Source organism: Flavobacterium adiutor, assembly GCF_048282555.1.
In the GTDB taxonomy this organism is placed as follows: Bacteria; Bacteroidota; Bacteroidia; order Flavobacteriales; family Flavobacteriaceae; genus Flavobacterium.
This window is the reverse complement of the sequence record NZ_CP182487.1, coordinates 2,710,556-2,768,226: the sequence shown is the minus strand read 5'-3', so window position 1 is coordinate 2,768,226 and position 57,671 is coordinate 2,710,556. Positions and strand designations below refer to the sequence as shown.

43 protein-coding genes and 1 tRNA gene (2 of these 44 running past the window's edge) are annotated in these 57,671 nt (G+C 33.7%); 14 read left to right on the top strand and 30 right to left on the bottom strand.

The genetic code is table 11. The annotated features are described in order from the left end of the window. The 3 genes from ACNC7R_RS11650 to ACNC7R_RS11640 form a co-directional block, all read left to right on the top strand. Positions 1 to 311: the end of a DEAD/DEAH box helicase gene (locus ACNC7R_RS11650; RefSeq protein ID WP_417941257.1), read on the top strand. Its footprint begins 1,024 nt before the window's first position; only the last 311 of its 1,335 coding nucleotides appear in the window; the start codon falls outside the window, past its left edge; the stop codon is at positions 309 to 311. 20 nt (positions 312 to 331) lie between these two features. Then, a complete protein-coding gene (locus ACNC7R_RS11645) occupies positions 332 to 868 on the top strand; it encodes a GNAT family N-acetyltransferase (RefSeq protein ID WP_417941256.1) in 537 nt (178 codons plus the stop codon). Positions 869 to 1,001: 133 nt separating this feature from the next. Beyond that, positions 1,002 to 2,264 carry an NAD(P)/FAD-dependent oxidoreductase gene (locus ACNC7R_RS11640; RefSeq protein ID WP_417941255.1) on the top strand — a complete coding sequence of 421 codons (1,263 nt, stop codon included), beginning with the start codon at positions 1,002 to 1,004 and terminating at the stop codon, positions 2,262 to 2,264. A gap of 47 nt (positions 2,265 to 2,311) precedes the next feature. Here the strand turns inward: ACNC7R_RS11640 and ACNC7R_RS11635 are convergent, their stop codons facing one another. Further along, positions 2,312 to 3,541, bottom strand: a complete 1,230-nt coding sequence (locus ACNC7R_RS11635; RefSeq protein WP_417941254.1) for a multidrug effflux MFS transporter — start codon at positions 3,539 to 3,541, stop codon at positions 2,312 to 2,314. Between the two features lie 132 nt (positions 3,542 to 3,673). On the opposite strand from ACNC7R_RS11635, the gene ACNC7R_RS11630 reads away from it, so the two are divergent. The 3 genes from ACNC7R_RS11630 (at position 3,674) to ACNC7R_RS11620 (ending at position 6,954) form a co-directional block, all read left to right on the top strand. Then, positions 3,674 to 4,090 (top strand): hypothetical protein, encoded by a 417-nt coding sequence (locus tag ACNC7R_RS11630; RefSeq protein WP_417941253.1) that lies wholly within the window; start codon positions 3,674 to 3,676, stop codon positions 4,088 to 4,090. A 340-nt stretch (positions 4,091 to 4,430) separates the two neighbouring features. Continuing rightward, on the top strand, positions 4,431 to 6,347 hold the full coding sequence (locus ACNC7R_RS11625) for a DUF294 nucleotidyltransferase-like domain-containing protein (RefSeq protein WP_417941252.1): 1,917 nt from the start codon (positions 4,431 to 4,433) through the stop codon (positions 6,345 to 6,347). A gap of 1 nt (position 6,348) precedes the next feature. After that, on the top strand, positions 6,349 to 6,954 hold the full coding sequence (locus tag ACNC7R_RS11620; RefSeq protein ID WP_417941251.1) for a PolC-type DNA polymerase III: 606 nt from the start codon (positions 6,349 to 6,351) through the stop codon (positions 6,952 to 6,954). Positions 6,955 to 6,968: 14 nt separating this feature from the next. Here the strand turns inward: ACNC7R_RS11620 and ACNC7R_RS11615 are convergent, their stop codons facing one another. Then, positions 6,969 to 7,481, bottom strand: a complete 513-nt coding sequence (locus ACNC7R_RS11615) for an adenine phosphoribosyltransferase (RefSeq protein ID WP_417941250.1) — start codon at positions 7,479 to 7,481, stop codon at positions 6,969 to 6,971. Positions 7,482 to 7,594: 113 nt separating this feature from the next. Here ACNC7R_RS11615 and ACNC7R_RS11610 point away from each other — a divergent pair. Next, positions 7,595 to 7,668: transfer RNA gene (locus tag ACNC7R_RS11610), tRNA-Arg, on the top strand. Between the two features lie 115 nt (positions 7,669 to 7,783). Here ACNC7R_RS11610 and ACNC7R_RS11605 read toward each other — a convergent pair. From ACNC7R_RS11605 to ACNC7R_RS11595, 3 genes are all read right to left on the bottom strand, one after another. Beyond that, positions 7,784 to 8,005 carry a transposase gene (locus ACNC7R_RS11605; RefSeq protein ID WP_417941249.1) on the bottom strand — a complete coding sequence of 74 codons (222 nt, stop codon included), beginning with the start codon at positions 8,003 to 8,005 and terminating at the stop codon, positions 7,784 to 7,786. 26 nt (positions 8,006 to 8,031) lie between these two features. After that, entirely contained in the window at positions 8,032 to 8,805 is a 774-nt protein-coding gene (locus ACNC7R_RS11600; protein WP_417943169.1) for an ISL3 family transposase, read from the bottom strand. Positions 8,806 to 8,995: 190 nt separating this feature from the next. Continuing rightward, complete coding sequence (locus ACNC7R_RS11595) at positions 8,996 to 9,361, bottom strand: transposase (RefSeq protein WP_417939511.1); 366 nt, start codon at positions 9,359 to 9,361, stop codon at positions 8,996 to 8,998. A gap of 504 nt (positions 9,362 to 9,865) precedes the next feature. On the opposite strand from ACNC7R_RS11595, the gene ACNC7R_RS11590 reads away from it, so the two are divergent. The 4 genes from ACNC7R_RS11590 to ACNC7R_RS11575 all read left to right on the top strand — a co-directional run bounded on the left by ACNC7R_RS11590 (position 9,866) and on the right by ACNC7R_RS11575 (position 14,967). Then, the gene (locus tag ACNC7R_RS11590; protein ID WP_417941248.1) at positions 9,866 to 10,846 is read left to right on the top strand and encodes a sensor histidine kinase; all 981 of its coding nucleotides are present in this window, start codon (positions 9,866 to 9,868) and stop codon (positions 10,844 to 10,846) included. Between the two features lie 3 nt (positions 10,847 to 10,849). After that, positions 10,850 to 11,611: a LytR/AlgR family response regulator transcription factor gene (locus tag ACNC7R_RS11585; protein WP_417941247.1), complete on the top strand. Its 762-nt coding sequence runs from the start codon at positions 10,850 to 10,852 to the stop codon at positions 11,609 to 11,611. 249 nt (positions 11,612 to 11,860) lie between these two features. After that, positions 11,861 to 14,188: a TonB-dependent receptor gene (locus tag ACNC7R_RS11580; RefSeq protein WP_417941246.1), complete on the top strand. Its 2,328-nt coding sequence runs from the start codon at positions 11,861 to 11,863 to the stop codon at positions 14,186 to 14,188. Between the two features lie 2 nt (positions 14,189 to 14,190). Next, positions 14,191 to 14,967, top strand: coding sequence for a DUF4249 domain-containing protein (locus ACNC7R_RS11575; RefSeq protein WP_417941245.1), 777 nt, complete (start codon positions 14,191 to 14,193; stop codon positions 14,965 to 14,967). Here ACNC7R_RS11575 and ACNC7R_RS11570 read toward each other — a convergent pair. Further along, complete coding sequence (locus ACNC7R_RS11570; protein WP_417941244.1) at positions 14,906 to 16,132, bottom strand: IS4 family transposase; 1,227 nt, start codon at positions 16,130 to 16,132, stop codon at positions 14,906 to 14,908. The genes ACNC7R_RS11575 and ACNC7R_RS11570 overlap by 62 nt on opposite strands. A 256-nt stretch (positions 16,133 to 16,388) precedes the next feature. Between ACNC7R_RS11570 and ACNC7R_RS11565 the strand changes: the two genes are divergently transcribed. Together ACNC7R_RS11565 and ACNC7R_RS11560 are read left to right on the top strand one after the other, a co-directional pair. Next, positions 16,389 to 17,534 carry a hypothetical protein gene (locus tag ACNC7R_RS11565; RefSeq protein WP_417941243.1) on the top strand — a complete coding sequence of 382 codons (1,146 nt, stop codon included), beginning with the start codon at positions 16,389 to 16,391 and terminating at the stop codon, positions 17,532 to 17,534. Positions 17,535 to 18,227: 693 nt separating this feature from the next. Further along, on the top strand, positions 18,228 to 20,075 hold the full coding sequence (locus ACNC7R_RS11560) for a glycoside hydrolase family 97 catalytic domain-containing protein (protein WP_417941242.1): 1,848 nt from the start codon (positions 18,228 to 18,230) through the stop codon (positions 20,073 to 20,075). Between the two features lie 447 nt (positions 20,076 to 20,522). Here ACNC7R_RS11560 and ACNC7R_RS11555 read toward each other — a convergent pair whose 3' ends face one another. The 9 genes from ACNC7R_RS11555 to ACNC7R_RS11515 all read right to left on the bottom strand — a co-directional run bounded on the left by ACNC7R_RS11555 (position 20,523) and on the right by ACNC7R_RS11515 (position 35,039). Next, positions 20,523 to 21,284, bottom strand: a complete 762-nt coding sequence (locus ACNC7R_RS11555) for an endonuclease/exonuclease/phosphatase family protein (RefSeq protein ID WP_417941241.1) — start codon at positions 21,282 to 21,284, stop codon at positions 20,523 to 20,525. Positions 21,285 to 21,489: 205 nt separating this feature from the next. After that, positions 21,490 to 23,007 carry a SusD/RagB family nutrient-binding outer membrane lipoprotein gene (locus ACNC7R_RS11550; RefSeq protein ID WP_417941240.1) on the bottom strand — a complete coding sequence of 506 codons (1,518 nt, stop codon included), beginning with the start codon at positions 23,005 to 23,007 and terminating at the stop codon, positions 21,490 to 21,492. A gap of 33 nt (positions 23,008 to 23,040) precedes the next feature. Next, complete coding sequence (locus ACNC7R_RS11545; protein ID WP_417941239.1) at positions 23,041 to 26,451, bottom strand: SusC/RagA family TonB-linked outer membrane protein; 3,411 nt, start codon at positions 26,449 to 26,451, stop codon at positions 23,041 to 23,043. A gap of 118 nt (positions 26,452 to 26,569) precedes the next feature. Continuing rightward, entirely contained in the window at positions 26,570 to 27,508 is a 939-nt protein-coding gene (locus tag ACNC7R_RS11540) for a FecR family protein (protein WP_417941238.1), read from the bottom strand. 118 nt (positions 27,509 to 27,626) lie between these two features. Then, on the bottom strand, positions 27,627 to 28,184 hold the full coding sequence (locus ACNC7R_RS11535; RefSeq protein WP_417941237.1) for a sigma-70 family RNA polymerase sigma factor: 558 nt from the start codon (positions 28,182 to 28,184) through the stop codon (positions 27,627 to 27,629). Between the two features lie 362 nt (positions 28,185 to 28,546). Continuing rightward, on the bottom strand, positions 28,547 to 29,629 hold the full coding sequence (locus ACNC7R_RS11530) for a LamG domain-containing protein (RefSeq protein WP_417941236.1): 1,083 nt from the start codon (positions 29,627 to 29,629) through the stop codon (positions 28,547 to 28,549). 21 nt (positions 29,630 to 29,650) lie between these two features. Further along, complete coding sequence (locus tag ACNC7R_RS11525; RefSeq protein ID WP_417941235.1) at positions 29,651 to 30,982, bottom strand: hypothetical protein; 1,332 nt, start codon at positions 30,980 to 30,982, stop codon at positions 29,651 to 29,653. A 51-nt stretch (positions 30,983 to 31,033) separates the two neighbouring features. Further along, complete coding sequence (locus tag ACNC7R_RS11520) at positions 31,034 to 34,504, bottom strand: hypothetical protein (RefSeq protein WP_417941234.1); 3,471 nt, start codon at positions 34,502 to 34,504, stop codon at positions 31,034 to 31,036. A 136-nt stretch (positions 34,505 to 34,640) separates the two neighbouring features. Continuing rightward, positions 34,641 to 35,039, bottom strand: a complete 399-nt coding sequence (locus ACNC7R_RS11515) for a hypothetical protein (protein WP_417941233.1) — start codon at positions 35,037 to 35,039, stop codon at positions 34,641 to 34,643. An 828-nt stretch (positions 35,040 to 35,867) separates the two neighbouring features. Here ACNC7R_RS11515 and ACNC7R_RS11510 point away from each other — a divergent pair. Then, entirely contained in the window at positions 35,868 to 36,395 is a 528-nt protein-coding gene (locus ACNC7R_RS11510; RefSeq protein ID WP_417941232.1) for a hypothetical protein, read from the top strand. Positions 36,396 to 36,536: 141 nt separating this feature from the next. Here the strand turns inward: ACNC7R_RS11510 and ACNC7R_RS11505 are convergent, their stop codons facing one another. From ACNC7R_RS11505 to ACNC7R_RS11435, 15 genes are all read right to left on the bottom strand, one after another. Next, positions 36,537 to 36,686 carry a hypothetical protein gene (locus tag ACNC7R_RS11505; RefSeq protein WP_417941231.1) on the bottom strand — a complete coding sequence of 50 codons (150 nt, stop codon included), beginning with the start codon at positions 36,684 to 36,686 and terminating at the stop codon, positions 36,537 to 36,539. 155 nt (positions 36,687 to 36,841) lie between these two features. Continuing rightward, a complete protein-coding gene (locus ACNC7R_RS11500; protein ID WP_417941230.1) occupies positions 36,842 to 38,911 on the bottom strand; it encodes a cytochrome c biogenesis protein CcdA in 2,070 nt (689 codons plus the stop codon). Positions 38,912 to 39,097: 186 nt separating this feature from the next. Beyond that, a complete protein-coding gene (locus ACNC7R_RS11495; protein WP_417941229.1) occupies positions 39,098 to 40,492 on the bottom strand; it encodes an alpha/beta hydrolase family protein in 1,395 nt (464 codons plus the stop codon). 20 nt (positions 40,493 to 40,512) lie between these two features. After that, positions 40,513 to 42,516 (bottom strand): redoxin domain-containing protein, encoded by a 2,004-nt coding sequence (locus ACNC7R_RS11490; protein WP_417941228.1) that lies wholly within the window; start codon positions 42,514 to 42,516, stop codon positions 40,513 to 40,515. 59 nt (positions 42,517 to 42,575) lie between these two features. Further along, entirely contained in the window at positions 42,576 to 43,973 is a 1,398-nt protein-coding gene (locus ACNC7R_RS11485) for a RagB/SusD family nutrient uptake outer membrane protein (RefSeq protein ID WP_417941227.1), read from the bottom strand. Positions 43,974 to 43,982: 9 nt separating this feature from the next. Further along, on the bottom strand, positions 43,983 to 47,564 hold the full coding sequence (locus tag ACNC7R_RS11480) for a SusC/RagA family TonB-linked outer membrane protein (protein ID WP_417941226.1): 3,582 nt from the start codon (positions 47,562 to 47,564) through the stop codon (positions 43,983 to 43,985). A 100-nt stretch (positions 47,565 to 47,664) separates the two neighbouring features. Beyond that, positions 47,665 to 48,861 carry a FecR family protein gene (locus ACNC7R_RS11475; protein WP_417941225.1) on the bottom strand — a complete coding sequence of 399 codons (1,197 nt, stop codon included), beginning with the start codon at positions 48,859 to 48,861 and terminating at the stop codon, positions 47,665 to 47,667. Positions 48,862 to 48,961: 100 nt separating this feature from the next. Further along, positions 48,962 to 49,453, bottom strand: a complete 492-nt coding sequence (locus ACNC7R_RS11470) for an RNA polymerase sigma-70 factor (RefSeq protein WP_417943168.1) — start codon at positions 49,451 to 49,453, stop codon at positions 48,962 to 48,964. Positions 49,454 to 49,737: 284 nt separating this feature from the next. Continuing rightward, positions 49,738 to 50,928: a glycosyltransferase family 2 protein gene (locus ACNC7R_RS11465; protein ID WP_417941224.1), complete on the bottom strand. Its 1,191-nt coding sequence runs from the start codon at positions 50,926 to 50,928 to the stop codon at positions 49,738 to 49,740. A 10-nt stretch (positions 50,929 to 50,938) separates the two neighbouring features. After that, entirely contained in the window at positions 50,939 to 52,138 is a 1,200-nt protein-coding gene (locus ACNC7R_RS11460; protein WP_417941223.1) for a glycosyltransferase, read from the bottom strand. 3 nt (positions 52,139 to 52,141) lie between these two features. Further along, positions 52,142 to 53,305 carry a glycosyltransferase family 4 protein gene (locus tag ACNC7R_RS11455; protein ID WP_417941222.1) on the bottom strand — a complete coding sequence of 388 codons (1,164 nt, stop codon included), beginning with the start codon at positions 53,303 to 53,305 and terminating at the stop codon, positions 52,142 to 52,144. Between the two features lie 109 nt (positions 53,306 to 53,414). Next, positions 53,415 to 54,611 (bottom strand): glycosyltransferase, encoded by a 1,197-nt coding sequence (locus tag ACNC7R_RS11450; RefSeq protein WP_417941221.1) that lies wholly within the window; start codon positions 54,609 to 54,611, stop codon positions 53,415 to 53,417. Between the two features lie 50 nt (positions 54,612 to 54,661). Next, a complete protein-coding gene (locus tag ACNC7R_RS11445; protein WP_417941220.1) occupies positions 54,662 to 55,600 on the bottom strand; it encodes a phosphoribosyltransferase in 939 nt (312 codons plus the stop codon). A gap of 66 nt (positions 55,601 to 55,666) precedes the next feature. Continuing rightward, positions 55,667 to 57,148: an O-antigen ligase family protein gene (locus ACNC7R_RS11440; RefSeq protein WP_417941219.1), complete on the bottom strand. Its 1,482-nt coding sequence runs from the start codon at positions 57,146 to 57,148 to the stop codon at positions 55,667 to 55,669. Positions 57,149 to 57,150: 2 nt separating this feature from the next. Beyond that, positions 57,151 to 57,671, bottom strand: partial view of a lipopolysaccharide biosynthesis protein gene (locus ACNC7R_RS11435; protein WP_417941218.1) — the 3' portion only. 865 nt of this gene lie beyond the right edge of the window; the window shows 521 of its 1,386 coding nt (coding positions 866–1,386); its start codon lies off the right edge, out of view; it ends in the stop codon at positions 57,151 to 57,153.

The window sequence follows — 57,671 nt, the reverse complement described above, 5'->3', positions numbered from 1 at the left end:
TTTCATTAACTGTTTTACAGCAGGAAGAAGTTGTTGAAATTGCTAATTTCGAAAGAGAATTAGGTTTGAAATTTAATGAATTCAAAAAACCTTCAGCCATAAGCCTTGAAGAAAACAATACATTGCTTTGGGCAAAACAAATTTTTAAAACGAAACCAAATCACGATATTTCAAGTGAATTAAAAACAAAGGTTAAAACTGTTTTTCATCATCTTACAAAAGAGGAACTAATTGAAAAATTACTGGCAAATTATGTTTTACAAAACAAAGTTGAAATAACGGAAAAACCTGTCAGCAAATTCAAAAAGTAAATTAACTCTAAAAGTTAGTGATGAGCAATATTGCAATAAAAAAAATTTCGCTGAAAGAAATCAATCAGCTTCAGAAAATCAGCAGAAAGACTTTTCAGGAAACATTTTCAGAATCAAATTCTAAGGAAAATATGAATAGTTATCTTGAAAAAGCATTTTCTAACGAAAAACTAACAACAGAGCTTACAGATAAAAATTCTGAGTTCTATTTTGCAACATTAGAAAACAAGGTAATTGGTTACTTAAAAATAAACTTCGCAGAAGCGCAAACCGAATTGAAAGACAGTAATGCCCTGGAAATTGAACGCATTTACGTCTCAAAAGAGTTTCATGGAAAAAATATAGGGCAATTACTTTATGAAAAAGCTATAGAAAGAGCAAAACAGCAAAATTCGCAATACGTATGGCTGGGCGTTTGGGAAGAAAACAGAAAAGCAATACGTTTTTATACAAAAAATGGCTTTGTAAAATTTGATAAACACTTTTTTAAGCTAGGGAATGATGTTCAGACAGATATCATGATGAAGCTGAAATTAGACAATTCGAATAAAAATTAATACCATGTATTTTGTATAATTTTCAAAAATAAATTTCGAATATGAGTTTGTACTTGAAATTATTTAGTGTTAAATTTATAAAGTAATGCAAACAAAATAGTTTTTTACATAAAAGTCTTAAATACAAAACATTATGAATATAGTCATCATTGGAGGTGGGTTTGCAGGATTAAATCTGGCAAAAGAACTTCTGAATCATCCTCAAATACAGGTAACACTTGTAGACAAGAATAATTATAATTTTTTTCCACCACTTATATATCAGGTAGCAACGGCTTTTTTGGAACCTTCAAGCATCAGTTATCCGTTTAGGAAGTTTTTTGCCGGAAAAAAAAATCTTCAATTCCGTTTAGGAGAATTGCTATCAGTTGTTCCTACAGAAAACAAAGTAATCTTGAATAATGGTGAATTATCATATGATTATCTTGTTTTCGCTACAGGTGCTGAAACTAGCTATTTTGGTATGGAGAACGTGATGAAAAATGCTATTCCGATGAAAACCTTAAACGATGCTATCGTGATGCGAAACACATTGCTTAAAAATCTCGAAAAAGCAGCAATTTGCAAAGAAATCCGTAAACGTCGTAAATTACTAACCATTGTGGTTGCTGGTGGAGGACCAACAGGAGTAGAGGTTTCAGGTATGTTTGCAGAAATGCGAAAAACCATCTTATTAAAAGAGTATCCGGAATTAGATACTACTGCAAGTAATATCTATTTAGTTGACGGAGGGGATGCACTGCTTGCACCAATGAGTGAAGCTTCTCAAAAAGACACTTTAGACGCACTTACAAAATTAGGGGTTGTTGTTAAACTAAACAGTAAAGTAACAGATTATGTAGATGATACCGTATATTTTGAAAACGGAGAAACCATCAAAACAAAAAATTTAATATGGGCTGCAGGTGTTACTGCTAAGGTTTTCGAGGGAATGCCAGCCGAAAGTTATGGACGTGGACGAAGAATGGCTACGGATGCATATAATAAAGTCAATGCAACAGAGAACATATATGCTATTGGTGATACAGCCATTTTAACTACTGATAAAAATTTCCCTAATGGACATCCTCAGGTAGCGCAGGTTGCGATTCAACAAGGAATAAACCTTGCCAAAAACTTCAAAGCTTTACTTCAAAACAAGCCACTTAAACCTTTTATTTACAAAGACAAAGGATCAATGGCAATTATTGGAAAAAACAAAGCTGTAGTTGACTTACCAAAACCAAAATGGCATTTCAAAGGATTCTTCGCTTGGTTTATCTGGCTATTTGTTCATTTAATATCATTAATCACTTACAGAAACAGAATAAACACTTTTTACAATTGGATGGTCGCTTATTTTGCAAGAGATCAATCACTTAGAATGATCATCAGACCAGATAAAAAACAGTCGTAAAAAAAACCGGAATTCCAATTTAGAGTTCCGGTTTTTTTATATACATTTTAATGACCAATTGTAATTTCATCTTCAGCGGATACTTCTATTTTTTCTTTGATGAAACGTTTTCCAATATTCAGAATAATAAAGGCTAAAATAGTCGTCGATGTCATGATTACTACCATTGGCACAATAGAATCTTTCACAAAACTACCAACAGCAAAAGAAGCTAAAGCTCCTAAACCAAGCTGGATAGCTCCCATCAAGGCAGATGCGCTTCCGGCGTTTTTAGCAAAAGGAGCTAGTGTAAGTCCGGCTGTATTAGGATTAGAAATCCCCAAACAGCCTAAAAACAAAAATAACATTCCAATAGTTCCGTATAACCCTATAAGGTTATTCCATGAAAGAACCAGAAAAACAATACTTATTAATGACTGTGTAATTAGGGCACTAAATATCATCTGTTCACTGGAAAATTTCTTTAATAAAACCGAGTTCAACTGACTGGAACCAATAAAACTTACTGACATAAAAGCAAAAATCCATCCATATGTCTTAGCATCGACATGATAGATATCCATAAAAATAATCGGGGAGGCCGCCACGTATGAAAATAATCCCGAAAAAGCGATTGCTCCTGTAAATGCATAAGTAAAAAACTGAGGGTTTTTCAGAACTTTGAAGAAATTCGAAATAATAGGTTTCGGTTTTAACGAAATCGAAGTATCAGGTTTATAACTATTTGGAAGACCAATTTGCGAAGCTATAAGAATAGCAATTCCCATACACATTAAAATCAAAAACACGATATGCCATCCATAATCTTCAGTTATGTAGCCTCCAATTGTTGGCGCCAGCATTGGCGAAAGACCAAGAACAAGCATCAATAGTGAAAAAACTTTCGGAATCTCCTTTACAGGAAACAAATCCCTGACCATAGCAACAGAAGCGACCGTTGCAGCACAGCTTCCAACCGCCTGAACAAATCGCAGAAATATAAAAGTATCAACATCTGTAACATATACACATCCCAAAGAAGCTAAAATATACACCAGCAAACCAAAGAATAAAGGTTTCTTGCGTCCAAAACGATCTAATAAAGGACCATAAAGCAACTGACCTGCAGAAATACCAATAAAATAACTTGATAAACTCATGGAAACTTTTGCAACATTAGTATTTAAATCTGCTGCAATTCCTGAAAATCCGGGCAGATACATATCTATCGAAAAAGGACCAAGTGCGGTCATAGATCCAAGAATGAGTATGAGTTGTATGTGTTTTTTTGTTGTCATTTTCTTAAAATATTACTTTAAATTTCCCGCAAAGATAAATATTTACTACCTTAACATCTGAAAGAATAATCTTTTTCGCAAAATTTGGGTTATTAATAACTAAAATTATTGCACTAATTAAAAAAAAATATTATGAAAAAAATCACTTTATTGTTAGCTTTTATTTTTAGCACATTTTCATTTGCACAGACAATTTCATCAAAAATTGAAGAAGTGAGCGCATCACAATACGAACTGCTCAAAATGGTAAATGAATATTATCCGGATATTACACTCAATAAGTCCATTACAAATTTTTATGCAGACGGAAAAATCATTGATTCCCAGCAACAATTTGATTTAACAGGCACTAAATTTTCAAGCTATAAATTAGGAATTGAGCCTGATAATAAAAAATTATTATTCGAATATGCATCACCAGAGACCGGAAAAATTTACGGTGATGTTTCTGTTTTCAGAGGTAATATTTTAAGAACAACATTCAATGAGCAAAAAAACGAAATTGAAGTTTCATTAAATGGTAAAGCAGTTTATTTAAAAAAAATCTAAAAACCATTAAAAAGGATTAACATTATTTGTAAAGTTAGTCCTTTTTAATTGATTTATATTTTGAACTATAATTTATATTATGTAAAATAGAAATTTTCGTTATTTTAATCATATTCTATTTTTAGTCCATATCCTTAGAATTAATTACGTTATAAATCGGGAATCAAATAAATATTCTTAAATATAAGATAATCAAATAAATACAATTAAAAATTAACTTATTTAATCAAAAAAAAATATAAAAAATCAATAATTATTTAAATCCTCCGTTTAGTTGTAAGAATATCATAAAGTGATTTATTATTTTATTATTTTTACATTTGACTATATTAAACTTACTATGAATACAATTGCTGAACATATAGCGGATTTTTTAAAAGAATATCCGCCATTTAATAATTTGACATTTCAGGAACTTTTTAATATTGCTACGAATATCCGTGTTATAAATTTAGAAAAAAACGCAGTGTTGTTTCAAAACAACGATGTCCTTCATGATAGTTTTTATGTGGTCTCTTCAGGGATCATTAATCTTACAACCATTGCAGATGCAGAAGAAACTATTATAAACAAATGTCATGAAGGTGATATTTTTGGTCTGCGTCCTTTCTTTGCAAAAAACAATTACATGATGACTGCCAAAGCGCGTGAAGAAAGTATTGTTTATGCTATTCCTATTGCAGTTTTCAGGCCATTCGTTGCTAATAATTCAGATGTTTTAAACTTCTTATTAGAAAGTTTTGCAATTAATTCACGTCATACGAAAGACAATGTGAATTCTTCAAATAAATTAATGCCCGATAACGGATTTTATTCAGACACACAATCAGAGCTGCAATATATTCAGTCTCTTACTTATAATAATTCACCACTCACGACTACAGCTGATAAAATTGTAAAAGATGTCGCTATTTTAATGACTGATGCAATGGTTGATAATATTGTCGTTTGCGAAAACAACAATCCTGTAGGTATTTTGACCGATGCTGATTTATCTTCAAAAATAGCGACAGGACGTTATTCAATTACGGAAACGATAGACAAAATTATGTCTTCTCCTGTTGTAACCGTTATTGAAAATGTATCCTTAGCGGAGGCACAATTATTAATGCTAAAGCATAATGTAACGCATTTATGTGTGACTAAAGACGGGACTAACAAATCGGCTGTTAAAGGTATTATTTCCGAACATGATTTAGTTGTTGCCCAGGCCAGCAATCCTGGTGTTTTGATTAAAGAAATCAAGAGATCACAATTGCCAAAAGATTTAAAACAGATTAGAGACCGGTTATCCGATTTAATTCAGAATTCAATTCAAAAAAATATTCCGATTTCACATGTCTGCAATATTGCTAATGAAATTAATCTGGCGTTAATTAAGCGCTCAGTTGAATTAACCATTTTAGATCTGGGCTCCCCTCCTGCCCGTTTTGCATGGCTAAGTATAGGAAGCCAGGGGAGGAAAGAACAGCTTTTACTTACGGATCAGGACAGTATATTAATTTTTGAAGATGTTACTCCGGAAAAATACCGAGAGGTAAAAGATTATTTTTTAAGATTAGCTAAAAGAACTACCTCACTTCTTGAAAAAGTGGGTTATGAATTTTGTCCAAATGGTCATATGGGAAGCAATATGCTTTGGTGTAAATCATTGACAGACTGGATAAAACAATACAATAGCTGGATGAATACTCCAGGTGAAAACAGTAATGACCTGAGTAGTATTTTCTTTGACTATGAAATTGTTTTTGGGGAACCTAAAATCGAAGAAGCAATTGAAAATGTCATCTTTAAAAATGCAATCAACAACACGTTATTTTTTGACTTTTTAGGAAACGATGCTTTAAAAAAGAATTCTCCATTAAGTTTTTTCAAAAAGTTTATTTTAGAAGAGGAAGGCCCTCATAAGATGAAATTTGATATTAAAACGAGAGCATTAATGCCTTTAATCGATTCTGCAAGACTCTTAATTCTGAGTTCGAATATTAAAGGAATAAATAACACTTATCTAAGATTTAAGCAACTTGCCATTTCAGACTCTAAAAATGCTGAAATATACCTTAGCTGTGCGGAAGCTTTTCTAACATTATTAAAATTCAGAACAATTGAAGGGTTAAAAAATGATGACTCTGGTCAATACATAAACATAAAAGAATTATCTAAAGCAGATAAAGAAAAATTAAAGAACGCATTAGCTCCTATGCGTGATTTGGAAGAGTTAATCAAAAGTAAATTTCAACTTACACAATTTTCATAATATGCTGGACTGGCTGAAAAATATTAATAAAGAATATCCTGATTTTTGGAAAAACTACCTTGGAAAATTTGAAACCAAACCAAATAGATTCGTAGCTATTTCAACAGAAACTTCAGGGCTTAATCCCGTAAAAGATGTTATTTTGTCACTTGGGGCTTTTGCGATAGTTGATAACAGTATCATAATCAAGGATAATTTTGAAGCAGTTTTACTGCAATACCAATATTTGCACGATAATGGTTTATCAAACGAATTTATAATTGATAGTAAAATGACTAAACTTCAGGAAAATGATGCACTGCAAAATTTTATAGATTATCTTGGAAATGCCGTTTTAGTTGGTCATCATGTTAACTTTGATATTGAAATGATAAATGCAGCATTGGAGAGACTGGGTTGTGGAAGATTAAAAAACGAAGCACTAGATATTGATGTTATGTATCGAAAATTGCATGATATTAATGACAAGCAGTTTTCTCTGAATGATTTGTGTGAAACATATAAAATACCTAAAAGCAACAGAAATTCTTCAGCAGAAGATGCTTATACAATTTCCCTGTTGTTTTTAAAGCTAAAATCCAGATTAGGAATACAAGTAAGTCCTTAATTTAAAAATGATAATTAATAATTAATAGCTGCAAATATGGGATTTCCCTTTATCTTATCTCTTCCTTTAAGGAAAGAAAGTTCCATTAAAAAGTTGCATTGTATGATGTCTCCGCCGAGTTTATGTACTAAATCACATACTGCTTTTGCAGTACCGCCTGTTGCGAGAACATCGTCATGAATCAAAACACGATCCCCTTTTTTAATAGCATCGGTATGTATTTCGAGACTATCGGTTCCATATTCCAGTTCGTAAGAAGCTGAAATAGTTTCAAATGGAAGTTTTTTAGGTTTTCGAACTGGAATAAACCCGGCATTGAGTTCCTGAGCCAATAACATACCGAAGAAAAAACCACGGCTTTCTACTCCTACAACTTTGTCTATTTTTTGTCCTTCTAAAGAATCAACCAAAATTTTAAGACAGTTTGTTCGTGCTTCAGTGTTAATAAGCAAAGGTGTTATATCTTTAAATAAAATTCCTTCTTTTGGAAATCCCTGAATATCACGTATATACTTTTTAATGTTCATCTTTTTTTATTTTTATGTAAAATTTTGCTTGTTTATCTAGTATTTATGTGTATCTTTGCACCCGCAAACAGCATTTATCAAAGCTACTAAAAAAATAGTCAGATAACAAATAAGGCCTCGTGGCGCAACTGAATAGCGCATCTGATTACGGCTCAGAAGGTTACAGGTTTGAATCCTGTCGAGGTCACTCTTCGGGACAAAAGATTAAAATCATCTTTTGTCCCGTTTTTTTTATCTCCTAACTCCTTGTTTACCACATAGATAGTACGGGATCAAAGCAAAAACCTGTGGGGAGGCAAAAATTAAACATAAATATTAGTTAGCCTAAAAAGGAAGTATTCTATATTTCTAACACCTCTAAATTTTGATCTAAATGCTTTTATTTTAGCATTGAATGATTCTGCAGAAGCATTAGTACTTCTGTTATCAAAATAATTTAAGATGGTTTGATAATGATTCATAATTGTACGAGAGATTGTACCGAAAGACTTAAATCCAGATTGATCTACTTTTTCATGGATCAAAGCAAAAACCTGTGGGGATGCAAAAATTAAGCATAAATATTAGTTAGCCTAAAAAGGAAGTATTCTATATTTCTAACACCTCTAAATTTTGATCTAAATGCTTTTATTTTAGCATTGAATGATTCTGCAGAAGCATTAGTACTTCTGTTATCAAAATAATTTAAGATGGTTTGATAATGATTCATAATTGTACGAGAGATTGTACCGAAAGACTTAAATCCAGATTGATCTACTTTTTCATGCCATCTGGCTAATTTTGCAAAACCAATGATTTTATCGGTTGTATTCTCAAAGATGCCACGGAGCTCTTCAGTTAGATTGTATCCTTTTTGAATATCAGGATATAACTCAAATAGTAAGGTAGCACGTTCTATTTGATTTTGAGTCCATTTCGATTTGGATTTATACAAGAAATAGCGACTCCTCGCTAGTAATTGCTTAAGGGTATCCCCATTTGAAAGTGTTTTAGATTCGAAATTTACTTTTGACTTTTTGGCTTTTTCAATAGCATCATTTTCTTGATCAATGGCTTGCCAACGATATTTAATCCTGATTTCCTGCAGGGCTTCTGCAGCTAGCTTTTGAACATGGAATCGGTCTGTAACTCGAGTAGCATTAGCAAAACACTTTTTAGCTATCAATCCCATATTCCCGGCCATATCCAGAGTAATTTCCTTGACTAGATTCCGCTGTTTAAGAGGAATTTTTTCAATAACGCCAATAACTGTTTCTGCTTTAGTTCCTGCAATCATAGCTACTATAGTTCCTTTTCTACCTTTACCGGATTTGTTGGTTAAAATAGTATAGAGTTCGCCATTTGAAAGTGAGGTTTCGTCTATTGATAAACGCTTTCCAATATTTTGTGGAAAAAGAAGCCATTTTTTAGCATGTGATATTTGATCCCAAACTTTGAAATCACTTAGAAAATCTTTGTATTGACATTGCAGGTTTCTACCAGAAACTCCATAGAAAGAGGCAATGGTATTACAATCATTTGGACTGGAATCTATTGATCTCTTTTAAAAAAGACGCAAACTCCTGGGTTACACGAGTTCCGTCTGCTACTAAATTCCAATCTCTAAAAACGATCTTTCGAGTATCTTCATTAAGCCATCTTCTGCGAGTGATGTGAAGATATACTTGGTGTCCACGGATAGGAAAATCCTGAACCGTTATCTCTTCGAAGAATCCTTTTGAGCTTAATTTTGATTCTCTGTATTCTTTAGGTATCGAATTAATCTCTTTTAAATACAGATGGAGTGTTTCATCTTTCTTTTTATAAGAAGTAAGTTCGAAGTAGTCTACTATTATCTCAGGTAATAACAACTTAAGGATATCGATAAAAGAATCTTGCATTGGGGGATAGATTGAACATACAAATATCTAGATTTTAATATTTCCCCACAACAATATGTTATGATCCTTTTTCATGCCATCTGGCTAATTTTGCAAAACCAATGATTTTATCGGTTGTATTCTCAAAGATGCCACGGAGCTCTTGAGTTAGATTGTATCCTTTTTGAATATCAGGATATAATTAGGGCTAAATGAAGAAGATTCATAAAATATTTTAAACCTGATCATTTAATATATTTTATTATTCTCAAAAAGCTTTATAGATAAAACATACCTTCAAATCTATAAAATCAGGCTGGATATCTAATTTTTTTGTATATCGCTTGCGTTAATTCGTTCTTTGAGTTAGAAAATCATAGTAACGAAAAAATTGCTTTTGGGTATTGATTTTATTGCGGTTGGAAAATGCCTGAGTCAAAATTAATCCGTCTTTTTCAAAGGCACTTTATTGCTAAAATTGAGAATAGAAACTGGTCAATTTTTCAAACTTTAAAAATGATGACCATGACTAAAAAATTATGGATTAACGCCTTTCTCATATCACCCATTCTGGCATTTTACGGAGCAAGCCCTCCATTCCTGAGCCAAAAATTTGATTTTAAGACTTGTCTGCTGCTTTTTACTATTCTAACTGCTGCCAGCCTTATCATCTGGTCCATCCATATCTTCCTACTCCTAAAGAAACCCGAGATGAACAATTTTACGAAATTTCTAATATCTCAAACTATTCTGATTATTTTGAGGATTTCAGCAAAAATAGCTGTGCCCGATTATGAAATACCCAGTCCGACAGACTTCGAAAAAGCAAATATTTTATATAGCCTTTTCTTTTTAACACTCCCCAATATAGTCATCATGATCCTCTGCAACAATATTGTAACTTCGCATAACAAACAAATCACAGAAAGACAGGTGCAGGACTTAAAGTTTCAGAATAGCGAAGCCCAAAAACAGGTTCTGGTGCAGCAGCTCCATCCTCATTTACTGTTTAATACACTCAGTACCCTCAAGTCTCTTATTACCACAAATAATGATAAAGCCGAAGAGTATGTTGTAACGCTTTCCCATTTCCTTCAATACTCCATCAACTCAGCAGCAGCAGATTTGGTTTACCTGGAGAAAGAACTGAATTTTGTAGATGACTATCTTGCCCTGCAGCGAGTGCGTTTCGGCAGTGCCTTTACCTTCACCATTGAAGTACCAAGTAAAATCTACAGCCATAAACTACCTGTTTTTGCCTTACAGATACTGGTTGAAAATATATTTAAGCACAATCATTTTACTGAAAAAAAGCCTTTGGAATTTCAGATCAGATATGCATCCTCAGCGCTTATTGTAACCAATAAAAAAAATCCCGTTACATACGTGCAACGCAACAATACCGGGTTGACAAATCTAAACAGCAGATATAAGCTGCTGAGCGAAAAAGAAATCATAATCGAAGAAACACAGCAGCAATTTACCGTGATAATCCCAATGCTTTAAACTATGAATATTGTTATTATAGAAGATGAGAGACCTCTTGCCACTGACCTAGCCAGGACAATTGCGGAAGTAATGCCGGATGCCGTAATCTGTGCCCAGCTTCCTTCTGTTGAAGAAGCAATAGAATTCTTTAAAACTAAACCCAAAATTGATCTTATATTTTCCGATATTCAGTTAGGTGATGGTCTGAGTTTTGACATTTTTACAGCCACCAAAAACAGAGTGCCTATCATATTCTGTACAGCCTTTAATAATTATGCACTGGAAGCTTTTGAAACAATGGGTATTGATTACATTATAAAACCCGTCAATAAGGATTCCATAAGCAAAGCATTGAAGAAATATTCGCTCCTCACCCGAACAGACAATTATTTTATGGATTTCAAAAAAATGCTCTCAGGCCTTTCTGACAGCTTTAAACCATCTACTATGCCATCTGTAATCCTGCACCAAGGACATAAAATAACACCGCTGTCAGGCAGCGAGATCGCATTTTTTTTAATTGAAAACTTAACCGTACATGCCTTAAGTTTTGAAGGAAGAAAATGGCCAGTAAACCAGAATCTGGACACCTTGGAGAAAAAATTTTCACCTTTTTTTTACCGTGCCAACCGTCAGTATCTAATCAACAGAAAAGCAGTCAAATCAGCTGTACATTACCCAAATCGTAAAATAAGGATTACTTTAAATTCTGATTTTCCTGATACCGTATTGGTAGGAAAAGAAAAAGTTACAGATTTTCTGGAATGGCTCTCTACCGTCTGACAATACTTAACGCAACATCAACTTTTTAAACATTCCTTACAATAAAAAAATGATTTAACTGGGTATTTGATACTGGAAATATCTTTTTTTTACATCCTTAAAGTATATAGTAACCGTCTGGAAAATCCTGTTTCTCAATTCAGCTTACAAGGTCTTGTCCACTTTATCTGCTTTTTCGTCCACTTCACTTTAAATAGCGCTTAATATTCAAAAATGCTTTCACATTTTTGCTGTAAAACACAGTAGCAAATGAAAACATTTTTTATCAGGCATTTTATACCGACTGTACTGTTCCTATGCTCTGGCACAAGTTTGTCTCAGCAGAAATATACCATTAGCGGTACGATCAAAGACAAAAATAGCGGAGAACTTATTATTGGTGCCGCTGTTCAAATCATACAGAACAGTGCCTATTCAGCAGTTACCAATGAATACGGATTCTATTCTATATCAATTCCGCATGGACAGTACAGCATTACATGCAGCTACATAGGATTCGAACAGCAGCAGAAAAACATTACTCTTGATAAAAATATCAGGATTGACTGGCTTATGGATGGTGAACAAGCCAATACCCTTAATGAAGTTGTGGTCTCACGCACAAAAAAGGATAAAAACCTGAGTGAGGCACAGATGGGAATGGAAATCCTAAACATTAAAAAAATCGAAAAACTTCCAGTACTTTTTGGAGAAAAGGACGTAATAAAAACAATCCAGCTGCTGCCTGGTGTTAAAAGTACCGGAGATGGAAGTTCGGGATTCAGCGTACGAGGAGGTGCTGCCGACCAAAATCTTATTTTATTGGACGAAGCACCCGTTTATAACGCCTCACACCTTTTGGGTATCTTCAGTACTTTTAACAGTGATGCCCTGAAAGATGCCAGCATCATAAAGGGAAACAGCCCATCACAATACGGCGGCAGGCTTTCCTCTGTGATGGATGTAAAAATGAAAGACGGGAATAATCAGGATTACAATGTTTCTGGAGGAATCGGTCTTATCAGCAGCAGGCTTAGTGTTGAGGGGCCTATTCAGAAGGATAAGTCTTCTTTTATAATATCAGGCCGAAGAACATATGTGGACATGTTCCTCAAAGGAAATGATGATTTCAAGGATACAAAACTTTACTTCTACGATCTTAACATGAAGGCTAATTACCAGATAAATAAAAACAACCGCTTTTATCTATCAGGATATTTTGGCAGAGATGTAATGGGACTGGGTAGTTCATTTTCAACTGATTGGGGCAATACAACCGCTACATTGCGATGGAACAGTATTATCAGTAGCCGTCTATTCTCAAACACCTCACTTATCTACAGCAACTACGATTATAATGTCAGTCTGGAGAGTGCCAGCGATGAGACCACAACAATGAGCTCCAAAATCAAGGACAGAAACCTGAAACAGGATTTCTCTTGGTTTGCCAGCAACAATCACTCTGTCCGATTTGGACTGCAGTCCATCTTTCATGCCATCACTCCAAGCACCGCATCTGGAAGCAGTGTAAGCAGCTACCCTAAAAGTACCCGAAATTCGTGGGAAAATGCCCTTTATGTAAATGATGATTTTAAAATTTCTGAACCTTTAACACTTAACTACGGCATCAGACTGTCTGCCTTTAGTGTTATTGGAGGAGATACTTATAACATCTATGAGAATGGCGTACTCATTGACAGTAAAGACCTCGCTAAGGGATCTATCGGTAAAACCTATTATAATATTGAACCCCGTCTGACAGCTAACTATAGGATCAATGAATTCAGCAGCATAAAGGCCGGATATTCCCGAAACACCCAGAATCTGCATTTGCTTTCCAATAGCAGCAGCGGAAACCCTTCTGATCAGTGGATTGGGAGCAGCTATACGGTCAAGCCTGAGATAGCGGATCAGATAAGTGCAGGCTATAGCAGAAACTTCAGTGATAACAATTACGAAATTAATACCGAGGTATACTATAAGGACATGAAAAATCAGATTGATTATAAAAATGGTGCCGAGATAAGTTTTGATTCCGGAAAAGATGTGGAAAGCGAACTTTTGTTTGGCAAAGGAAGAGCCTATGGCATCGAGCTTATTGCCAAAAAGAAAGAGGGAGCACTTACGGGCTGGATATCCTACACGTTGTCAAAAACCGAGCGTAAAATAAACGGAATCAATAATAATGAGTGGTATAATGCACGTCTTGATAAAACACATGATCTATCTGTTGTGGCTACCTATACTTTAAATCCCAAATGGTCTGTTTCTGGAACCTTTCTGTACAGTACCGGTAATGCTGTGACTTACCCGACTGGGAAATACGAGCTTAACGGCCAGACCATTTTTCAATACACCAGCCGAAATGCTGATAGAATGCCCTCCTACCGCAGGCTGGATATAAGTGCAACTTATGATCCGAAAACTAACAAGAGATTTCATGGATCGTGGAGTTTTGGATTCTATAATCTTTTCGGTTTTGAAAATGCTTATTCCATAAACTTCGAAGATAACCCAGACAAACCAGGCATGACAAGAGCCGTCCAGACATCCCTTTTTAAAATGATTCCTAATATCACTTATAATTTCAAATTTTAAAAATGAAAAAAGTATTTTTTATATTATTATCTGTACTGTTTGCTGCCGGATGTGAAAAAGAAATTACCCTGGATTTACAGGACAAAAGTGGCTCTATTGTCATTGAAGGGAATATCACGAACCAGACTGGTCCTTATTATGTACGCATTACAAGATCTGTGGCATTTACGGAAAGCAATAAATATCCGCCAGTTACCAATGCTGTGGTTACCGTCAGTGACAATCAGGGTCATACAGAAATCCTTGCTTACGAATCTGATGGACGCTACAAAACCTCCAGTCTGGCTGCTGCACCCGGCATAACTTATACCCTTCATGTATCGGTCGACGGGGAGAATTTCACAGCACAGAGCACTATGCCAGATCCGGTAGCACTGGACGATCTTATACAGGATTCCATGAATATTGGAGGTAAAACCAACTACACTATACTTCCTATTTACACGGATCCCGAGCAGCTGGGTAACCGCTATTTGTTTATTCTGAGTATTGAATACAAAAACAATAAGACTGTACAGGTATTTACATATAATCTAAATAATGGAATGGTGAATCAGAGAAGCTTATTCCCATCGCTAGACAAAGACGATGAGCTTCTGCCTGGAAATATAATCCACGTTGAAATGCAGTGCATAGATCCCGAAGTATATACCTACTTCAGCGCGCTGGTTCAGGTTTCAAACGGAAGCGTGACACCCAATGCTGTCAACTTAAGGGTCAAAAACCTCTTTTTTGTGCTATATGATATTTTCTTTTACTTCGTTTTAGCTTCCTTCTAACAAAACTCCTATCAGGTTTAAGATCTATAGTATGTCTTTTGATTTTGGTTATTAATCGTGCTATTATTGTTTCAGTTTTCCCAGTATCTGACATTAGTAGTTTGGCGATATTATTTCTTACTATTCCAATTGCTATATTTTTATTCACTTTTTGAGAATATTTTCTTTTTTCAGAGACTTCTTGATCTAACTGTTTTTGTGCATCGTTTACCAATAAACTACTGATATTGGCTATCAATATACTAACAAAGAAATCTTGAAAAATTCCTTCCTTGGTTTTCGATGAAAAATTTTCTAATTGCAATTTATTTTTTAAAAATTCATAAAAAGTTTCTATCCCCCATCTTTTAAAATATAAATCTGACAATTCATTTATGTCAAAATCTGTATTGGTCAACAAATATTCATATTGATTTGAGCTCAGGAGTATTCTAACAATTCGGACATTCATTTTTCGTTTACCTTCGATTAATAGTAATTCATCCTCGTTTATGTTTTTATTTACAAATTCAATTACTTCTTTTCTATAGCTTGCTTTACAACGTATAACAAAATAGTTTTCTTTGTTTTTTATTTCCTGCATTAATTCAAAGCTAGGATATCCTCTATCCATTAAAAAAATAATTGGAGTTTTGAGTTGTTCTAAAAATGAGGTCGTCTCTTTTAAATGTTTTTTAAAAAGTGTAATTTCTCCAAAAGTATTAGGTGAAATAGATGCATCAATAACTGTCTGATTCAAAACATCATATAATAAAGATACTCTTGCCATAGGCATCCCCTCCGTTGGTAGATGATTTTTCCATCTTATGAAATAGTCTGCCACTTCTTTCGATTCTGGTAATTGACAAAGACTCCCATCAACAGCTAATAATATATAATCATCCTTATATTTTAAATAAGAATCTTCTTCGTAAAATCCCTGTATGTAAATTTTATTTAATTCAATAAATGCACTATGACTAAAAAGCTGTCTAGCTTTGCTAAAAGCTTGTTTACTATAACTCTGATTAGAATCTATTAAGTCCAAAAAATTTTCCAATTCTACATTCAAGCTTAGAACTAAACGATTTATTTGAATAACAACTAATTCAACAAATGATAAAATACGATTTCTGATAAATGCCGAATCCTTTTTCCTATGCTTAGTCTTAAATGATTCACTCATTAAAACACTTTTAATATGATCTATAATTTTGTTACTTTTATTTGACATAAAAGTAAGCTAATTTAAATAAATTTGCCTTAAGTTGACAGCATTGAGCGTGACACCTGCAGATCCCCCAAGTAATATAAGCGGCGGAGCACTTGGTTATTTTTCCGCACACACCGTTTCTTCCAAGAGTTTGGTTATTAAGTAAATCAGCAAAACCGCTGCCTTCTTTTTCCATTTATTTAATAAATCTTCTAATATAGCAATGTATATGCGTAATATATCAACCTGTCTACTTTTTGAAAAAAAAACCATAACAATCCTGAGCCTGCTTACCATGCAGATTTTATTCTCACAGAAAATTTATGAATTCAATACTCCCAGAGCAAACTGTTATAGCCAGTACCTGTTTCAGGAAAATTCGGCATCCCCAAAAGGAGTACTGGTAATGAATGCTGGCGGGCAAGATTTAAAAACCCTCAGCGAGAATAATATTTACATAAAATCAGGGCTTTTCTCTGATTATAACATAGTGTACATTAATATACTGGATAAGGAAAATAAGAATTCCTTAAATTGTTATAATGCCATTATTTACACCATTTCTTCTGTACGAAAGATAAAAGAATCTGTTTTCTTTCTTATCAATCCATTTAATGACCAAACCCAGAATGCGGTCATTTACAAAGACAGCGCATACCCTTTTAACTTCATAAACAGCCGATATGAAAGTTTAGACCTTTTAAAAAGTGAACTTGATGAGGAGTTGTCAGGTACAAGTTATACTACGGATGTACTATACTCCTATGAGGACATACAATTAGATAAAATGCAGAATTACAAAGATAATTTCGATGTCGGATTTTTTTATTCGCCTTTAGCGATTTTCGGTCCAAAACTAAATGGAACCAGTGATGTAGTAATAACTAAAGGACTGAATTTCAAAAAAGCACTCACCTCACAGTCTACTCTGCTTTTAAATATAAGTATGGGAAATAAAAAACCCGAAGGTGGTATGGAACCGGGCAAAAAAGGAACGATCCGTACCTTTATGCTTATGGGCACTGAATTGATGTACCGCTATTACAACAGTCCAGACAAACCTCTGAGGTTTTTTGCCTCTTTTGGTTTGGGCGGCTATACGATGACCAATATTAAAATCAAAATAAAAACAGTCGGTGTATCATCGAGTTCAGATTCGAATGAATATTTCACCTTCCTTGGCGATGCAGGTCTTGAATACCGCATATCTCCAATGGTCAAGGTAAATACATCTCTTCCTCTAAAATATTTTACTAATAATATTAATAAGAGTTCAAATACGATGGGCATGGGAATCAATTTAGGAATTTCGGCCACAATTAATCCAAGTTCTAAAGCCAGAGGCGAGAAAAAGAAAAAGGAAGCTGTTAATTAAATAGAGTGCAAGTAAATTACAATTTTAGATCAGAAGTAATCAAAGTTATTTTACTTTTCAATTTTCTAACTTTAGGCATTAAAGGAAAAAAATCATCTTTTCCTTATTTTTTACTGCCTAAATCGCCTTAGATAAAATCGAAGCAATAGAAAGAAATTAAATCATCATAAATCCGAAAAGAATTACCTCGCTGGGCTGTATAAATTTAATATTTTGGTCTTTAATCTCTTCTATAATTTGCGTTCTGATTTGTTTTTTAAAACTCTTTCATAATACTTCAAAAGCTTATTCTATAAAGTTTTAAACACTTTCCAGTCCGCTTTTTGTTCCCGTCACTCATTGTGATTCGTTCAGGACTTTGTAATAATCTTAAAATTTGCTATAAATGTCTCATAGACCCCCATTTCGGTAGAAATATCGTTCAAAGAATAACATTTGTTAAGCTGTCCGTAAGTTATATTTGTCTAATTAGAAGCTTTTTGATATTTTTGGTTCACCTGAAAAGTTCCATTAAGCATCATTTTTTTTCCAAAATTAAAAATACGGGATTCTCTGGCACTTTTAATCTCAGAATTTCGGATGGCAGTGTTTTTGTCATTTCGGGTAAATGACAGAATGTGTTTTTAAATTCATAGAATAATTCTTTCGTATAGCAAATAAGATTGAGAGTTTTGTTGACAATAAAAAAAAATAATGAGGTATAAAAAGAAATTAGTTGTATTTGTATTTGTTTGTATTCAGTTACCGGCAATTCTATTAGCTCAATCAAAAAAACACTCAGTTACCGTAACTTCTCCTGATAAGAAACTTATAGTTGAGATTGAACAAACCATTGAAAATACAATCGAATACAGTTTTCGGGCTGATAATCGTTTATTGATAAAAAAATCTAAGCTTGGGCTAGAATCATCAAACAATATCCATTGGAAAAAAGTTAGTAATTCCTCTGTAAAAGGATTTTGGCAGCCCGTTTGGGGTAAAAGGAAAAATGTATCTGATCATTACAATCAGACCATAATAGATCTCACTTCTTATCAAATAAAAATAAGAGTGTACAATGATGGAATGGCTTTCAGGTATGAAGGGTTAAATGCAGAGAAAGAATTCACAGAATTTAACTTTTCAAATAACTACTCAGCCTGGTATTATAATGAAGAAAGGCATAATATAGGTCCCGAAAAGTTATCAGAAGCAAATGATATTCGCAAACCTGTTATGGTTGTCAAAGCTGCTGAAAATAGTTATATGGCAGTACATGAAGCTAATCTTGAAAGTGGAGATCCTTTACTTTTACAGCCAAAAAAAGGAACAACGCTCTTTTCGATACCTTCTAAAAATGCAAAAGCATGGAGAGTTGTTATGTATGGAAGAGCTCCGGGAGATCTAATTGATTCTCACTTAATTGAATTGCTTAATCCTGAACCAGCTAAAGGAGCAGATTTTTCGTGGGTAACCCCAGGGGTGGCTGTATGGGATTGGCGTATTGACGGTGCAGTAGCCGATGGATTTAAATATGACATGTCACTGGAATCATGGAAGCGAATGGTTGATTTAGCGTCTGAGAATGCAATGAAATCATTAGTCTTAGACGCTAACTGGTACGGTGAAGAATTTAGTAAAGAATCAGATCCTTTAAAAGGAGGAAAAGTTGAACAAGTACATCAGATTATTACTTATGGAAAACAAAAAAATGTTGGCATTTGGCTTTATCTGAATGATGTTGGAGGAAAAAATTATCCTTTAGAAAAGACATTAAAACAATATGGAGACTGGGGAGCTGCAGGTGTAAAATATGGTTTTATGCAAGGCACGCCGGAGGAAAAAAACATACATACACAACATATAACAAAAATTTGTGCGGAAAACCATTTGATGGTCGATTTTCATGATGATCCTGTTCATCCGTACGGACAAATGAGAACCTGGCCCAACGCAGTTACACGCGAGTTCTGTCAGGCACAATTGGATGCACGAAGAGTATTTCAACCTGAAACGTTTGTTACCTCTGTATTTGTAAATATGGTAGCGGGACCTATCGATATGAACAACGGCACTTTTGATATGGAGCAAAAAGGAAGAGTCGACAATCCAATGCCTGTTCCTTCTACGATTACAGCAGAAGCAGCACGCACGCTCATAACATTTTCAGGGGCAACTATTATTCCTGATATTCCTGAAAACTACAATAAGTATCCGGAATTATTAAAGTTTATTAGTGCACAACAACAGCCTTGGCAGGAAAGTAAAACAATTAGCGGAGAAATTGGTCAGTACATTGTTATGGCACGTCAGGCAGCAGATGGAAACTGGCTTATAGCTGCAGCAACAAATGAAGATTGTCGTTCACTACGTATTCCGCTTAAAATATTAGGGAAAGGCAGTTACAAAACAATGATCATACAGGACGGAAAAGATGCAGATTTCAGAACTAATAAAGTGAGTCATGAAACGATTTCTAAAGAAGTTACCAGTAATGATTTTATAGATGTTAAACTAGCACCAGGTGGTGGAGCTTGTATTTTATTGCAAAAGAAAAAATAGTTGTTTGACAGTATAATGTTTCTCCTGAAAAGTATTATTTAAATATCTTCATAGTTTAATAAGAGCGGAATACAGAATTTAGATTCTGATTCCTCTTCCTTCTCTAATTAATCATAACTAAAATTTTTATAATTTTCTTCTTTTTCCTTACTTTTACATTTCAAGCAAGAATTATAATGTTCATTTAAACAAGTTTCTTTTAATTACTCAAATAATTTTTACGTTTTGAATTTCATTGCAAAATCGTAGAACTCTAGTTTTTAAAAATTAAAAATGCAGGAAATATGTGGGTTACGGGCTTAAGGGTCGAATCCTGCTCTCCCCACTGAAAGGCCAAAAAGTCGAAAATCTATGGATCAAAAAATGACTTTTGCTATTCATTTTTCGATAGGTTTAAATTTATAAAGATAAAGTTATTCGCAAATGCTATAAAACGGATCAATTTCTTTAATAACCCAATTCTATATAAACAGGCAAATGATCCGATGGATATCTTAACTCTTTTGAATCACTTAAAACAGCAAATTTTTCTACTTTAAAACCAGCATCTTTAGATATAAAAATATAATCCAATAATCGTGTTACGGGTTCATTATACTTAAAACCGTTAAAAGTTCCAGAAGGGCCAAAAGGTTGTGTTTTTGAAATTGTTCTGGTATCTTTCATCGCTTTCTTTAGAAGCAAAATCGCATCTGAGTCTGGCTCTGAATTTAAATCTCCAGTAAAAATGACCTGATAATTTTTATTATTCACTTCTTTAATTTTACCCAAAATCAGTTTTATACCATTTATTTTTGCTTGTTCACCTACATGGTCTAAATGGGTATTGAAAACCCAGAAAAACTGCTTTGTTTTTAAATCTTTAAACAAAGCATATGTGCATACTCTTTTATATGCCGCATCCCAACCCAAAGAAATTTCACCTGGTGTTTCTGAGAGCCAAAAAGTGTTACTTACAAGCATTTTTAAACGTTCTTTATTATAAAAAATAGCTGAGGATTCCCCTTTTCCAATCCCATCTCTTCCTATTCCAACAAAACTATATTTTGAAAGTTTATTTGCAATGTCATTTACCTGATTGGGTGCTGCTTCCTGAATTCCTAATACATCCGGATCATAAAACGCAATTTGCGATGTAAAAAAATCTTTGCGGTGACTCCAGTCATTATCACCATCAGCTTTAAGATCAACACGGATGTTATAGCTCATTATTTTTAAATTCTGTCCCTTCATTTGTATTCCTAAAAGAATAACTATCAAAAGTTTCACTTTTCTCATAATTTTATCTCTAAATCTTTATAAAATTGATTTCTTGTTTTCTATTATTCACCAATAAAAACGCTGCTCTAATTATAAAGAGCAGCGCTAAAAAAAATAAAAAAACAAAAAATGAAAGTCAATATATATCTTTTGGCTAATTTGCTAAAAGCCACATTGTTTTATTAATTTCATCATAACCTCCAAACTGACGATTTAATGCTTCCATCAAATTTTGACTGTTATAATTCAATTCTGAAGAAGGATATAGATATCTCACGGGCATGCTTGCTGGACTATTAACGTTTAAGTTCGTTGATGGGTCAATATTAAAATCAGGATATTTATTTCTTCTGTATTCAAAATACGAAGTTTCACCGTCAACTAAAAAATTAAGGAGGTAACGCTGCATCCATATTTGCTTTAATTGAGTAGCTGCATCTTCAGCAAAAGCTGCTTCACCTGTAAAATAAGTATCAATATCATTTTGCATAATAGGATTTCCATGTGCAAAAGTAGCATCGGTACTCATGACATTTTTTAAGGCAGCTTTAACTCCATTTTCGTAGTAAACCTTTGCACTTGATGTAGTAATCCAACCTTTGATTCGTGCTTCAGCCAAAATCAATTCCTGTTCAGCATAGGTAAGCAGCCTTCTTGGATCGCTATTTTGTTTGGTTTGGTATCTCAGGTTTATTTTAGAATATTTTCCTGCTGCATAATTGGCATTCATTAGTCCGTAATCTAATGAAGTTTTTACACCTGTATAAGCCATAAAATCGTTTTGAGAAAAACCTTTTGCAATTTGATCTGCTGAGGGTTCTCCAAAATAAAACAATCGTTTATCATTTAGTCTTTTAAGATTATCTACCACGATATCACTTAAAATAGTTCTACCAGTAAACATATCGTTTGTACTGTATAAGGGATGCAAGTTTACACTATTATACTCCAAACCAAAATAATCAGAATCATCTTGAAGAAGTATATTTTCATTAACTATACGGGCAAATTTCTCTTTAATTTTTAAATCAGCATCGTTTTCTTTTCCACTCAAAGTCATTAAAATTTTAAGTTCAAATGCATTGCAGGCTCTTCTCCATCTTAGGGGATTTCCTTTAAAAATAGTTGGATCGCCATCAAAAGTAGCACCTTTTGAGAATTCAATACTTGCCTGTTCTAATTCAGTAAGAATACCCATAAAAACTTCTTTTTGAGAATCGTATTTTGGTTTGTAATTTCCCTGCAGACCAAGATTTGTTTCACTGTATGGAATATCTCCCATCTTCATAGTCAGGAGATAGAAAGTGTACGCTCGTATAAAATGACCTATTCCTTTGTATGAGTTTTCTGCCGGACTGCCCTGAGCTGCCAGTACCATTTTATCAATATCAGGAAAAATGGTCATTTTGTTAAAACTTGAATTGGCTATTAAGTTATATTGGGTTCCTAATTGTCCCTCATTTGCATAACCAACATATTTAGGCAAAGCATTTTCAGAAATATATTCTTTTGCATCACTACCTTGATATTTCGCAATACTCAGAATTACATTTGTAGCTAACAATGAAGCACTTACCTGAGTAGGTGTATTAGGGTTTGTATTGATTTCATCAAAATTACTACAGCTGGAAAACATTAGCATACCTGTAATTGCAACGATTATTTTTTTCATATCAATAATTTTAAATTATGTTTAATTTTCAATTTAGAATTCAAGCTTAATATTGCAACCTACAAAACGCTGTGACGGATCGCTAAAATTATCAACTCCTCCATCTGGATCAGAATATTTAAAATCTTTTGCCCAAAGGAATAAATTTTGACCTATTGCTGATAGGGTAGCATTTTTTGCTTTTATAAAACTATATACTGACTTAGGAACATTATAAGTCAATGAGACTTCTCTTACTTTCAAAAAAGTAGTGCTGTAAGTATCAGCAGGAGAAGGATTACCTCCCCAGGCTGTACCTTTATGAATTCTTTTTACATAGTTTTCATAAGTTACAGGCACGTCATTTTTATCATATTGTCTGGTGTCACTCGTAATATTTCCGTAGGCATTATAAGTTACTGTACCTGAAATTACTTTTACCCCATCTCCAATGTAATTACTTGTACCTGTGGTAATATCTTTGTAACGAATATCATTTACAGAGTCAGGATGGTTTCCAGACTGCCACATATACATTTCGGTTGTAGTTTGCGCCAAACCTCCTACTCTTCCATCGACAGCAATATTCAAAGTAAAATTTTTATAACGAAGCGAAGATGTCAAGCCCCAAATCCAATCAGGATCACCATATCCATAAACCGATTCATAAGCAGAATAGACCGGTAGTCCATTCTCATAAATTATACTGCCATCAGCACTCTTTTGGAAATCATTTAAAACAAAAGCATCAACTCTTTTTCCCACTTTTACCCAAGGTCTGTCGGCCGAAAATTTTTTGTCTAACTTAGTATAATAGCGTGCATACTTAGACCAGTTTGCCATTACATCCCATTGCCAGTCAGCTGTTTTTATTGGCGTAAGGTTTAATGTAAGCTCAACTCCTCTTCGGGTAATTTCCTGATCTATATTGATATAATTGGCACTAAAACCTGATGCACTGCTTACATTGGTAGGTGTCAAAAAATCGTACATTCTTTTTGAATAATAGGTAAAATCAAATGACAAACGTTTTTTGACTAAACTGGCAGCTGTACCCATTTCCCAAGTACTGGACGATTCTGGCCTAACTTCGTTACCGCGTATAACATCAGGATAGGAAGCCGAGTTTAAACCTCCCCAGGCATTGGTTGTAATATTGTAAACCGAATTAATATCATAAACTCCTGCCGGGGTTTTAGATGAAGTCCAGGAACCTCGAAGTTTCCATAAGGATAACCAATCAAATTTTGGTAAAACTTCTGAAACTAAAAAACTGCCTGAAACAGATGGATACAGATAAGAACGTGTAGATTCAGGAAGTGTCGAACTCCAGTCCTTTCGTAAAGTACCCTCAAGAAAAGCCATTCCCTTCCAAGATCCGGCAAGTCTTCCATAAAAACTATTTACCTGTCTTTTGTAAACAGAAGAGTTTACAACGGCATTAGTAACAGAAGCTTTTAAAGAATAGAAACCCGGAACAGAAAGTCCTCCCTGGGTTCTGGCCTCAATACCTTCGTCTTGTGTATAATAAATAGTACCTCCAAAAAGACCCTCAATATCAAAATCATTAATTTTTTTATTTCCAGTTAAGATAAAATCAGTGTTAGAACTATAACCACTTCCTAAACCTTCATTATAAGATCCTTTTAAAGATTCTCCCCAAATCTCAGTCCCGTTAAGAATAACGGTAGAAACACCCGCACCAACCAGAGATCCTTTTGAAATCCTAACAGTCTGCTTATTATTATAGGTATCAAAACCAGTTCTGACAGTCGCTTTAAGCCAGGGAACTATTTCATAACTTGCCGAAACAAAACCGTTAAAAACATTACGGTCTAAACTGTGTAATCTTTCAAATCTGTCAAAATAAGGATTATTATTTGTACCGGTATAACTGTTGTTTTGCGATTCATTTTTTACAAGCCAATAATCTTTATATTTTCTTATGTCGTAATCCGGAGATGACCAAACCAGAATATTATACATTGGATCATAACCTTTATAACCATTAAATCCAATATTTGGCGAGCTTTGCTTATTTATCGATATTGAAGATGATAATTTAAATTTATCTAAACTCATATCTCCACCTAATGTATAAGTATATTTATCATATTGAGAATTTGGATATTGCCCTTTATTGCTAACCCAGGTTGCAGATGATCTAAGATTCCCAAATTCTCCTTGCTGTGTTACACTTAAGTTGTTATTTAAAATATACCCCTGATCCAGAAAGTTTTTAAAATTATCCTTTCCTATTGGTAAATAAGGCATCGATTTATAGGATTTACTAACCGGATCCCACTGAACAACTTCCTGCCCTTCCATTGGTACTCCCCAGGAGCCTGTACCTTTATACATATTAGTAGTAGCATCTATCTGTCTTCCAAAAGTCGTTTGGGTTTCAGGAATTGCCAAATAACCTGCTGTAAACATCGTACTGCTGTTTAGTGATACGGTAAGGCCTTTTTTAGAACTTCCTTTTTTAGTTGTTACCACAATAGCACCGCTGGCACCACGATAACCATATAAAGCTGACGCAGTTGCACCTTTCAATACACTTAAAGATTCTATATCATCAGCAGGAATATCTCTAAGGGTCATGTTTGCATAAGGTACTCCATCAATAACTAACAAGGCACTTTCACCTCGAATTTCAACAGTAGGAGCTTCAGCAAATTCAGTGCTGTTTTTCACAAGTAAACCTGATACTTTACCAGTTAATGATGTTGCAACATCTACACCTTTTACCGTTTGTACGGAAGAACCCTCGACTTTTTGTACAGCATATCCAAGAGCCTTTTCTTCTCGTTTAATTCCTAAGGCAGTAATTACTAACTCGTTTAGTGCTTCGGCTTCCTCTTCAAGGGTAATATTGATTATCCTTTCTGTTTCAACTTTTTGCTTAACCGTTTTAAATCCCATATAAACAAAAACAAGTATTTCTCCTTCTTTGGCCTCAATACTATATTTTCCATCTAAATCTGTTTGTACACCTACTGATGTTCCCTCAATTAGGATTGTAGCTCCCGGAATGGGTTTACCTAAATTATCTGTAACTGTCCCTGAGATTTTTATTTGCTTTACGCCATTTACAACCTTTTTACCTTTAGCAAGACTATTCATTTTAAAAGTAATCAAACCATCATTTATTTGATAAGCAACGTTAAATTTTACAGCAGCTTCCTTAAGTAATGATGCTATCGTTTGTGTTCCTGAACTAACAGGAACTTGAGTTTTAAGTTTTGCAACCTCATCGGAATAAAGAAGCGAAAAATCAGTTTGACTTTCAATAGTTTTAAATAAAGCTTTGAGTTCATAAACATTTTTTGAAACGGATACTGGAGTAGATTCTGTGCTTTGCGAGCTAAATGCTGACGCAAATATCACTTGCGTCCATAACGTAACCAAGAAAAAGAAAAGTATGATCTTTTTATTATTGTTTTTATTTGTTACAAGATACATAATTTGAATATATTTGTTTTATGTTAATTATTTTCAATTAATTTAACCCGATGATTGGTGGCCGCCATGTTCGGGTTTTTTTATGTTTTTTGAGTAGTTTTTCAGTTTTGCATAGGCGTTAGTTTTTACAGGGTTTTAATTTTATTTTTATAGTGTCATTTTTGATTGTAGTATATTCCATATCATTAATAAAACGAATGCTACTTAAGATTTTTTCGATGTCATTGCCTGAGAAATTTCCACTAATAGTATTGCATTGATAAAGTTTTGAATCCAGTTTAAATACCACATTGTATTTCCTCTGAATTGTTAGCAATACCTGATCTATCTGAGCGTGATCAAAAAAGATTCTTCCTTCTTTCCATGCCAGGTAATTTGATGATTCTATATTATTGGATCTTATGAGAGCACCGGAAACATCATCATAAGTTATTCTTTGATTTTTAGTGATAATTTCAGATTTAGATGAATGCTGATCTGTAACTTTTACTTTTCCGGAAACAACCGTTACTGCCGGAATACCTTTTTCATAATTGGTTACAATAAATCTCGTACCCAGAACCTGTATTTTTAAATGAGCTGAAGAAATTATAAAGGGATGTTTTTCTTTGTGTACAACTTCAAAATAAGCCTCTCCTTTTAAAGTAATTTCTCTGGAATCTTCTCCAAAGTGTTCTGGATAAACTATACTGCTTCCTGAATTTAAATAAACCACGGAGGAATCAGGTAACCGTACATTTTTTTGCTCGCCAAATTGGGCAACAACAGTAATAAATTGATTCGTTTTAAAAATAGAATTAAAAGTAAACAGCAACGTACCTAAAAGTACAACCGCCGCAACAGATGCCGAAATTCTATAATAATAGGTTTTCTTTTTTCTTTCTAAACGCTCTTCAATTTTAAGTAAAATACGATCTCCCAAAACACTATCAACGGTATGTTCTGTAATACCGTTATCCTGAATTTTGTTGAAATATGTATTTATTATTTTTTTTTCCTTTTCAGAAGATTGGTCTTCACTGTATCTTTTAAAAAGATGCTTGTACTGTTTTTGCATATGACTATTAGATAAGGTCTTTACTATATAGTACACGAAAAGCAGGCAGCACCTATAAAATTTTTAAAGCATTACAATTTGTTAACATTCTTAACAAAAAGTTTGAAAATAACTCTAGTTAAGAACAAAAAATAAGGATGGCTAATAATTTAAGGTAATAATTATTTTCTGTCTTTAACATTTTTAACGCTTTATTGATTTGATTTTCCACCGTACTTACCGATATGTTTTTATGTTCAGCAATATCTTTAATACTCCTATTTTCATAAAATCTAAGATTAAAGATTTCAAGGCACTTTGGAGGTAAAATTTCATGTGCTTTTTGTCTGACTTGCTCAACAAGCTGTTCTTTTGGAAATTCAGTAAATTCCTGTTCCTCTATCAACTGTATAGATTCTTCTAAAACTTGTAATTCAAAAGCAGTTAGTTTCTTATTTTTAAGACTTTTTGCACATTGGTTTCGAACAGCCTGAAATAAATATGCAGTATAATTTTGAATTTCAATATCATTCATTCGTACCCAAAAATCAATAAATATTTCCTGAATAATATCTTCAGCTGATTCTTTATCACGTAAAATATTAAAAGCAAAAGCATACAGAGCTTTCCAGTTTTGCAGGTAAACTTTATTAAAAACAGGTTTTTTATTTAAAAAAGTATTGTGTTGTACGTCCACTGCATTAGTTTTAAGTTACTGCAAAGCTATATGACCCTCATACAACTTTACTATTTATCAATATGATGTTTTTATTAAATTTTTAATGAATAAAAAAATCTTGATTACTTAAAACGATAAAATAACGACAAGTTGCTAACTATAAGAGTAAGTCAGGTCACGTTCAATGTCATTTAATCCTGCTCTCACCGAAGAAAGGATAAAAGAAGCGAAAACGAAAGCTTTTAATCTTTTTAAAAACCCGCAAAAAAAAATGATAAAGCCTGCAAATTGTAAAATTTGAAGGCTTTATGTTTTAGTGTACCTTTTAGATTGTATAAAACTGCTAAAAATTCCTACAGATCAACACGAAGTAAGCCGATTTAAGAGATTGCACCCGGGGAAACGTAGGAAACAGATCCTATTGGTGTAGCGTTGTTTTTTGTAGGTGAACTGTCATTACCGTTTTGGGCAGAGAAAGTATAATAGCCTATCAATCCTGCTTCATTTCCCAGAAGCGGTTTATTCATGTTTGCTAGAATTTCAGTAGTAGATAACGCTCGATTCCATATCCTTACTTCATCAATACTTCCTGTAAACTGACGGAATGGTTCCTGTATCTGAGCAACATTACCCATCATCAACGGAAGGTTGTTGTTTACATCAATGGGAGGGGAAATATTAGAACGTGGAGTAGACTGAATTAGCTTACCATCGAGGTAAAGTTCTAATACATTCGAACGTCTTACGGCAGTCAGGAAATGCCAGTTATCATCATTTATTCCTGAAGGTACTGAATTTATTTCATAGAATCCAAAACCATTGTCAGTTGCAAATTTAATACTGGAATCATTTTTTATCACTAAAAGAAATCCCCCGTTTCCAGAACCTCCCTGAGTCGATTTTCTTGAAATCACTGTGCCTGATCCTTTAGTTCTGACCCACGCCTGAAGAGAAAAGTCGAATGTCCCAAAATTATAAACAGAATTGGATGGTGCGGTTAGGTACGATGGATTGCCTGTAAGGTTCAAAGCATAACTTGTAGTAAGATTATATAATACTGTAATAGCTGCTTGTGCAACATCGGGAGTGAAATTTACTGCGATAAGAACCATAAACATATCTTCTTTAGAAAGATTAGGGAATATAGTTGGATCCAGTAATATCTTTCCTAATTGCAAGGCTGTCAGGTCTGGAAATCCTTCATCTGACATCAATCCTTTTGCAACAAATTCCGGATCATTATCAAAAGCTTTTAGTCCCTGAGCCATTTCCAAGGGTGTTATTCCCTTCCATATTGTACTTAAAATAGTAGCCAGTACTTGTGGGTGTATTGCGGGAGCCGCTGCCAGTGCAGCACTAGCAGCTAAACCGCCGGATTTTAATTTTTTAACAGCCTCAAGTGGACTCAGGCCAGTTTCTTGATAAGCAAGTAATTGCTGCTCTAAATTTTTAAGATTTTCCATAATTGATTTGTTTTTAATAATTTATTTATGAATCTGGCGAAAAATGCCAGCTACTTCCACAGGGGAGAGTTTTGGGAAATATTGTTTCAGTGCCAGACCAAGCTGTTCAGTACTGTAGCCTGCCTGTGCAAGAGAAAGACCAAAATCCATAGCGCTTATTCCTGGAAATTGAGATACCAGATTTGCCCCTGCTTCTATAGAAGTCAGACCCTTCTCTTTGTCCAATATGGCAAGATCAGCGGGTGTTGTCCTTCCGAATGCCAGCGAAATTGCCTCTGCGACCTGCTCTGGTGTAAGTTTAGGAAATCCAATTTTTAACGCAGCTGTCATCTCAGTCAATTGATAACCTGCCTTTGCCATTGCTATAGCCGTGTCATTAGCAGAAGCTAGTGGAAAATGTTTTAGGATAAGGGAAATACAATCACTTGCCAATTTTTTATTTGTAAACTGCAGCCTGGCAAGTTCCATCAAGGTGAATACCGTAATGGTTAGTTGCTTCTGGTTTACGATAACACCTTTTATAAAAGCTGTAAGAGTAAATGTTGTAGTAGCCAGAATAGTATAAGGAAAACTTGCTTCTATAAGTTTTATAGCATTGTCTCCTGAATTAAGATTGCTGATTCCGTGTTCTGAAAAAAAAGAGAGTGAGATACTGTCAACATCTTCAGTTGTATTCCATGAAAACTGAATTTTAGAGCCTTCTCCCACTACAGTCTGATCGACAAAAAAAGTAAGATAATGTTTATTTCCGATTATATCCGGCGGCAATTGTGATGGAGTTAATTTTCCATTAAGGTTTTGAAGATCAGGAATACGATTCGTATCAAAAATGCCTTTTGTTATGACTGAAGCATCAAGGTTTTGAATTGATTGTTGAGGAATTCTTGAAGGACGAATCTGTACTGCCAATGCAGCACCTTCGATTTTGGATACAATTTTATTGGTGATGGTTACATTGGCAAGTAGTATACCATTATTTATTGATTCTCCAGCAGCAATCAGTTTTAATTCTGGATCACTTTTTAGCTGATTATCAGTACCTGATACAGGAACAGTCTGATGACTTATAGTAAACTGATACTCTCCGTCGGCCGAAGTTATTACATAGGATTTCTCGGCTGTTAATAATATGTAAGCTCCGTTTATATCAATTGCCGCACCTGAGCTTACACTTATCGCTGAACCACTAGTATGAACTGTAAGACCTGAAAGAACCCCCGCAGAGAATAGCTGTTGATTGCCAAAATTACGGTACCTGATATTATAATCCTGTTCCCGGTTGAAATCGTCAAGCTGAAGCAGTTGTCCCGCATAATACATTTGTTGAATGATAGATGGTATAATATCGGCCATGATTTCTATATTTTAATGATGCACTAATTTTGTTGCTCACGATGATAATTTTTATGTAATTCTGGTATTTATTCCTATTACAGCCTTGCCAATTCTAAATTGAGCATCTGCAGCGGTCTGGTTTGCATATACTACCTCTGAAGTCAAACCATCTTTATTATAGCTTCTCATTTTGTCTAAAAATGCTTTCAAATCATTATTGAATGCTACTGCCCCATCGAGGTTGTCGCCAATCTGGTTTAAAGTAGCGATAGTACTTTTAAGATTGTTTTCAGCCTCTTGGGTTAAGAATTTATAACCGGTTATGGAGGTCTGTATTGAAGCATTCATTCTAAAATCAGGGTCTTTCTGTAACATTTCTGACCACGGTCTATAATATGAAGTGTTTTCCATTGGTCTGAAGCCTGTAGAGGGTATTTTAGAGGGTATATTTCCGGAGCCTATTTTTCCACCTAAAAAAATTAACTTATAGAAAATATTCGGATTTTCTCCTAAATCTGCGGAAGGAGAAGGAAAATTCCAATTTAGAGTATAATCACCCTGTTCGTTAATGCCCGCTTCTAAAGATTTTACTTTTATTGTAGCAGCCATTTTCTCAAGACTGGAATCGAGAGACAAGATAAGTTGCTGTACAGGGCCTTTGATAGCGTTAATTTTATCCTGAGCCTCCTGTTTTCCGTCGTCACCTCCAAATATTTTTTTGATTTCATCCCACACTTTTTGAAGAATATCCAGAAGTCCTCCTACGGCTCCGGCAATGCCTGCAGCGAATACTGCGGTAATTGCAGCCCCAAGTTCAACTAATCCTTCAAGACCTGCTGCTATGAGTCCCTCTGCTAAAGCTTCTGAAAGTGTTTGAGCCAAGTCCTTTGCAACTTCTTCGGCTGCTCTACAAAGCATCCTTGCTGCCAGCTTGGCTCCTCCCCGCTTAGCAATTTCAAGAGCAATAGCTTTGTAAAACGCAGGGTTCTTTAGCAGCTGTTCAATTATGCTTCCCATATTAGAAACTAGGGTTTCAATCATTGCCCCCGGCAAACCGCCAATTGACGTGGGTATGGTAACATTTAAATCCATCTTGATATTGTCACTCATGATAGATGTACCGGCAACAGAAAAAGTATAGTTTATCTGTATGGGCATAAGCATAGTTCCATCTCCATTGTCAGTTGGATTTTTTCCTTTCTGCAATGCTGGACTGAAACTTGATTTTAGTTCTGCAAACATTTTATCCACAATGCTTTCGCAGCCTCCCCTACCTGTCATACCGTTTAGTTTTTGAACCAGAGCAGCGATAGAATCCAAATCTTTAGTATCGATTCCATCAATTTTCGTAATTGAAAACCCTCCTGACTCTTGTTTTTTTGTCCATTGCCATTCAAACCCAAATCGTGGATTATCAAAACTATAGGTCCCTGTAAAAATTCCTTTTTGATATTTGGCGATGATTTTGTCGCCAATCGTAGTTCCAAAGAGTTTGAGATTGCTTATACTTATTTCAAAATTGTTTCCTCCTACAGTGCCTATTGAAAGCACCGGAGATTCAAGCGATATAAAAAAAGCTGTTATGACTGTAGCACTTGTAACCCTGCCATTCTGATAAGTACCTCCATAGGAGCCTGATAGAGTAATTCCATCAGTTTGTACAGACAAATCAATTACAAAAACATATTTTTCAAACAGCAATAAATTAGCATGTATGTTATAACCGGGCTTAAATAGGGTTAATGCATTATCAATTCCTGTATGAGCAGAACCATCTAAATTTTTGGGTTGGTCGAGTTGTATGGGATTAGTATAGGAAAAAGTGTAATTCTTTTTATCTTTTACAGATTCCGGTACACTCAAATAATACATCGTACCAGAAATAAATCCGATTTGTTTAGTGATTTGATCAACCCATTCCCATGGTTTTTGTATCACCTCTCTAACAAACTGATTTAGTGTTAATGCCGGTGTCGCATTGAGTGACACCAATACCAAACGGGCTTCTTTATCCTCAAACACCACATTCCCCTGCAGTTGAAGTTTTGCATCACTAAAGTTAAAATCTATATAACCACCTATGGCCAGATCCAGTTTTTCTTTGACTTCCGGCTCTGTGCCTTCAGCTTTTTTAGCAAATGTTTTATTGATACACAGATATAATTTGGCGAAATTAATTCCAGTCATTCCCAAAGGCTTATTGATGCTTTGATTTGGTGATCCCGCCATGATATCAACAGTAGCTACGAGCTTGTCATCATTTACTAATAAGTCGCCGCCAAATACAAATGCTTTTTCAAAAGCAGTAAAGGTTATGCTGCCGCTCAGTTCATATTGATTTTTATTTGAAGTATATTTAAAAAGTATCCCCTGCCTTCCTCTTAGCCCCTCTAATGTTAAAAAGTTAAGAAATGTTATGGCAGGCAGTTGCGCATAAAAATAAGCAGCTGTAACGGGATCAGGGGTACCGCTTTTATGATTTTCCGTTTTAAATCCATATAGGATTAATGAGTTCACCTGCTCGGTTTTATATCCGATTTTAATCAGGGATCCGAATAAAGATATTTGATTGAAATTAATGATTACCCAAAAACAAATACCTGTAACATCTTCACCTGAAAACGCTTCGGTAAACTGAGCCATGAAATCTGTATCTATTGCATTGCCAGCACGAATACCAACTTTTGTTAGCTGTGTACCGTTTTCAATTATTGTTTTTTCTGCTAGCGGAAACACAGAAGGCATATACTGAGTGACATTTGAATCACCTACAGGACCTTCAGATTTATTTTGAAGACTTGCAACCTGATGCAATGCGTCAAGGTAAGTAACTTCTGGAACCATTGAATCCGGAGTATCATCTTTATCCTTAACAGAAATTGTTTTTTTAGCAGCTGTTTTGGCTACCTTGAATATTCCCGCACTTTCAATATCAACCGTCAGGTTTATTGAGGCAACGCCAAATATTGCGTCTATAATTTTGCCTACATTAATTTTTCCGTAAAAAGCAAAGTAAATAACCGATACATTATTTGATAAAAAATAAGCTGCTTTTAACGAAGCATTTGAAAGTACCTCAAAAAGTTTTGTGTTTTGTTTTATTGAAAGATTACAGCCGAGAAATATAATCTGATCTTTAAAATTAGACTGACTGTTTGCAGCGCTTGGACTAAGATACTGATAATAGAAAAAAGCTTTATCAATACTAATATCGCTCAAAATGGGAATTGGAATTGTTATTTTATCCATTTCCCCTGTGAATTTTATCAGGCGATATTCTCCATTTGTACTGGGTTTCTTATTCTGATCTGTTCTGGATATCGCACCGCTAAATTTAGCGACGGAAAGGGCACTGGAACCTTCAGGCAGGATGACATTAAGGTTATTAAACCTTTCTTTTACAGTTTCAGCAAGGTCAAATTTACAACTTTTTACTGCAATAGATAAAGTAGTACTATTAAACGTTGCCTCAAAGACTATAGGAATATCATCAGCTATGATTGTGGTGCCAATTCCGATATTTTGCATATCTGAATTCATAACTAGAGATTAGATCAAATAAAATGGTTAAATGAGTCATTGATAAAAAGAATTTCCAAAAAGTGACTTGCTATGATTAGAAAAAAACAAGCTTTTCGGTTCACCTTTTGGAAATTCTTAAGAAACAGTATACTATTTATGCTTTGGTACCTTTTACTGATCCAGGTATTTGCTTTGCATCTACATAAGCACCTGTAGCAAACTGAATTGCAATGTTTTTAATTGCAAAGGTAGTTTTCGTAGAGTCAGTACTGTCTTTAATATTAGGAAGGATTGATGCCGGCGGACTAAGCTCCAGATAAAAATTATCAGGAAATGTCTCTTTAGAGTCCACATTGTAAGACGCTGCGACATGGGCTAACATAGGTACGTTCTCTGTTGTTGGGGTCACGGCAACTTCTGCTTCATTATAAATTGTTAAAGTGTATGCGTTAACGTCTATAATTGGGGTACTCGTCGGAATCGCAACAGAAACGTCATAAGTGTCATTAAGAATAACGACATCGGTCTGAATTTTACCATTAATTTTTGCCATTTTTATGAATTTAATTTGTTAATAATTGATTTTACTTTATGATCAGCTACTTCGTTATGTTGCATTACCCAGTAATAAATCTTAATACGATCAATATGAAATTATCAGATTTTTATTATGATTTCAATACCGCTATAGCTTAATAAAACCCATTCTAAAATATCATTTCTTTATTATGATCCGTTTAAGAAAAAAATCTTCCGTATCCATTTTAAGATTGGTTTAAATTGCCAAAAATTCAAAGTTATACACAGATGTAGAGTCGCATCGTTTGGATATGATATTTTTTTATGCTTTTAGAGCCTGTTTAGATTTTATCTAATTGCTTTTTACGGCTTATTTTCCGCTATATTTCGTTAAATTTACTCAAAAATAAGTCTATTATTCTTTCAAAATTTGCCTCATCTATCGAAAAATAATCTCATAAAAATCTAAATATTTAAATTTTAAACAGGCTCTTAAAGTTATCTTTAAAAAAAATAAATTTGCTTTATCATGATTTACCTGTAAATCTAATTTATCATAGTGGCATGTCATTATAAAATGTTATGAACAAGCTTTTTTTAGATACAAAACAGATAAAAATTGGCTATGAGTTTTGTATCAAGAATTGATAAAGTTGTGTCGCATTTGTGTCCGAATCGAATGTGAGCCTTTAAGTATTTCAAAAGTTAACCAGTCGGCTTATTTTGTTTTACGGCGATCAAAAATGATTGTGTTGCTAAAATTTCCTAATAATAGAATTCCAGCCAGACTTTTTCTTAAGATCATTTAAAATATGTAACTTAGTGAATAAGAAATAATTTTACTTTTTAAATTAAGATCACAATGATAATCATAAGATATAGTATTTTTATAACGGCATTTCTATTTATAACAATGAGCTCCTGCCATTCATCAAATGCGACTGATTTCAAGGAATCTCTTGATCAATCGGAGCGGAAAGCCTTTAATATTATTGTTGGGAAAAAAGGATCAGGAGAAAAAAAACTAGAATATCTTCAAAAAGAGGATTATAAAAGTGCTATAAAGGCAGTGGATCAGCAGGCTATAGATTTTGATATTCTTATAGCAGATATCAGAAAGTTATCTACTGAAGATATTCCAGAAGGGCATTCGCTAAAAACTGCCTCTGTCGAATATTATCAATCACTTAAAGAACTTCATATATTTGATAAAAAAGAAATAGAGCAACAGGCACTTCTGAAAACAGTAAAGAATGATGAATTAGTGACTGCCCAAAATAAGCTGTTGGAACTGGCAAGACAAAAAAAACTACTGTATAATGCTGTATATAAAAAAGAAGCGCTGCTGCATAGTGCTACTGAACGTTTTAAGGCTGCCAATGGTATTTGACAAGCTATCTAAAATGTGCCATAGAGTTCAAAAGAAAAAGCTGCCTCACTTCTGAGACAGCCAGCTCTGGGTTTTTCAAGTTAGCAGTATAGCTTACTAATTCAAAATACTTCTTAAAAAAAAATGAAAAACCTATGAATATTAATATTGAGTTTTAGATTTCATAATGACTTCAACTGTACTTGGTTTTGCAAAAAACTCTTTAGCGAAAGCTTTTAAATCGGCTGCCGTTACTTCGTTTAAAGTTTTCATGTAGATTGCATCATCCTTAAAACTTTCATTGTTAAGCATTATGCTGGTTAAACTGTTTTATCAGAATTTATTTGCAAGTGCTTTTTCAGCTCTTCCTTTTAAAAGTGTATTTTTATGTGTTGAGAAACGAGTTTCTTTTATTAAAAAAAATCTATGTTTCTATGTGTTGAAAAACTATCCCCAACATTTTTTTATTATTTTTTAAAATTCCGAACGCCTTCCTGAAGCCATTTGTAATACGCATTGATATCTGGATTATAAGCCGATGGTTTATTCAAATCATTTTCCTGATGATCCATTAAAACATAATACGGCTGTGCATTGGTTTTGTATTTTAAAATCTGAAGTTCGCTCCACTTCTGTCCTGTATATTTCAAGACTTTCCCAGTGATTTTAGAAACTACCCGCTCTTCTTTTGGCAACGGTCTTTTGTCGTCTACGTATAAAGAAATCAGCACAACATCATTATTTAAAACATGTAAAACTTTAGAATCTGGCCAGACACGTTCTTCCATTTTACGGCAGTTTACACAGGCATAGCCAGTAAAATCAATCATTATGGGTTTGTTCACTTTTTTCGCGTAAGCTAAACCTTCGTCATAATCATGGAAAGTAGGAATTCCGTTTGGTCCGCTTTCTGCGCCTTCTGGCAATTGAGTCTTTTCTGTATTTTGAACTACACCATTACCAAAACCATTTGGTGACTCACTGTATTGTTTTGCTGGCGGAAATCCGCTAATGTATTGCAGAGGAGCTCCCCAAAGTCCTGGAATCATATATACTACAAATGACAACACTATAATTCCTAAACTTAATCTCCCCACAGAAATATGTGTAACTGGCGAATCATGCGACAACTGGATTTTTCCAAATAAATAAAAAGCTAACACCGAAAATAGGGCAATCCAAATGGCTAGAAATACTTCTCTTTCTAATAAATGTAATTGTAAAACTAAGTCGGCGTTGCTTAAGAATTTAAACGCCAAAGCCAATTCTAAAAAGCCTAAAACCACTTTAACCGAATTTAACCATCCGCCCGATTTTGGAAGCGAGTTCATCCAGCCTGGAAAAGCAGCAAACAAAGTAAACGGGAGAGCGATTGCTAATGAAAATCCAAGCATTCCGATAATTGGTGCAATTCCTGCCTCACTTGCAGCCTGAACTAATAAAGTTCCAACAATGGGTCCTGTACAGGAAAACGAAACCACGGCTAAGGCCAATGCCATAAAGAAAATGCCAAAAGCGCCTCCTATTTCAGATTTCTGATCTATTTTAGTCAGCCATGAACTTGGCAGAACAATTTCGAAAGCACCTAAAAATGATAAGGCAAAAACCAGTAAAAGCAAGAAAAATATAATATTGAAAACAACATTTGTTGCTAATGCGTTTAAGGCATCGGCACCAAAAATTGCGGTTACCAAACTTCCTAAAACCACATAAATTACAATAATAAAAATACCGTACATCATAGCATTTCTAATTCCTGCTGCTTTGGTTTTGCTTTGTTTGGTAAAGAAACTTACCGTCATTGGAATCATAGGAAATACACAAGGCGTAAACAAAGCTGCAAGACCTCCTAAAAAGCTGAAGAAAAATAAAGTCCAAAGGCTTTCTTCAGGCACTGTTTTTCCTGAAGCAGTTTCTGTAGAATTATTTAAAATTTGAGGAGTGTCTTTGCTGGCAATGTTGGCAGAATCTGTTGTGTTGTTTGTGGTATCCTGTTTAACAATTGATTCGTCTTTTGTAGACAAATCTTTATTTTTTTGTTCTGTTGCTGTATTTGCAGTTTCTTCGTTTTTTATTGGAGCATCCGATTTTTTAAAGACAAATTTCACTTCTTTTTCAGAAGGCGGAAGACAGCTGTTGTCATTACAAACCATAAAAAATACAGTGGCATCGATTGTAAAAGCGTCGTTTGTTTTTCGTTCAATATTTTGAGTGAAAATCGCTTTTTCTTCAAAAAATTTAATGCGCATTTGAAAAACAGGATCATCAACTTCATGACCTTTTGGCTCTATAACTGAACCTGTTTTTTTATAGCTCTTTGATGGCTGAAAAGTAAAGCTTGTCGGCGCAGGTCCGCCTTGCGGTACATTTTGTGAATATACGTGCCAACCTTTGTCAATCTTAGCAATAATTGACAATGTGTATTTGTTTTCTCCAATTTCTTTAATCGAAGTTGTAAATGAAACAGGATCGTAAATTTGGGCAGTAAGGTTACTTATCGCAAAGAAAAATGCGATAAAAGGGAATATTTTTTTCATGATGAAAATATTGATTTTAGATTTTAGACTTTGGACTAACAATTCTCATTTTTTGTCATCCTGACGAAGGAAGGATCTCCACAAGAAACTCCATACAGTAAATCGAAAATCTTTGTCGAATAACATGTGGAGATTCCTCGTTCCTCGGGCTGACAAACAGAACCTTTAAACTCTATTAAAAAAGTACTATTTTTTATAACGAGCCAAAATCCATTTTGAAATATCATCGAGAACTTCCGGGGCGAAAACTTCATCTAGTTCTTTGACTTCGCTTTGTGTACAAGTTTTGCAGTGCTGGTACATATGATTCAGGCCAGGATAAATCTTTGCTGTAAGATCTTTTGTTTTCAGGTATTTTTTGAATGAATTGATATTCTCTTCAGCTGGAACACTGATGTCTTTATCGCCGTTTGCCACCATTACCGGAATTGTAATTTTTGGCAGGTAATTTTCCGGATTGTAATGAATGCTGTAACGGTACCATTTTCTGTCAGCATCTTTTCCGTAACGATACAGGAAATCCTTGTCCCGTCCGTCCCACAGATGTATTTCTTTTAATGTTGTCGAATCCTGCTTTTGCATCCATTCTTTCAACTTTACTTCCATTACAGGCTGCGCAGATTCCCCGTCTTTTGTATCGTAAACAACCTTAAACATGATGTTGTACATTTCCATGTGTTTCGCCACCACTTTATCCGAAAAATTATAACTTTTAAGAATGGCAGTATTTTGAAGATTCAGCATTTCCAGTCCGCTTACTCCTACTCCGGATAAACTGATCATGAATTTTACGTCTTTGTTTCCCGAACTCACAATTGAGGCAATCATTCCGCCTTCGCTGTGACCGATTAAACCAATATGCGAAGCGTCGATATTTTTATCTGTTTTTAAATAGGCAATCTGCTCCTCAATATCATCAGCAAAATCGCCGGTTGTTGACTCTTTAAAGTTTCCAGATGTTTTGCCAATTCCTCTATCATCAACACGAAGCGATGCGATTCCTTTGCGGGCTAATTCATCAGTCAGAACCGTAAAAAATTGTCTGCCTGCATAGGTATAATTTCTTTCATGCTGACCTGTTCCTGAGATTAAAATTGCCAGCGGATATTTCTTTTTATTCTTCGGAATTGTTAAGGTTGCTCCGTAGGTTAATTTGGTCTTTTTGCCAAGAAAAGTCATATCAATAACCTGATACGGATATGGCTTTTTGGGATGTTGTGGAAAATAAACGGGCTGTATTTCTTTTTCTTTTTTTAAGACAATGGCTGTATTTGGAATTGAATAGTAGTTAAAAATTCCTGAAATAGCACTTTTATTACCGTTGTATTTTCCTTTAAAAGAGAAACCGTATATTTCATTTTTAAAAAATATACTGTCTCCTTTTATGGTTGTAACTACTTTTTTATTAATTTCTAATTCGGGCAAATTGACACTTAGGGAATCTGTTTTATATTTTGCCAAATCTCCTGATAAAATAATGCGGTACGAATGATGCTGTCCCTGCCAGATAGTTTGGGCAAAACTATACTGGCCGGTCATCAGTAAGAAACTTAAGAATCCGTAAAGGATGCTTTTTCTCATTAAATTAAATAAGACTCTCATTATTTTTTCTCCGACTTTAAATATTCAACAATGATTGAAATTTCGTCTAATAATTCACTTGGGCTTCCGAAATAACCGTTTGACATCCAGCGTAATCTTCCGTTTGCATCGATAATCATTTTCTCCGGAATTCCAGAAAATTTAAATGCTTTTGAATATTGCTCATACGCTACATCCATTTTTCCCGTTTTGGGATTTTTTCCGTCGTAAAGCACATTAAAATCAAATCCTTTTTCTTTGATGAAGGCCTGGGTTTGTTCTTTATAATCTTTGATATATTCTTGTGTATCTACAAAATAGAATTTTATATTCGGGTCATTTTTGTATTTGTCAACTGCCATCTTCATTCCCGGCATAGCATTTTTACAAGGCCCGCACCACATTGCCCAGAAATCTAATACTACGATTTTTCCTTTCTGATCTGCCAGTTTTACCCTTCCTCCTTTGCTGCTTTCTAAATCAAAACCTGCAATTGGAAGGTTAATTAATTCTGAAATTACTTTCTTTTTATGTTCTTCTATATTACTAAGAGATTTCAAAGATTCTAAGTAGGCATCAAACCCTGCAGCTGCTCCGCCTTCTTTTAAATAAATTTCTTTTAATGAAGCTAAAATTTCAGGTGTTACCTGATTTTGTTTTACCGCAAGTGCCATGTAGTTTTTAGCATCTGCTGTTTGCCCTTTTCTCAATAACATTCTTGTATAAACCTCGTTGTAAGTCGCATCGTTATAACCAAACAGAGGCTTAATTTTTGCTAAATATTTTTCTTCGAGATCATAATTTTTTGTTTTTTCTGCTAAATGGGCATACGTAAAATATTCTCTGGCCAGCATTTGCAAAGCCTGTTGTTTCCATTCATTTAAGGATAATTTTCCTTCATACATTTTTGGAACAAATGTTAGTCTGTTTTCCAATTCTCCCATAATTATATCGGCATATTTTTTTAATGTTTCGATTGAAGATTTTTCGATCCCGTCATGGTCTCTGTTAAAAGGAATAGATACTAAATGCCAGTGGTAATCTAATAAGTTGCCAAAAGAAACGGTTTTTACACTATTTAAAGCATAATTGTAATCTTTGTTATTTACGATATAACCGTAAACAATCGATTTAACCATTTTATCATAATACAAACTTTCTAAATCTGTGTAAACATCTTCAAATTTGTTTTGTGGAAAGTTTTTTTCGAAATCGGTAAACATTTTTACTTTTTTAGCAAAATCAACTTCCCTGGTTATTTCCTGAATCTGTCTGTCTCTTGCTAAAACTCCATAAGGATATTTCGTTACCAAAACCTTTTGTACAGAATCAATAAATACTTTATCTTTTGTATTTTCTAATAAATTCAATGTTTTTTGAACATCATATTGTGTGGTATGATCAAGATTGGTATCTGTTAATAAACTGCGCAATTCTTTCTTAATAGCTACAGATTCGTCTTTTCCTGATGCTAGTTTTTTTAATTTTAATCCATAATAAAAAATCTTTTTACGGCTTTCCGGATGATATTGCAATTCATAGTTAATCCACATTAAACCAACCTGATCTGCAATATAAGCACTGTCATGCACCACATTGGGTACTTCATTCTCAAAAGCTTTGCTTCTTAAAATTCCCCAGCCTGTATATGATCCGGGAACTTGAGCAAACATATATGCATGTGGAAATTTTTCGCCTTTGTCTACAATGGTATCCGATTTAAAGACACAGTTAATAAACGAAGCGTGACTGGAAAGTTTTATTTTGGTTTCCCATTTTTTATCTCCTGATGGTTTTAATGTAATATCGTTTGCAATCCATTTAAAATTATCAAAAGTATACACTACCCCATTTATATGCATAGCATTGGCAAGTGGACCATTTGCAGTGTTATATGTTATGGTAATTTCATCACCGGGATTTGGGTGTTCCGGAGAAAGCACAAGTTTTTGCATCGGTGCATCTTGAGCCAATAAAGCCGTTGTGATACTAAAAAAGAATAGTATCAGTTTTAATTTTTTCATTTTTTTTTGAATTGAGTGCACTCAAAAGAAATCTGAGTGCACATTTTTAATTAACCTGATTATGGATTTTGTTGTAAGTCTGGAGCGTACTCAAAATAGATTGAGGCAAAAGGCAATTGATAGCGATCACTGTTTGGGGCAAGTGTAAACGTTTGTCCTGCAAAAGCATGCGTAATGGTTTTGGCAAATTCAGGTTCTTTGTTTAATCGTTTCAAATCAAACCATCTAAAACCGCCTGTTCCCATTAATTCTCTTCTTCTTTCTGCCAAAACTTTAATCAAAGCATCTTTACTGTCTGTTGCGGTTAAAGCCACATATTCTCCAGTTCTGAATCTTTTTTGTCTTAATTTATTGATTTCTGCTATTGCCTGATCTCCTGCTCCTGCTCTCGCCAGACACTCGGCTTTAATAAGCATCATTTCCGGAACTGTTGGACCGGCATTTCTGCTTTCACCTGTAAGACCTTCTTTAGAATAAGATCGTCCTATGGTATAATCAAAATTAAAGTTACTGGAGGGTTGTGTAAATAACACATAACGCAAATCGTTGGTATCAAACAAATTGATTAGTTCATTGCTTAACGATAGTAATTGAGGTGCATAAGTGTAAGTTCCATATCCATTCCACTTTGATAATATCAATTCTTTGTCGAGTTTTCTTGATGGATAAGCTTCAAATTCATAATCTTCAAGATTGTTCAGTGTATTTTGTAAGGCCAGTGCTTTTTCTGCATTTTCTAAAGCCAATGGGTAGTTACGCATATACAAATACGTTCTTGACAAAAGTGCATAAGCTGCTGCTCTGGAAGGAAATGCTACATTATTTCCGGAATTAATTGGTTTTAACCCTGAATTAACAGCGTCATTAAGATCGCTAATAATCACATCGTAAGCCTCCTGAACAGAAGTTCTTTTAATGTTATCAGATACTGTTGGCGTTGTAAACAATACAATTCCGGGATCTGTTGCTGAAGTTGAGGCATCATAGGCTTTTCCAAAAGTATTCACTAATGTTAAAAAGATAAAGGCACGGTGAACTTCTGCTTCTCCTTTTAAGGCTGCTTTTTCGGCTTCTGTTCCATTTGTGCTTTTCATTACTTCATTGATTACGATATTGATATTGTATAATGCGTTGTACAGATTCTCCATATCATAATCTCTTTCCCCTTCAAAATAGATTTTATCTGCCCACTTATACAAATTAACAAAAGGTCGGTAATAATCGGTTGATGTTAATGCGCTGGTTTGTGCCTCATTTTGAAAACTTATATCATCTGATGCAACATCGATATTGCCATAAGCTTTGTCTAATGTGGAAGTGTTGTTTAAAAGATATCGGTAGTTTTGGGTTTCCTCCGGTATTAATTTTCCTTCGGTCTTAATATCAACGTAGTTATCACAGCTTAAAACGATTGCTCCTACTGCAGCAATTGTGATGTATTTTAAATATTTTTTCATCTTTAAAAATTAAAAATTAAGATTTAAACCAATTGAATAAATGGCTATTGCCGGCAGTTTCATATTAGTTCCGGTATAAGGTAAAAAATCAGGATCTAAACCGTCTTTGTTTTTTCTCCAGAAGAATCCAAGATTTCTGGCTGTAAAGGCTATAGAAGCACCTGTTATAACACCTCTGTTAATTAAGCTGTTCAAATCATATTTAAGTGAAAGCTCTCTAAAACGAATATGATCTCCTTCTATAATTTGGTCCTCTCCAAACATATACCTCACATAACTAAACCCGGCTGAACCCTGAATTCCCGGTACAGAAGTCGTAGCTTCATCTCCCGGATTTCTCCATCTTTGATCTATATCGCTATTTAAATCGTATTGGTTAAATCTTCCTTGTCTGTTTACGTAACCTCCATACGTTGGTTTAAATAATACATAATCAAATTTGTAAGTAGCCAGGATATACAATGACAATTTTTTATAATTAAAAGTGTGACTGAAACTTCCGTAATATGAAGGAATATTGGTCCCCATATATTTCATGTCTTTAATATCTTTTAGAGAAGTAAAAGAATTTACAATATTACCTGCTTTATCATAAATCAGGGTTCTTCCTGTTGCATCCAATCCGGCTGATCTAAATGCAAATACACTGTTTAAAGCATATCCTTCAATAGGCGGTGTTGTTCCTGAACCGTTCAGATACTGACTGTAATTTTTAAAACGAGAATCGGTAATATCTGTTTCATTGAAAGAAACTACAAGAGCTGAATTCCATGAGAAATCTTTAGTTTTAAGAACAATTCCGTTTAAACTTAAATCAATTCCGTGTCCTTGTAAAGTTGCCGCATTTTGTACCAGCGAATTATTTGATACACCGTAAAATGCTGACACCGGGAACTCTACAATTAAATCTTTACTGTTTTTTTTATAATATTCAACTGTACCGCCTAATCTGTTATTTAATATCGAAAAATCAACTCCTAAATTTAAGATTGCTGTTTTTTCCCAGCGCAAATTAGGATTTGCCGGCTGCGAAATAAAAGCATAAGGCTGCTGCGAAAAGGAATCTAAATTGCTTAAACTGATATTGGTAAAAGGAAAAACATTTAAATTGATATTTCCGTTAAATCCGTAACTCGCCCTCAAATTCAAACTATTAACCAGATTCACATTTTTAAGAAAAGATTCGTCTTTAATATTCCATTTTGCTCCGGTTGACCATAATGGCGTTCTTCTTAGTTTTTTATCTACTCCAAAATTGTTGTAGTCGTCCAAACGTGCACTTCCGGTAAGGGTATATCTGTTTTTGAATGTATAACCGGCATTTGCATAATACGATAAAAAACGTCTTTTAAAATCTTTATGCTCATTTCCATTGCTCAAAGTATAGTTGTAACCGTTTACATCTACATAGTTTTGTGAAGGTAAATCGACAGATGTCTGCGTTTTTGGGTTATAACCGTAAAGTGTTCGTGAATCCTGAGTTTCTCTCGTTTCCCTTGCTTCTATACCACCAATAGCATTAATCAAATGGTCTTCGCCAATAATACCGTCATAGTTTAGTTGTCCTCGCATAGTAGAACTGCTTTTTCCAAATTCATTACTTTGAAAAATTCCTCCGTTTGGAATCGCTCTTACTAAATCACCATTATTGTTTATTGATGTAGCCGAGTTAATTCTGTCACGTGTATAATACGTATTTTCGTTATACATATTATCATTTGACGAAGTTGAAGTTTCTATAGAATAAGTTCCAACAGCATCCAGACCTTTTAATAAAGGAACTGTTGCAGAAACAGTAGCTCCAAAATTTTGCTCGTTTACCTCATTATCTTTATTCTTCAATTCATCAATATAATTATAAGTCCATGGTAAATATCCTGCCTGCTCCAACGGAATGGTTTGCCCTGCATAATAATGACGGTAATAATCAACCGACTTACCATCATCATCAATAATCTGATTATAAGGTAATAGAGTAGTTGCTGAAATTCCTAAAGGAGAAAGTCCTAGTCCATTTTCGTTATATTTAAAAATAGAACCTCTTAAGTTAGTTGTCATTTTTAGATAATTAAACAGCTTAAAATCCTGATTAGATAATAATGTCAAACGCTGTCCGTCGTTTCCTTTTGACTGTGTTTCTTCTTTAGAATAGGATCCTGACATGAAATAAGAATAATCATTTTCTGCTCCGCTAAATGACAAATCATAATTTTGACTTGTTGAAGCCTGCAAGAAATATTTTTCTGCCTGACCATACGTATTACGGTTACGTAAAACATCTAAACCTGCATTTCTCTGAGCCTCTGTTATTTGACCTCGTTTGTATTGAAACATCAAATCCATTCCCTGGCTAACAGGAGAAGTAAGCATATAGGTTACATTTGCAGGATCTGTTACCAAATTTTTATTTACAAATTCCTGCTCCAGATTTAAAACCTGAGAAGAATTCATAAGCGGTAATTTAGATAAAGAAGGTTTGTTTGAAAAAGAATAATTTTGAGAAAAATTAATTCTTGTCTGACCCGATTTTCCTTTTTTGGTGTCAATGACCATAACTCCGTTTGCTGCTCTTGCCCCGTAAATAGAAGCCGCTGCCGCATCTTTGAGGAAAGTAATTTTCTCTATGTCATTTGGATTTATCGTTCTGATATCTAATTCTGTAGGCGTTCCATCAAGTACAATTAAAGGCATTTCGTTGGAATCAATGGTAGATTTTCCTCTAATGGAAATATTATAAGCTGTTTTTTCAGATTCTGAGCCAAATTTTCTTCCATAGACAAATGTATTATCTGAATCTAATAAATCTAACTGAAGACCTGCAACCTGCCCTTCTAATCTATGCAGTACATTGTTCACAGGTACTTTTTCTAAATCTTTGGCACTAATTACCGCAATAGATCCTGTAGAACGCTCTCTGTCAATTTTTTGATATCCTGTTGATACGATTTTTACTTCATCCAGTTTACTTACATCTTCCAGCATGATGGGATTGATAATCAAACTGTCTGAAACTGTAATTTCTAGTTTTTTGTATCCTAAATATTCAAAAACAAGAACATCGCCTTTTTTAGCCATAATTTCATAGGAACCATCAAAATTGGTGACAGCACCTTTTTTAGTACCTTTTACCCAAACAGTTGCACCAATTAAATATTCTTTTTTTGCATTAGTTACAACTCCTTTTATTTTTACGTTTTCTTCTAATGTGGAAGCAGTTATGGATTTTACTTTTGGATTTAATACAATAACAATCAGCTTGTTATTTACAAACTCTGCTTTGTAATTATCACCAATCAGTTCTTTAATAACAGCCATAACATCGGCTTTGTTTACAGAAATATCTACTCTTCTCTGTGCATCAAAAACGTCATCACTATAGAAAAATTCAACATTGGTTTTTCTTGTAATAGTCTTTAAAACGGCAGATACAGATTGGTTTCTTGCGTTTATAGTAACTTTTTGCGAGTAAGCAAAAGCGACTATATTGAAAAGAAATATCGATAATATTAGGGACTTCTTCATTAGGTTAAGAAATTTATCCCAAAGCGTGGATTTTCCTCCACAATCTTTTGCGGATAGGTTTTTTTTCATACTTTTAAATGTTTTGGTTGGTTAATTGATTTCGAACTCTTTTTTTCGACTGAACAAATACTTGCCGGGAAATACTGCAATATTTTCCGGTTTTCTTTTTTTACTTACTTACGGTTACTTCATACGTTTGGTTTACTTTGGTTATTTTATATTTAATATTGGATGTTTTACTAATTATATCGAGAAAATGGTCAACTGGTTCCTCTTTTAAAACAATTCCTGTGAACTTAATCTGCCCTAATGCTTTTTGTTCGAATTTGACATTAAAATTGTACCATCTTGCCATCTTGTTTAAAATGTTTTTCAGATTTTCATTTTCGAAATAAAATTTGCCATCTTTCCAGGCTGTGTAAACAGATGGATCAACTTCTGCAACATTTAAAGTATTATTGCGAAGGCGTGCTTGTTGTCCGGGTATCAATGTAACCGATTGGTTTTCTTTATTTGTTTCTGAAACTTTTACTTTTCCTTCAGCAAGTGTGGCTTCAAAATTTTTGTCTTCTTCATAAGCACTCACATTAAAATGAGTTCCTAAAACAGTAACATCGCCAGATTTTGTTTTTACTGTAAATGGAATGTGTGGATTTTTGCTAACTTCAAAATAAGCTTCTCCTTCTAAAGTTACTTTACGCGTATTCCCGCTAAACTCAACAGGATATTTTAAAGTAGATTTGGAGTTTAACCAAACTTTTGTTCCGTCTGAAAGACTAACTGCATAAATACCGCCAACCGGAACGATCAGCGTATTTTCTCCTGTTGAAACTTTTCCGTTGAGTGCTTTGGCATCATAAACCAAAACCTGATTTACATTGGAGATTATACCGTTTTTAGAAACAATTTTTTCTTTTTTAGGTTCTAAAGAAACGGTAGTTCCATCTGCCAATACTAAAGTAGGACTGTTGTACTTTGGCTCAATACTTTTTACTACAACTTCTTGGCTCTTCGAACTTGAATCATTATTCATATAAAAGAAAACAGAAGTGATTCCAGCAAAAAATAAAATTACAGCTGCGTATTTGAGTACTTTTTTATAATTAAAAAGAGAAATTACGGGCGAATATTCAAAACCTATTTTGTGTTTAATTCTCTGAAATGCAGCATCTGTATCTACAGCTGTGTAAAATCTTTCTTTTGACCTGAAAGTTTCTAAATCAATAACTTTCTGATAATATTCCTGATTTTCGGGAACAGAAAGCCATTCCTGCAAAAGGGCATTTTCTTCAATGGATAATTCCCCTGTAAGCAGTTCTTTTCTTATAAGAGCAGCGATTATGATTTCTTTCTTTCCTTGAGGCATGTTTTTTGACATTAAGTATCGGTTATTAACATTTTAAGTGAATGTTATATAACTAAGAGTACGAAACTTCAAAAATGGGTGGAAAGATTTTTGATTTTTTTTAAAGAAAAAGCAAAATAAATAAAAGTTCGGAGTGATTTTTAAGTTTTTCCTTCAATAATTCTATAGCACGTGAGCGCTGAGACTTTACTGTATTGACAGAAATATTAAGCTGTTCGGCAATATCTTTGTATTTCATTCCTTCTAAACAAGAAAGTTCAAAAACCTCTTTGCATTTATCTGGCAATGAATTTAAAGCCTCCATTAAAGTCGAATATAATTCTTCTTCCAGAATATTAAAATCAAAATCGGTTGTTTCATCAGAAAGTTTATGATCCAATTCTAATGCCTTTTGTTCTTTTTTCAAAATCAAAAGAGAACCATTTCGAACCATGGTGTACAAATAGGATTTAACATCAACTATCTTTTCAAATTTTAATCGATTTTCCCAAAGCTGCAACATAACATTTTCAACAACTTCTTCAGCTAAAAAATTGTCTTTTACAAAACCAAAACTATAACTCACGAGTCTTGGATACAAAGAATAAAACAGTTCTTTGTAATATGCTTCATTAATTCTGGTATTTTGTTTTTCTAAGCTAATTTTTGTACTCTTAACATTTACACAAATATAAATTTTATATCAATAAAACATTATGATTACAATACAATTATGAAGATTTATTGAGTTTTGCCTCATTTATCATAATTAAATGTAAGAATTTGAGTAGTTTTAAAGTTAGGTTACTAATTTATTACTTACCGGTCGATACTCTGTATTTATTTTTAAGGAGTTTCAAATTCTAAAGACAAAATTTATTTCTAAATGCGATAGAATTAACTTGCCCGTTTAGCCCTTTCCCAGTTTACGGATTGCGATTTTTTTAAATACCTCAAAAATCCTAATATCACACATAAATTCATAATGAAAAAATAATAAGGAACAAATAGAATTTTAATCCTTGTTTCTCTGTTTTCTAAAAACCAGCCTAACAAAGCAGCTGCATAGAAAAAAAGCTGCATCCAAAATAATATAGAATAAAATCCAAAGGATATGATGCCTTCATCAAATGCTAAAATAGATAAAACAGGAATTAGAAGAATTAGGCATAAAGGTGTTAGACTCCAACGTAAAACGCGATGAGAAATGTATTGAAATGAGAGTGTTCCATATTTAAAAATATTCAATAAGGAGCGTAATCTTACAATAGACTGAATACCGCCGGCAGAGATCCTAATTTTACGTTTAAACTCTTCTTTTACACTTGCCGAAGCTGTTTCAATTGCATACGCCTCTGGATCATATTGTATAGTATATCCTTCTTGTGCGACTCGTAATGATATGATGAAGTCGTCAAGCAGCGTATCCTTTTCAACATGACGGTATAATTGCGTTCTAATTGCAAAAAGTTCTCCGGCTGCACCAACAACAGAATATAATTCGGCATCCCATTTTTTTAATGCCGATTCGTATTTCCAGTAAATTCCTTCACCTGCACCAGAAGCTACATCACTTTCTTTATCAACAATGCGTTTTTCTCCGGAGACACAGCCTACAGCAGGATTACTAAAAAGATTCACGATGCGTCTAACTGATTCTTTCCCCAGATTGGTATTGGCATCACTAAATATTACAATGGGTGTTTTTACAAATTGCATACCCCGATTCATAGCCCCAATTTTTCCATTTCTTTCGTCTAAGTGATAAACCGTTGTATTAGGATAGCCCTCCAATAAATGGGGAGTTCCATCATCAGAACCATCTGTAACCCAAATAATGTTTAATTTTTCTTTTGGATATTCAAGTTCTAAGGTATTTTTCATTTTTGCTGCTACATACTCTTTTTCATTATAGGCAGCTATGAACAATGTCACTTCGGGTTCATAATCAGGATCAGTCTTTGCTTTTTTTCCTAGCTTAAAAAAACGTCTTATTTTGATAATCAGGAATAATAAAATTCCATATCCAACATAGGTATAAACAATGATAAACAATAGAAACCAGAATATAATTTTTAATACTGTCATTGCTTTTAATTTAAGATGAATACTTGTTGTTAATTATTTTTTCGAGAACATTTCCAAATTGAACCATTCTGCTTTCCCAGGAATTAAACTTTGCAAATTCTATTCTCTCTTTAATTAATAAGTCATTATCGTGTTTTAGTTCATTTTCAATATATGATTTAAAAAGAGTTTTATTTTCTGCTGATTTAACTATTGCTTTAAACTCGGTTAAATTGGCGAAAGCAGTCATAACCACCGGAACTCCAACTGCTAAATATTCATTGATTTTTAATGGATATATGTTTTTATTAACCTCATCCATTTTATAAGGTATAATTCCTAAATCATATTTTGATAATAATTCAGGAACCTGATGTGCTTTTACCGATTTAAAAAAAGCAACATTGTCATACTTCGATAAGCTTTCTTTTATATTCTGGTTTAGCAAATAGCCCGTAAATTCAAACTGAACCTGAGGTAATTCCTGAATTACATATTCCATAATATCTATGTCAAACCTAAAATCTAAGGTTCCTATATAGCCTACTTTTTTTTGCGCTGAAGGACTTGAAACGTTTTTTTTGGCATGTGGTTCAAATAATTTGAAATCAACACCATTTTTAACTACATAGCTTTGTGCATTTAATTTATGTTTTTCAGCATTTAAATAATCCGATGTTGTTATAATGCCATCTACTTGCTTGCAAAATTGTTCTTCAATACTATAAATCCTTGATTTATGTCTTTGTGTATCCATCCCGTCGTAGCAGTAATAAACATTTAAATATTCATTCAGTTTACCAATCATTGGCAAACCGTACATTGGGTTATATGCTGTGATGATAATTGGATTGTCCAACTTTAATTTCTTTATTGTTTTACGAAGCTGATTTTTATAAATCAATACATTGATACTAAAAAACTTTTTAAAAATGGATTCATTTTTTATAAAATCTACAGGTAAAACAGGAGGCATAACTAAATGTTTGACAATTGCACCGCTATCTGTTTTCTCTTCTATGATTCTTTTTTTCAAGCCTAACATTCTCGATACTTGCGCTCTTTGTTTCCCTAACAATGACATTACAACATCTTTGACTGTAAAAGGGTATTCAACAAAAACGATGGTGTTTTTCTCTGCTAAAAGTGATAACAATTGTACCGTAGATTTAGTAAACTCACCGTGCCAGGTAGTTTGAGAAATGCAAATAATATTTTTACCTTCAATCATGATCTATTGTTTTTTTGAATGCTCTAAATGGATTAATTCATAAAGCTTTAGATACTCTTTTGCCATATTTTTCCAGGAAAATTGTTTACTACGCTTCATTCCTTTATCGCAAAGAGATTTTCTGTACGATTCGTTATTTAATATTTCAATAATTCCCTGAGTAATTTCTACTGGATAAAACGGATTAATAATATGGGCAGCATCTTCAGCTATTTCAGGCATCGATGACGTATTTGATGTAATAACAGGCACATTACACGACATAGCTTCCAGCATTGGAATCCCAAAACTTTCTCTGAGTGATGGATATAAAAAGACGTCACATTGCGAATAAATAGCTGGTAAATCCGTATTAATTACATAACCTGTTAAAATAATATGATGGATAAGATTAGTATCCTCAATTTCGTTCAAAAGGATATTGAGTTCCGTTTTATCATAATCAAGCATTACAAGTTTATGATTAGATCCAGTTTGCTTCAAAAAATCTGAAAAAGCTTTGAGGACTCCTTTCGTATTTTTTTTAGGATCAGTATTACCAAGAAAAAAAAAATATTTATCGGGTAAATTGTATTTCTCCTTCACTTGCTGCAGTTCTTCTTTATCGGTAACAGGTTTAAAATGTTCGCTTACCCCATTATAAATAGCATCCAATTTTTCATCGCCTTTAATTCCAAAGAATTCCCCAATTCTGTTTTTCTCAAAATGGGATACTGTAACCACTTTTTTACTCCTTTGCACAACACGTGGCACGACTAGTTTTCTATATATATTTCCAAACTTTTGATAGGTACTTGCACTACTTTTAAGTATTTTTAAATAACTGCTTTCCATATAAATAATATCGTGAAGAATCGTAATCAAAGGAATAGAAGTGAAAAAAGGTGCTGTATTACTTGTACAATGCAATACATCGCAGCCATATTTTTTTGCAGCTTTTGGCAATGCTATTTGTTCCCATATAGGATATGGTCCGCCATTTAATTCAATAATCTTAAAGTTTGTAGTTTCTTTAAGAACAGAACGATCTTCATCTGGTTTTATAAAAATAAAATATTCATTTTCGTGATCCAGATCCTGCAGATTCTTGATGAGCTCTAAAGCTACCATGTCCATACCATGCTTTTTTTTTCGGAAAAGTCGCTGACCTTCTATACCTATTTTCATAATGCTCTTTTTTAGATTGATTGCTTTCACATCCAGATAAAATTGAGATGCAATTATTTATAATTTCATTTTTACATTTCTGAACTAATTATGTTTTTATAGTATAATTTCAAGTTTGTTTTTTTGAACTTGACGTATGCTGCGTATGAATAAAAGTTTTATTTGCTCCTTTTATTTTTAACAAAGACAACATCATCATAAACATTCCTTTTGGCAAACTCATTAATGCTTTTAATGTTTTTAAATTGTAAAAAGATTTTGGCACCGAGAAAACAAAAGCCATTACGCAGGACATTACTAAGAAAATCCAATAATTAGAATAAGGATTTTGATCGCCTAAAAAGTAATTAGCTGTTACAAAAGTAATAGTGCATAGTATAACAGCTCCTAAGAGTAATATTCTGGGTGGTTGTATAAATTGAATTGCCTTATCAAAATAATCAATATTACCTTTCAAAAGTAAATCTTTACAGGCACTTAAAATATCTTTCCTAAAGTAATGTAATTGTGCAGAGAGCCAACGACGGCGCTGATTACCAAATGCTTCAGATTTTTGTATCTTTTCATCAAAAACGACAGCATCATTTAGATAGACAATTTTGTACCCCTCTTTAAGCATTTTGAGTTCTATTTCCTTATCAAATCCCCCAACAGCAGTAACTGTTGCCATAAGTTTTTTAAAATAATGGTACTTAAAAGCCATTCCAGAACCTATTATTGCAGATGATAATCCTAAAACCCGGTGTCCTTTCCTAAAAATGTTATTGTTTATTTCTTCGCTAATGGCATCAAGAACAGCCCAGGAATTGTTCATGTTCTTTGCTGTACGATGGCCTTGAACCGCAATAAAACCATATTCAAAAGCAGCATTTACTTTCTTCAAAAAATCATTATTCATAATATTATCAGCATCCAAAATAACTGCAATATCATAATCAGTTTCTAGTACATCCATCGCTTTATTTAAGGCTTTAGATTTTGTACTCTTTTCAAAACTTACCTCAATAACTATTATAGGTAAAGTCTTTAATGCTAAAATTGTTTCCTTTTGAAAAGAATCGGCTATAATTACAATATCATAAAAATCTGACGGATAGTCTTGCTGCAAAGCTGCATTTGCAACTTCAATAATTACTTCATCTTCTTTATATCCCGGAATAAGAACTGCTATTTTTTTTATATTCTCATTATCAGCATATTTTTTTTGTTCATAAAATAAGCTTGCTACGGAGAATATTAAAATATATAAAGTTGCCAAACCCAAAAGGCTTAATAAAACAATTTGTATGATATGAAATACTAGCATAATGTATTTTATAATTAAAACCGTTAGGGATCAAGATTAATTAATTTCTGTTATTTAAATTTTCTTACTATATCTCTTATTTTTAGAGCGTATTTTCTAAGAAAAGGCAAATGCTTACCACTTTTAAGATTATACAGAAATGATTCCGATTCAAATATCATTTCGAAATTCTCTGTACACAAGACAGGTTTTTTTGTTAACCTGTTTATTTCTAAAGCCTGATGATAATCACTTTCTATAAACAATACGTAAGGTTTGGCCAGATAAGCTTTTGCTTTATGTTCACCATGATTGTTAGCGCGCTGTCTTGCTGCCATGTTTGGTAAATCCAGCATCACTAACTCATTATATTTGATTTTGTTTGCAGCTAACCAAGTTTCTGTTTCTTTGCGGTATTTTTCTAAACGGGATGTTACAATTGTTCCAATTTTGCTTCCCGGAATAAACAATGGCGGAGCATTTAAAATAAAATCAGTATATTTTTCACCATCATCATTTTGTTCTGGCAAAGGATCTGCACATAGCACACCATCTATATCAAAGCATGCCTTTTCTAAAGTTGTATGATTGAGGATGTTCCACTGAAAATATCTGGGTAAGGGTACAATTTCAAAAAAATGATCAACCATTTTTTCTTTACCCGGAATTACATAAACAGCACAATATTTTATATTGAATTTCCCATTGAGATGTTTTAAACTTTCTTTAACCTCAGCCATGGCAGAACCTGAAGCAATACTATCATCAACCACAAGTACGTTTTTAAATTCTGAAATATCAAAAAACTGGCTCCTGGCGCCTGCTTTATAAATATGCCCATTCAAAAATGAATGGATATCGGTATAAGGTCTATTAAGATACAATGCTAATAAATTTGCTGGAAGCATGCCACTCCTAGGGACACCAACAATCAAATCAAAATTACGCGGAATTACACTTAATCTTTTAAGTATAATATTATTTAGGTCTTTTACATTTCTGTAATACATAGTGCTAAGTTTAAGAATTACTATTTGTGATATGTATCTTCTAAATTACTTTGAATGGTTAAGCGTTTATTGTTTAAGTAATTTGGCTTGATTTTCTTCTATTTCCTTTTCATAAACATCAGAATTTAAAACAATTGCCATTGTTGCATAGATTAATAAAGCAGTTGGCATCTGGCCCAAAACGGCATTTCCATAAGAAGCAATCATAATACCACTCATACCTGCAATAAGTGAAGCCATCTTAAATTTCAACATTGGATCTCGAATTTTAAACATTACTCTTAATGAAGCTTTTATCATGACATAAAAAAGAATGCCTAAATGCAGCATTAATCCAACAATACCCTGCTCGACCCATATTAAGACATACCAGCTATCGGTAGCCACGTTGGATAAAAAAGCATTTGGCAGGTATTTTTGAGCTTTGGTACCTCCATGACCAATACCTCCGCCAAACGGTCTTGACGCTAAATAATTTTTGAGTATTTTTTGATTATCAAGCCTTACCTGCAAAGAGGCATCATTTGGATCAAAGGCCGTTCGCATTCTTCGTACCTGAGCATTCCCCTGAGCAATAGTTGTGTATTTGAAGAAGATAAAAACGATCGCTAAAAATGCAACGCCAATGATAATAACTTTTACATTTTTACTTAAAACAAAATAGGTCATAAAACCAACTATAGGTACACTCAAAGCACCTCGTGTACCTGATATGACCATTCCATAAATTCCTAAAAGGCCTACAAAGATGAAAAATATTTTTCTCAGTTTCTTTTGCTGTGACATTGCGTAAATCAGAAAAACAACTCCAGTATACCCTTGATTTGCACCAAATTGACCAGCATCACTATAAAACGAAAAAACTCTAAGTTTACCAAACAAAACATGTGTTTTGTAACTTCCTTCATTTAACCATTCTTGTTCTGCTCCATCTACTCCAAGAGTCATTTGCATGATTCCTTTTAATGTTGCCAGTATCGAAAACACAGCCCATATGTAAAAAAAATAGCTGAGTCTATTTTCGTTCTTTATAAATATAAAGGTTAGCGGTATGAATAAAAATGGATAGAAAGCGATTCCTCTTCCTGAAATCCAGGCCTGAATACTTCTTGCTTCTGGGTTGACTAATTCAAAAATAGAATATCCCAGCCATAGTATTGATAAAAATGTAATATCTCTTTTAGCAGGAGTCCAATCAATTCGGGTTTTGAACTGATTCATAAATAATGCTAAATAAGTCAGGACAAGTATTCCATCAATTGCAAAACCTAATGGCAGCCCTTTTACATATCTTCCTATGCCAATTATGACAAAGTTTAATCCAATTGCAGTATAATATCCTAGAACAGGATAGCAAAATAAATAATATAAAAAGACAGATCCAAAAATGATAGCTAATAGCAGTCCAATTCCAATAATACCTAATTTTACTATAATTAGAGCAGAAATTGACATGATACTAAATAGCATAATCAAATTCCCTGTTTTAGAGATATTCAAGGAGCCAGAAAAGTTTTCAAATGGATTTATGTCATTATATTCACTCATTATCAAAAATTATTTTCAATTTTTACACATTTTTTATAACGATTATGTGTCACCTTATTAAAAATAGAGATATAAAACTTTATACCACTTCTAAAAATTTCTTTGAATGAGAGGGATAACTCTTGATTGATAAAGTACATCCCCACCCAAATACCAATAATGGTAAATAAAATTGAAGCAATTGCTACAAAAATTAAAGATTTAAATATAAAAATAGCCACCAAGTCCCCAATTATGTTAGCAATTACCATAACAAATACCTTGACGGCATTGATTTTTGGTTTATTGATGCTGTCCAAACCAACTCCAGTCATTCTATCAATAGGCAATAATAAACCGTAAATGGAAAATACCCGAACAATATCTACTACATTAAATCCTGTTATGGGATCTGTTTTTAAGAATTGATTTCCACTTATGAGTATAACAAAGAATTCAGCAAATACAAATGTGAATAAACTTATTGCCACAAAAAGATAAGTCAAGGCTCCTGAATAGGTGTAAAATAGACTTTTAACTTCAT

Coding starts and splice junctions, on each gene's coding strand:
- ACNC7R_RS11645 (WP_417941256.1), top strand. CDS start 332: ATGAGCAATATTGCAATAAAAAAAATTTCGCTGAAAGAAATCAATCAG.
- ACNC7R_RS11640 (WP_417941255.1), top strand. CDS start 1,002: ATGAATATAGTCATCATTGGAGGTGGGTTTGCAGGATTAAATCTGGCA.
- ACNC7R_RS11635 (WP_417941254.1), bottom strand. CDS start 3,541: ATGACAACAAAAAAACACATACAACTCATACTCATTCTTGGATCTATG.
- ACNC7R_RS11630 (WP_417941253.1), top strand. CDS start 3,674: ATGAAAAAAATCACTTTATTGTTAGCTTTTATTTTTAGCACATTTTCA.
- ACNC7R_RS11625 (WP_417941252.1), top strand. CDS start 4,431: ATGAATACAATTGCTGAACATATAGCGGATTTTTTAAAAGAATATCCG.
- ACNC7R_RS11620 (WP_417941251.1), top strand. CDS start 6,349: ATGCTGGACTGGCTGAAAAATATTAATAAAGAATATCCTGATTTTTGG.
- ACNC7R_RS11615 (WP_417941250.1), bottom strand. CDS start 7,481: ATGAACATTAAAAAGTATATACGTGATATTCAGGGATTTCCAAAAGAA.
- ACNC7R_RS11595 (WP_417939511.1), bottom strand. CDS start 9,361: ATGCAAGATTCTTTTATCGATATCCTTAAGTTGTTATTACCTGAGATA.
- ACNC7R_RS11590 (WP_417941248.1), top strand. CDS start 9,866: ATGACTAAAAAATTATGGATTAACGCCTTTCTCATATCACCCATTCTG.
- ACNC7R_RS11585 (WP_417941247.1), top strand. CDS start 10,850: ATGAATATTGTTATTATAGAAGATGAGAGACCTCTTGCCACTGACCTA.
- ACNC7R_RS11580 (WP_417941246.1), top strand. CDS start 11,861: ATGAAAACATTTTTTATCAGGCATTTTATACCGACTGTACTGTTCCTA.
- ACNC7R_RS11575 (WP_417941245.1), top strand. CDS start 14,191: ATGAAAAAAGTATTTTTTATATTATTATCTGTACTGTTTGCTGCCGGA.
- ACNC7R_RS11570 (WP_417941244.1), bottom strand. CDS start 16,132: ATGAGTGAATCATTTAAGACTAAGCATAGGAAAAAGGATTCGGCATTT.
- ACNC7R_RS11565 (WP_417941243.1), top strand. CDS start 16,389: ATGCGTAATATATCAACCTGTCTACTTTTTGAAAAAAAAACCATAACA.
- ACNC7R_RS11560 (WP_417941242.1), top strand. CDS start 18,228: ATGAGGTATAAAAAGAAATTAGTTGTATTTGTATTTGTTTGTATTCAG.
- ACNC7R_RS11555 (WP_417941241.1), bottom strand. CDS start 21,284: ATGAGCTATAACATCCGTGTTGATCTTAAAGCTGATGGTGATAATGAC.
- ACNC7R_RS11550 (WP_417941240.1), bottom strand. CDS start 23,007: ATGAAAAAAATAATCGTTGCAATTACAGGTATGCTAATGTTTTCCAGC.
- ACNC7R_RS11545 (WP_417941239.1), bottom strand. CDS start 26,451: ATGTATCTTGTAACAAATAAAAACAATAATAAAAAGATCATACTTTTC.
- ACNC7R_RS11540 (WP_417941238.1), bottom strand. CDS start 27,508: ATGCAAAAACAGTACAAGCATCTTTTTAAAAGATACAGTGAAGACCAA.
- ACNC7R_RS11530 (WP_417941236.1), bottom strand. CDS start 29,629: ATGGAAAATCTTAAAAATTTAGAGCAGCAATTACTTGCTTATCAAGAA.
- ACNC7R_RS11525 (WP_417941235.1), bottom strand. CDS start 30,982: ATGGCCGATATTATACCATCTATCATTCAACAAATGTATTATGCGGGA.
- ACNC7R_RS11520 (WP_417941234.1), bottom strand. CDS start 34,504: ATGAATTCAGATATGCAAAATATCGGAATTGGCACCACAATCATAGCT.
- ACNC7R_RS11515 (WP_417941233.1), bottom strand. CDS start 35,039: ATGGCAAAAATTAATGGTAAAATTCAGACCGATGTCGTTATTCTTAAT.
- ACNC7R_RS11510 (WP_417941232.1), top strand. CDS start 35,868: ATGATAATCATAAGATATAGTATTTTTATAACGGCATTTCTATTTATA.
- ACNC7R_RS11505 (WP_417941231.1), bottom strand. CDS start 36,686: ATGCTTAACAATGAAAGTTTTAAGGATGATGCAATCTACATGAAAACT.
- ACNC7R_RS11500 (WP_417941230.1), bottom strand. CDS start 38,911: ATGAAAAAAATATTCCCTTTTATCGCATTTTTCTTTGCGATAAGTAAC.
- ACNC7R_RS11495 (WP_417941229.1), bottom strand. CDS start 40,492: ATGAGAAAAAGCATCCTTTACGGATTCTTAAGTTTCTTACTGATGACC.
- ACNC7R_RS11490 (WP_417941228.1), bottom strand. CDS start 42,516: ATGAAAAAATTAAAACTGATACTATTCTTTTTTAGTATCACAACGGCT.
- ACNC7R_RS11485 (WP_417941227.1), bottom strand. CDS start 43,973: ATGAAAAAATATTTAAAATACATCACAATTGCTGCAGTAGGAGCAATC.
- ACNC7R_RS11480 (WP_417941226.1), bottom strand. CDS start 47,564: ATGAAAAAAAACCTATCCGCAAAAGATTGTGGAGGAAAATCCACGCTT.
- ACNC7R_RS11475 (WP_417941225.1), bottom strand. CDS start 48,861: ATGCCTCAAGGAAAGAAAGAAATCATAATCGCTGCTCTTATAAGAAAA.
- ACNC7R_RS11465 (WP_417941224.1), bottom strand. CDS start 50,928: ATGACAGTATTAAAAATTATATTCTGGTTTCTATTGTTTATCATTGTT.
- ACNC7R_RS11460 (WP_417941223.1), bottom strand. CDS start 52,138: ATGATTGAAGGTAAAAATATTATTTGCATTTCTCAAACTACCTGGCAC.
- ACNC7R_RS11455 (WP_417941222.1), bottom strand. CDS start 53,305: ATGAAAATAGGTATAGAAGGTCAGCGACTTTTCCGAAAAAAAAAGCAT.
- ACNC7R_RS11450 (WP_417941221.1), bottom strand. CDS start 54,611: ATGCTAGTATTTCATATCATACAAATTGTTTTATTAAGCCTTTTGGGT.
- ACNC7R_RS11445 (WP_417941220.1), bottom strand. CDS start 55,600: ATGTATTACAGAAATGTAAAAGACCTAAATAATATTATACTTAAAAGA.
- ACNC7R_RS11440 (WP_417941219.1), bottom strand. CDS start 57,148: ATGAGTGAATATAATGACATAAATCCATTTGAAAACTTTTCTGGCTCC.